Source organism: Massilia phyllosphaerae, assembly GCF_034659755.1.
In the GTDB taxonomy this organism is placed as follows: Bacteria; Pseudomonadota; Gammaproteobacteria; order Burkholderiales; family Burkholderiaceae_D; genus Telluria; species Telluria phyllosphaerae.
Map to the genome: position 1 here is coordinate 938,899 of NZ_JAXSQX010000002.1, position 57,671 is coordinate 996,569.

The following is a 57,671-nucleotide window of genomic DNA, read 5'->3' on the forward strand; positions in this document are numbered from 1 at the left end:
CCGCCAGCGCCGCAACCTTCTATATAGCCCCCACCGGCAACGACAGCGCCGCCGGCACCCAATCGGCCCCCTGGCAATCCCTGGCCCGCGCCCAGCAGGCAGCCCAGCCCGGCGACACCGTCTACCTGCGCGGCGGCACCTACGCCTTCAGCGCAGCCACCAGCACCTGCGCCACCCGCCGCGCCACCGTCAGCGGCGTGGTCCTCGACAAGAGCGGCCAGGCGGGCCAGCCGATCCGCTACTGGGCCTACCCCGGCGAAACCCCGGTCCTCGACTTCGCCGCGATGAAGGACGACTGCCGCGTCAAGGGCATCGAAGTCACCGGCGACTGGATCCACCTGAAAGGCCTGGAAGTGACCGGCGCCCCGCAGCAACCCGGCAACCGCCTGAACCACGAATCCTGGGGCATCTGGATCAACGCCAGCTACGGCATCTACGAGCAGCTGAACCTGCACCACAACATGGGACCGGGCCTGTTCATCAAGGACGGCAGCGACAACCTGGTGCTGAACAGCGACTCGCACCACAACTACGACCCCTACACCTCGAACGGCGCCGGCCAGAGCGCCGACGGCTTCGGCGCCCACGTCAGCGCCGGCCATCCCGGCAACGTGTTCCGCGGCTGCCGCGCCTGGGCCAACACCGACGACGGCTTCGACCTGATCAATGCGTATTCGCCGGTGACCATCGAACACTCGTGGGCCTGGGACCACGGCTACCTGCCCGGCACCCGCACGGCGCTCCCGGCGGGCAACGGCAACGGCATCAAGGCCGGCGGCTACGGCGGCAAGTACGTACCGAACGGCGTCAGGCACGTGGTGCGCTTCTCGGTCGCCTTCGGCAACAAGGTCTCCGGCTTCTACGCCAACCACCACCCGCTGGCGCTCGACTTTACCAACAACACCGCCTTCGCCAACGGCAGCGACTTCAACATGCTCGGCATTGCGCCGGACGGCAGCCCGGTGTATCTCGGCACCTTGCGCAACAACCTGTCGCCGTCGCCGTCGACGCTGAAGGTGGCCGGCGCCGATTCCGCGCACAACTCCTGGGACCTGGGCGTGCCGGTGACCGATGCCGAGTTCGAGAGCGTCTCGCAGCTGGGCTGGGACGCGCCGCGCAAGCCCGACGGCAGCCTGCCGGACCTGCCCAATTTCCGCCCGCGTGCGGGCAGCGCCCTGGTCGACAAAGGCATCGACGTCGGCCTGCCGTTCAAGGGCAAGGCGCCGGACCTCGGCGCGTTCGAAAGGTAGGGTGGACGTGTCCCCCGTCCACGCGTTCGAGTTGCAACGATCACACCGCTGATTCTTTCCAGGGCAACCCCCCACGCGTGCGGGGGGCTGCATAGAATAGGCGCAGCTCACATCACCGCGTCCACCGCCCATGCCAAGATTCAAACTGCCCGCCCTGCTCCTCGCGCTGGCGCTCGCCAGCGCCGGCTTCGCCCACGCCGCTGACAGTGGCACCGGCAAGACCTACCGCTTCGCTTTCGGCCCGGGCAAGGCGCCGGCCGGCTACACCGCAGTCGATAGCAGTGCCTACAGCGCCAGCCGCGGCTATGGCTTCGAATCCGGCACCCGAGCCGGCGGCACGGCGCCCTTCTATTTCAGCGTCGATCTCCCCGAGGGCAACTACACGGTCACGGTCACGCTCGGCGACGACAAGGCGCCGGCCACGACCACGGTCAAGGCCGAACTGCGCCGCCTGATGCTCGAAAACGTGCAGACCGCGGCCGGCCAGACCGTCACCCGCAGCTTCACCGTCAACGTGCGCACGCCGGCGATCCCGGCCGCCAACGGCGTCGAGGCCGGCCAGGTCAAGCTGAAGGCGCCGCGCGAGACCGTGCAGGAAGCCTGGGCCTGGGATGCGCGCCTGACCCTCGAATTCAACGGCGGACTGCGTGGAACCCATCAGGCCGTGCGCAGCGTCGAGATCGCGCCGGCGACTGTGCCGACCCTGTTCCTGCTGGGCGACTCCACCGTCTGCGACCAGCCGAGCGAACCGTACAACAGCTGGGGCCAGATGCTGCCGCGCTTCTTCAAGCCGGGGATCGCGGTCGCCAACCATGGCGAATCGGGCGAGACCTACCGCGACGCGCTGGCGCGCCGCCGCACCGACAAGATTCTCGCCGCCATGAAGCCGGGCGACATGCTGGTCATGCAGTTCGGGCACAACGACCAGAAGCAGATCAAGGACGGCAAGGGCGGCCCTTTCACCACCTACAAGGCCGAGATCAAGACCCACGTCGATGCCGTGCGCGCCCGCGGCGGCCTGCCGGTGATCGTCTCGCCGATGGAGCGGCGCCGCTTCGAGGACGGCAAGCTGGTGACGACGCTGGTTGATTACGCCGACGCCGCGCGCCAGTCGGCGCAGGAACTGCAGGTGCCCTTCATCGACCTGAATGCCATGAGCAAGACCTTGTACACGGCCCTCGGCCCGGACGGCAGCGTACCCGCCTTTGCCGAACCGCAGCCGGGCAAGCTCGATAACACCCACCACAGCCCCTACGGCAGCTACGAGCTGGCCAAGCTGGTCGTGCTCGGCCTGCGGCAGGCCGGCCTGCCGGCGGCACGCTTCATCGTCGACGACTTCCGCTTCGATCCGGCGCACCCGGACCCGGTGGCGTCCTTCGCCGTGCCGCCGAGCCCGCAGGTCACGCTCGAGCGGCCGCTCGGCGACGAGGCCAACAAGTGAGGCTGCGTCCATTCGCCATCCTGGCCCCGGTGTTGCTGGCAGCCTGCGCGACGCCGCCGGCGCCGCCCGCTGCGGATGCCTACGTCTTCGCCTACTTCACCAAAAACGGCGAAGACGGCCTGCACCTGGCCGCCAGCAGCGACGGCTACCATTGGGAGAAGCTGAACGGCGGCGCCAGCTACCTGAAGCCGGCGGTCGGCGTATCCAAGCTGATGCGCGACCCCTGCATCGTGCGCGGCCCCGACGGCAGCTACCACATGGTCTGGACCGCCGGCTGGACCGAGAACGGCATCGGCTACGCGTCGTCGAAGGACCTGGTCCACTGGTCGGTGCAGCGCTACCTGCCGGTGATGGCCGGCAAGCCGGGCACGCTGAACGCCTGGGCGCCCGAAATCGCCTGGGACGACAAGCGCGGCGAATTCCTGATCTTCTGGTCGTCCACCGTGCCCGGCAAATTCCCCGCCGGCGAAGGCCAGGGCGACGGCAAGTACAACCACCGCATCTATGCGACGACGACGAAGGATTTCGCAGCCTTCACCCCGACCCGCCTGTTCTACGACCCCGGCTTCTCGGTGATCGACGCCACCTTCCTGCGCGCGCAGGGACGCGACTGGCTGCTGGTCAAGGACGAGACGCGCAATCCGCCGAAGAAGTACCTGCAGCTGGCCAGCGCCGGCTCGGTGCAAGGTCCGTTCGGCACGCTGTCCGCCCCGATCACCCCGCCCGGCCTGTGGACCGAGGGGCCGACCGCGCTGCAGGTCGGCGGCGACGTCATCCTCTACTATGACGCCTACACCGCCAAGCACTACGGCGCCATGCGCGCGCGCGGCGGCGATCTGGGCAAATGGGAAGACGTGACCGCGCAAGTGCGCTTCCCTGACGAAGGCACGCGGGTGCGCATGCGGCACGGGACGGCGATCGCGGTGCCGGCCCGGCTGGTGCAGGTGCTGCGGAGCGCCACCCCGTCCAGCGACTGATCGACAGCACCACGCGAAACGATTTACACTGAACGGCGGCCCGAATTGTGCCGCGTATCCCTGAAAGGATGCACCGTGAAAATCGTCATTGCCGCGGGCCTGCTGCTGGCCACCGCGTGGGCTCATGCCCAGGAAGTCCCCCCGGCCGGCTACGAGAGTGCCGGCATATGCCCGTTCGAATGCTGCACCTACCGCGACTGGACGGCGGATGCCGACATCCCGGTGCACGCGCGTCGCAGCGAGCGCGATCCGGTGCTGTTCCGCCTGCGCCGCGGCGAGACCCTGCGCGCGCTGACCGGCGTGGTGGTCACCGACAAGCCGGGCGTGGTCAAGGTCACGCGGCCGCTGCAGGGCGGCACCCTCGTGCACGGCAGCGGCCCGGCGCTGTCGCTGCAACCCGGCGACGTGGTGTACCGGCTGGCGCCGCTGGGTGAGGGAGTTTACCGCTTCTGGTACCACGGCAAGGTGTACCAGAGCAGCGAGGACATGCTGCCGATGCCGACGGTCCGCGAAGCGGAAATCACTTGGTGGAAGCAGGTGCGTAATCGCCAGGGCCAGACCGGCTGGACCCGCTCCGATCGCTTCACGGGCGCGGACGCCTGCGGCTAGCCGTCAGGAAGGCTTCGCCGGCTTGTCTACCTGTACCGCATAAGTCTCGTGCCTTCCCTCGAAGGTACCGCCGAACACCACCCACTTGCCGTCCGGCGTGAAGTGCACGTTCGGCTCCAGGTCGCGGTAGCCGTGCGCCTTCATGTTGACCAGCTTCTCGGAACGGAAGCGCTGCCCATCCGGATAGAAGGCGTAGATCCACATGCCGTCGGGCGCGTGCGCGACCTGGGTCGGGTCGCCGCCGTCGCCGGCGAACAGTTTTTCGCCGGGCGCCACCGCGTAATGGATCGACCATTCGTTGGCGCCCAGTGCGTAGTTCGCCACTTCGCGGCCGCTGGCGACGTCGGCGCCGGCGAAGTAGAATTTCTCGCCGCGCGGCTTCTGCAGGTCGAACCAGATTGTCCTGCCGTCGGGCGAAAAGCCTTCGTGGCCGGCGATCTCCATCGGCATGGTCCGCTTGTGCATCAGCGTCGTGGTCTTGTCCTTCAGGTTGTAGCGCCAGATGCGGTCGACCTTGTGCCAGGGCCCTTCGTGGCAGAACATCAGGATGTCGGGGTCGGTCGGCGAGAACTGGATGTGGCCGAGCCAGTTGTTTTCGCTGTGGACGGTCTTCATCGCGCCGCTCGCGATGTCGATGGTGAAGATGCTGTTCAGCAGATGGGCGTCGTAGATGCGGTCGAAGTAGTCGCTTTTCTTCGGGTATTGACGGCCGATCTCGATCTGTTCCGGTGCCGCGATGCTCCCGGCCAGCACGGTGCCGTCGGCATTGATGGTGTCGAAACCGCCGCGCTGGCCCTCCGGGAAGGTGTACAGCTTGCGCGTCTTTCGGGTGTCGATGCCGGTCGCGTACAGCGTGTCGCCGGCCTGGTACAGCACTTCGCGGGTGCGACGCGCGATCATCGGCAGCACGCGCTTGGCCGCCGGGTCGGTCGTGATCTGCTCGGTTTTGCCATCCTTCAGGTTGAGCGTGAACGCCTGGGCGACGCCGTCGACCTGGTTGACGAACACCATGCGGTCGCCTTCGCTGCCCTGCTGGGCGACGAAGGGGTTGTTATGAAAATACCAGTTCGCAATCGGGCCGGTGGGCCCGGACAGGCGGCGCACCAGGTGGCCGGTGTCCTTGTCGATCCATTCCCCGGGCATCGGCTTTTGCGAGCCCGTCACCAGCACCTGCTGAGCCAGCGCCGCCTGCGACAGCAGCGTTGCCAGCACCAGCGTGACGATCCTGTTCGTCTTCATCCGCGTTCCCGTCTATATATATGTGTGTGTTCAGCCGGGGACGACGCGGTAGCGCGCGCCCTTGCGGCTGTCGAAGGTCAGCGTGTAACCGAGGGCCGACTTCTGGCTGCGCAGCTTGAGCGCCGGGATCGCGATCGGCGTCGCGCTGCGGATCGTGCACGGGCCGCCGATGCGCGACAGCACTTCGCCCGACGCCAGCCTGCCGCCCTGCCACGCCATGTCGACCACGAAGTTGCCGCGCCCGACCAGTCCGCGCACGCTGCCGCTGGACCACGCCGCCGGCAAGGCCGGCAGCAGGTGCAGTTCGCCGTTCTGGCTTTGCAGCAGCATCTCGATCACGCCGGCCGCGCCGGCGAAATTGCCGTCGATCTGGAACGGCGGATGGGCATCGAACAGGTTCGGGTAGGCGCCGCCGTGGCCGCTCCAGGCCGGGTCGCTGTCCTTCGTGAGGCGCAGCAGGTTGCGGAACAGCGTGTAGGCATGGTCGCCGTCGAGCAGGCGCGCCCAGAAGTTGACCTTCCACGCCAGCGACCAGCCGGTGCCGTCGTCGCCGCGCAATTCCAGCGTGCGGCGCGCGGCGCGTGCCAGGTCCGGCGTCGCCAGCGGCGAGATCTCGTGCGCCGGGTGCAGCGCGTACAGCTGCGAGACGTGGCGGTGGTGCGGTTCGACTTCCTCGAAGTCGAGATTCCACTCCTGCAGCTGGCCGCGGGCGCCGACCTGGAAAGGCAGCAGCTTCGCCCGCGCCGCCGCGATGCGCGCGCGGAAGTCCGCATCGACGCCGAGCGCCGCGCCCGCCGCCGTGACGTTGGTGAACAGGTCGCGCACGATGCCCATGTCCATGGTCGAACCGATGGTGACGCTGTTTTGCTTGCCCTCGCCATAGCGGAACACGTTTTCGGGCGAGGTCGAGGGCATCGTGACCAGGCGGCCCTGCGCGTCTTCCTGCAGCCAGCCGAGCATGAATTCGGCCGCGCCCTTCATGACCGGGTAGGCGCTGCGCAGGTAGGCCTTGTCGCCGCTGAACTGGTAGTGCTCCCACAGGTGCCGGCTCAGCCAGGCGCTGCCCATGTACCAGTTGGCCCATGTCGGGTCGCCGTGGCCAAGGTCGCCGACCGGGTTGCTGGCGGCCCAGATGTCGGCATTGTGGTGCACCACCCAGCCCGGCAAACGGTAGTAGGATTGCGCGGTCTCGGCACCGGTCACGGCCAGGTGGCGGACCAGGCCGTCGAGCGGCGTGAACATCTCGCTCAGGTTGGCCGCTTCGACCGGCCAGTAATTCATCTGCAGGTTGATGTTGGTCGTGTAGTTGCTGCTCCACGGCGGCCGGACGTCCTTGTTCCAGATGCCCTGCAGATTGGCCGGCGCATCCTTCGTGCGCGAGGACGCGATCAGGAGGTAGCGGCCGAACTGGAAGTACAGCGCTTCCAGCTGAGGATCGCGGCCGCCGCGCGCATAGTCTTCGAGCCGGCGGTCGGTCGGCAGCGCGCTGCGGTCCGCGCCATCGGCGCCGCCCAGGCGCAGGTCGACCCGGTCGAAGTAGCTGCGCACGTCGGCCACGTGCTCGGCGCGCAGCGCGGCGTACGATCTGGCGGCGGCCGCGCGCAGGGGCGCCGTGGCCAGCGCGTGCTCGTCGCGGCCGGCGCTGTCCGGACACTGGTCGAAGCCGGCGAAGCTGGTGGCGGCCGACACCAGCAGCACCACCTCGCTGGCGCCGCGTATCCGCAGCTTGCCGTCGGCCGCTTCCAGCGTGCCGTCCTGGATGCGCGGCTGCACCACGGTCTCGAAGCGCATGCTGCGGCAGCCGGCCGGATCGTCGTACACCACCGGCTCGGACGGCCCCTTGTAGTAATTCGGATCGACGTGGGCCGGCGCCTTGCCGCGCAGGACGATGGCACCGTCCTGCGCCTGGCCGGCGAACCGCAGCTGGCTGCTGGCGCCAATCTCGAGCGACAGCGCGCGCGGCCGGTCGGCGCTGATGCGCACCACGATCACCTGGCCCGGCGCCGAAGCGAAGACCTCGCGCCGGTAGTTGACGCCGCCGGCGCTGAAGCGGGTGGTGGCGACGCCGTCGCGGATGTCCAGGTCGCGGTAGTACGACGTGACCGGACCGTCGCTTTGCTGACGGATGCGCAGGTCGGCCAGCGGCAGGTAGCTTTCGGTGTAGCGGCCCTGCATCTTCTTCAACAGGTCGGCAGCGGCCGCGTAGTCGCCTGCCTTCAGGGCCGCGCGCGCCGGCGCCAGCTGGGCGTAGGCACCCGGGTTGACGTTCGGGCTGACCGGGCCGCCGCTCCACAGCGTGGCCTCGTTCAGCTGCAACAGCTCGTCGGCGGTATTCCCGAACACCATCGCGCCGAGACGGCCGTTGCCGACTGGGAGGGCTTCGGTCCAGGTCGACGCCGGTTTGTCATAATGCAGGGTAAATTCCGAGGCGCCCTGCGCCGGCGCCGCCAATGGCACCAGCGCGGCCGCCAGCAGCGCAACGACGGCAAACTTCATTGGCGCACGCCCTGGTACATCAGGCCGCTGTCGTTCAGGCCGAACCTGAACTTCCTGTTCATCTCGATGATCTCGGCGCCGGCCAGCAGCGCCGGGCCGTAGCCGTGTGCCGCCTTGACGCTGGTCGGGCGGAACGCATAGAAGGCCGGGTCGAAGGCCATGCCGGTGCCGACGCAGATGCCCTCGATCTGGCCGCCGTTCGTCACTTTGCTCGCCACCGCGTTCCAGGCCAGGTTGGCCATCGGGCCGTACATCTGGGCGTCGACGTAGCCGCGGTTGACGGCGCGCGCGATCGCGTAGGTGTAGATTGCCGTGGCCGAAGTCTCCTGGTAAGTGTCGTTGCGGTCGATCAGCTGGTGCCAGAAGCCCTCTTTGGTCTGGTAAGAAGCCAGGCCCTTGATGTGGGCGCGCAGCTGGTCCAGCACCGGCTTGTAGCCCTTGTGATCCTTCGGCAGCACTTCCAGCACCTCGACCATGGCCATCACCGCCCAGCCGTTGGCGCGCGCCCAGTGGAATTCGGGGTGGTCGCGCATGCCTTCCACGTAGCCGTGCATGTAGATGCCGAGCTGCGGGTTGAACATGCGCCTCGAGAATTGCAGCACCTGGTTGACGGCGTCGTCGTAATGCCTGCGCTCGCCGGTGGTCTTGCCGAGGTACGCCATGGTCGGCACGCCCATGAACATGTCGTCCAGCCACAGCGTGTCCGGCAGCGGGCGCATCTTGACGCCTCCCTTGCCGTCCGGGCCGCCGCGCGCCAGGGTGCCGTCCTTCAGGCGGTATTCCTGTTTCGTCACGAAGTCGCCGCAGATGCCGATCATCTGCGCGTAGTCGACCTTGATGCCGGCCAGCTGCGCCTTCAGGAAGCTGTGGCACAGCGCGCCGGCGTCGTCGAGCGCATGCGGATTGAGGAAGCTCTTGATCGGCGCGTGCGCATTCTGCAGGTCGGCACGCACACTTGGCAGGTAGGTGCGGGTGAGCAGGGCCAGCAGCCCGTGGCGCTTGCTGACGTAATCGAGGTAGCGCCCGTCGCCGGTGGCGGCGCCGGCGGCCAGCATGCCGGTGTAGGTGACGCCCCATTCGTAGCTGGTGAGGCGGAAGTCGCCCGGCTTCAGCACCGCGTCCGAATCGGGCTTCGTCAGGTCGGCGATGGCGGCGCCGCTCGTCTTGCCGACGATTTCCGCCGGCGTGGTACGGTCGAGGTAAGCGAAAACGCGGTCCAGCACCGCCTTGACCTCGGTGGCGTCCATCACGCGGTAAGGGGTCGGATACTTGACCTCGAGCGCGTGCAGCATGGCGTCGGCGGCGGCCGGGCCCTTTTCCTGCGGTGGCGGCGCTTCCTGGGCCGCGGCATGCAATGCCAGCGGAATGAGTGCGGCGAGGAGCGTCCTGCGCAGTAGCGGGGCTTTCATCAACGGGTCTCCGTATTATTGTAGTTGGTAGATTGTAAGGTCATCCACGGTCTGGCGCGACCACGTGGTACGGAATCCGAAGTAGCCGCTGGTCAGCGGCCGCGGATCGCGGTAATTGAACCATTCCTGTCCGTCGACGCGCAGGCGCGTGCAGCCCTTGTAGACCGCGATCTCGATCGCGTAGTCGCGGTTCGGCTCGAGCAGGTGGGCCTGGTCCTTGTACTCGGCCAGCAGCACCCGCTCACCGTTGCCGTAGCGGCGCAGGCGCGTGGTGCTGTTGGTGTTGCCGCCGATGCCGACGTAGTACAGCTCGAGGTCGTCGTAGTCCTCGAACTTGCCCGAGCGGGTGAAGAGCGAGGCCCGCTTCGGATCGCGCGCCATCCAGAAGTGGTTGAAGTCGGACAGGCGGTCGTTCCTGCCGCCGTCGACCACCACGCGCCGGGTGTAGGTGATCAGGATGTCGCCCGACAGCGGCTTGTCGAGCCAGACGGTGGCGCCGCCGTCGACGTCCATCAGCAGGCGGCCGTCGCGGGTCGCCACCGTATTACCGGGCTTTACGGCGTATTCGGCGACGTAGCCCTTTAGCGGGCCGTTGAAATCGTCCTGGTGGATCAGCGCGCCGCGCCGGCCCCAGTCGGTGCAGGCCGGCGCCGCGGCCTGGGCGGTGCCGGCGGTGACGGCGGCGCAGGCGAGGATGGCCGCAAGGACCGGCGTTTTCATGTCGCGCTCCTCATTTTGCGCCGGGCCGCTCGGGCGGCGGCGGCGGTGGCGGCAGTTCGTTCGGCAATGCGTCGCCCAGCAGCGCCAGCGACTCGATCATGGTCAGGCCGCTCTGCGCCGCATCGTTGGTCGAGACGCCGAGCGCCTCGCTAGTGGGATTCAGCACGTCGGGACCGGCCAGCGGCCGCGGGCTGGCGCCGCGCCAGCGGCTCATGTTGGCGATGGCGACCCTGGCGAACGCCGGGTTCCTGGTCTGCGCGTAGGCATAGGCTGCCAGGCGCGGGCCGCCCTGGGCTTTTTCGACGTACTGCGCATCGGCGCCTTCGGTGCCGCTGGTCTTGTCCTTCAACAGCACCTCGCCGGGCGCCTCGCCCAGCCGCGCATACTGCAGCCAGGCCGCGGCAAAGTCCTTGCGTCCCAGCAGCGGCACGAGTTCGAACATCACCTGGGCGCCGCCCTGGATCGTCGACAGGTTGTACAGCACCGGCACCTGGGCGTGGGCGACCGGGTCCGGGATCGGGAACAGCTTGCCGCTGGCCGGGTCATAGCCGACGGTCATGCTGCCGCGCCCCTTGAGCGGGCCGATCTTGCCGCCGCCGATGTCCGGATTCAGGCCGTTGTTGACGCCCGAGCGCAGCCAGTACGGCATCGCCAGGATCGAGTCGACGCCGGCCTCGATGCGCTCGCGCCAGCGGATGTCGCCGGTGCGCTCCCATTCGGTCATCCAGTTGCCGGCCAGGACATACCAGTCGGGGCCGAGGCGGATGCGGCCCGGGTACTTGGGATCCTGCGGCAGCACCGGCTGCGCCAGGCGCATCGGGTCGTACTTGACCATCGCCTTGTCGGACTGCAGCTGCTCGCGCATGACGTCGCCGATGCGCTCGTCGGTGGTCAGGTAATAGAAGGGGCGCCAGTGCGCGGCCTGGCTGATGCGGCCCTCCTTGGAACCGTCGCCCCACTTCACCACGTTGTGGCGCGAACCCAGGCCCAGCATCGGGCCGAGATGATAGACGTTGGTCTCGCTGGTGTTGCGCGCCAGCGCTTCGGCCATGCGGAACAGGTCGGCGCGCCCGCTGCGCAGGTAGGACGTCCACAGCCACAGCACGGTGCCGAGTTCGGTGTTGTCCCAGGCGTAGCCGCCGTGGTCGTAGTTCCACACATGGCGCTTGAAGTTGTAGCTGTGGATGAAGTCGCCGTAGGTCCAGAAGCCGTACCAATTACGGTCGTCCTGCTGCTGCTTGTAGAAGGCGAGCGTGGCGTCGAGCTTGTCCTCCACCGCGGCGCGCGCCGGCGTTGCGCGGTCGACGGGTGCCCACACGCCGAACACGCCGGTGGCGTGGATCGCGGCCGGGGATGCCGACAGCAGCGCGCGGGTGCCGCCGGCGGTCGCCAGCGCCGCCAGCCGGCTGCGGGACGGCACCGCGCCGGTGGGGGTCAGCGTAAATTCGCTGGTGCGGGCCACGCCGTAGGCTTGCGACATGCCGGCCTGGACATCTTCGTAGGTCGCCCGCAAGCCGTGCGCGCGGGTGGCGTAGTGGCGCATGTCCATCGCCGGCGCGTCCGGGGACCACAGCCAGGCGGTCAGCTCGGCTTCCTTGCCGTCCGCCCTGCGGATGTCGAACGCGGTCGGATAGCTCTGCCAGAAATCCTTGACGCTCAGCGCCAGGCCGCCCGACACGTCGCCTACGAACGCCAGGCCCGAGGCGCGCCGGCCGCTGTCCGAGAACACCCAGGTGCTCTGCGCATTCGTGCGCTTGACGATATTGAAACCGTTCGGCGTCGGCTGGGTGAGCTTGTAGTCGCTCCAGATGGCCAGCTGTTCCTTTTCGCCGTCGCGGCGGCCGTAGAAAGGGCCGCCGTCGATCTTCTGGCCGGCGACCTGGCGCGGATCCGCGTTCAGGTCGCCCGGCTGCAGCGCCTCCATCCATAACCCCCCATCCTGGCCGCCGAACGCGACGTGGCGGTTGTAGACGTCTTCGCGCAGCGGCACCGTGAAGCGCAGGCCGAGGCCGCGGATGAAATCCTTCTGCTGGTCGCCGTCGTAGGTAAAGGTGTGGACCACGTGGATGGACGGATCGCCGGCATAGAAATACAGGCGCAGCGAGAACGGCAGCCAGCTGCGTCCGCCCTGGGCCAGCCGGTGCTTGCCTTCGACCTTGATCACCGCGCGCACCGGCCCCGATTGCTCGACCGTGACCTTCTCGATGGTCGACGCGAAGGGCGCGCGCGCCGGCATCGCGCCTTCTTCCGGGTCCGGCCCCCGCTGCAGCAGGCCGACCAGGCGGCCGTTCTTCGCCACCTCGCGGCCGTCGACCCGGATCGACTGGATCAGGTCGGTGCCGCGGGTCGCCACGCGCACCTGCGCCGCGCCGGTGCCGACGTCGATCCAGCCGCTGCCGCTCTGCACGGTGAGCACTGCCTGTCCGTTATCGGGCGCCGCGCCGGCCGTGATCACATACGGCCCGGCCGCCTGCGCCACCGTGGCGAAGCCGGTGAACTTGAGCGAGCCGTCTGGCCAGTAGGCCAGCGGCCAGGCCTGCAGCGGCAGCGCCTTGCCGTCCGGCCCCTTCAGCGCGAAGGATTGGCCTTTCTGCACGGTGCCTTGCACCCAGGGCACGCCCCAGCTCACGCCGGTCGGCATGCCGGGCGCTGCGCCGACCCAGTTCACCGTCACGCTGGCCGGCGCTGCCACCGCCGCGCCGCTGGCATTGGCGAGCGCCAGCGCGGCCGCCACCCACATCGATTTGCTGATCATTTTGCCGCCGCTGCCTTGTCCGTGAAGTAGCCTGCCAGCGGATTGCCGGGCAAGGTCTTGAGCCCCGCGACCACGCGCGCCGCATTGAAATCGGCACCCTGCGCGTTGGTGTGGGTGCGCGCATCCGAGAAATAGGTATCGACCGTGGCCGCACCGGCCCGGCGGTAGCCGTCGGACACGATCATGGTCAGGTCCATGAACAGGGCGCCGCCCTCCTGCGCGACCTGGCGGTCCCAGTCGGCGAAGCTGGCGAAGTCGCGCCCTTCCTGCCAGCGGTCGCGGTGCGGCACCGGCGAAGCCAGGATCACGGTCGCACCCCTGGCGCGGGCGTCGGCGACGTACCTGGCCATGTACCAGCCGAAGCTGTGCACCTGTTCCTTGCTGCCGTCGGGACGGGTGTCCTCGACCGTCTCGAGGCCGATGCCGGGCGCCGAGGCGCGGTTCTTCATGGCCGGGTCGCCGATGCGCCCGCCGTCGTTGTGACCGAACTGGACGATCACGATATCGCCGCGCTTGAGCTGCGCCAGCACCTTGTCCCAGCGGCCTTCGGTATAGAAGGTACGGCTGCTGCGGCCGCCGATGGCGGCGTTCACGAGGTTGATCTTGCTGGCGTCGAAATACGGTGCGATGCGCTCGCCCCAGCCGATGGCGCCGTTGGCGCCGCCGCTCTTGATGGTGGAATCGCCGACCAGGAACAGCGTCGGCAAGGCCGGGTTCAGCGGCGCCTCGTCGCGCACGCTCTTGGCATCGACCACCGGCCGCTCGTCCTCGGCCGGCTTCAGGTAAGCCGCGATGCGCTTGTCGCCGAGCTGTTTCAGGCCGGCCACCACCAGCTGGGCGTTGAGCTGGGCGCCGGCCCAGTTGGTGTGCACATGTTCGTCCGGCGTCGTCAGCGGGAACAGGTTCATGACCGCGTCATGGCCGAGCGCATCGTAGCGGCTGGCCGCCATCGCGTTCAAGTCGATGAAGCCGGCGTGCTCGCTGCGCGCCACTTCCTCGGCCCAGCCGGCGTAGTCGCCCGTGTTGCGCTTGACCTTGCCCTGCTCGTCCCAGGCTTTACGCGGGATCAGCGACACCACCACCGGCGTCGCCCCCCTGGCGCGCGCGTCGACGATGAACTTGCGCAGGTACCAGCCGTAGCTGTGCACCGTCTCGTGCTTCCCGGTGAGGATGTTGTCGATTTCCTCGGCTTCGTTGGCGATGCCGCGGATGGTGCCGCGGGCGCGCTTGTCGTCGTTCAGCGGCGCCGCGTCGTTGTGCCCGAACTGCATCAGCACGATGTCGCCCGGCTTGACCAAGGCCAGCGTCTTTTCCCAATGGCCGCTGGTCAGGTAGGTGCGGCTGGACAGGCCGCCCACCGCCCGGTTCACCAGGTTCACCTTGGCCGGGTCGACATACGCCGCGATCGGATTGCCCCAGCCCCACTGGCCGGCTGGCCCCTTGCCCTGGCCGTCGTCGCGGCCGTTGCGCACGGTGGAGTCGCCGATCAGGATGATCGAGGGCAGCGCCGGGTTGGCCGGCACCGGCAGCGTGACCTGGGCGCGCGCCGGATCGGTGTTGACGGCGGCAGGCAGGGGCTGCTGCGCGCAGGCCGGCAATGCCGCGGCGAGCAGCAGGCCGGCCATGAGGGACAGGAAGCGCATGGGTCGTCTCTCGTTCTTATTGTAGAAACCCCGATTTTATGCGAGCCCGATGTCCCCGCCGTGGCGGCGCTTTCAAAGAATCAGCAAGATGAGCGGATAACTGCCGCTTGCTGCACTGCGCTGCTGGGAGAATGGCGCCATCCCAACCACCCCGAATGACGCCATGGCTTCCCGTGTCTATGCAAGTGCCCTCCTCGCCGCCCTGCTGCTCGCCTCCTTCGGCGCCTCCGCCCAGATCGGCAAGCGCTTCCCGTCCGAAAAGAAGATCGTCAAGGACCCCGTAACGGGCACCATGCTGACCTTCCTGACCAGCCAGCCCCACGGCGATTCCAAGATCTACCCGACCCACGCGCAATGGACTGCCGACGGCAAGTGGGTCGTGTTCCGCTCCAACCTCGTGCGCAACAAGGATCACACCGAGGCAATGGCGGTGAACGAAGCCAGCGGCGACATCGTGCAGGTCAGCGAAGGCGGCTACCAGGGCATGCTGAACCTGGCACGCAAGTCCATGAAGCTGTACTTCATGCGCACCGGCGCCGGCGGGCTGCAGGTGGTCGAGGTCGACCTGGCGCGCGTGTTCGCCGACAGCGCCGCCGGCAAGATGCAATCCGCCGGCAGCTACCAGCGCGTGGCCGGCACCGTGCCGGCCGGCCTGGAAGGCGGCGGCGACATGGCGCTCGACGCCGACGAGGACTGGGTCTATTTCCGCGTCGGCAAGAACGAGGCGGCGCGCCACCTTCCCGCAGGGACCAAGATCGAACCGAACTTCGGGCCGCGCAACATGGGCGCCGGGCCGACCGGCATCGCGCGCATGAACGTGCGCAGCGGCGAGATCCGCCACGTGGTGTCGGTACCTTTCCAGATCGGCCACATCCAGGCCAACCTGTACAACCCGGGCGAGATCGTGTTCTGCTGGGAGACCGGCGGCAAGTCGCCGCAGCGCACCTGGACCGTGAAGGCCGACGGCAGCGGCCTGCGCAAGCTGTATCCGGAAGCGCCCTACGAATGGGTGACGCACGAGGCGGTGATCGGCAAGGACGAGGTGGCGATGGCGATCATGGGCCACCGCCAGATCGCCGGCGCATCGGCCAGCGTCGACGGCCCCGCCACCGACGTCGGCGGCGCCAACCCGGGCCAGGACCAGGCCTGGGGCGATGCCGGCACCCGCGAAAAACCGACCGGCCTGGCCATCGTCAATTTGCGCACGCGCCAGATGCAGATCGTCGGCCAGACCCCGACCGGCAGCGGCTTGTGGCATGTGCACGGCTCGAACGACGGCCGCTGGGCCGTCGGCGACGACTTTTCGCGCAGCGTCTACCTGATCGACCGCCGCACGCGCGAGATGATGCTGCTGACCACCGGTCACAAGACCACGGCGGCGGATCATACGCATCCGACCTTCAATGCGGACGGTACCAAGATCGAGATCCAGTCGGCAATGCTGTCGGCGGATGGGCGCAGCATGAATATCGTGGTGGTGCCGGTGCCGGAGGAGTGGTTGAAACGGCCGGTACAGTAATTGAATGCCCGCCCTACACTCGGACACGTGCATGTAAACGTCGCCCCTGCGAAGGCAGGGGCGACGAATCACGGCAGAGTGGCAACCGTCACATTCCGCAACTCATACGGCGCCCCCTCCAGCTGGAACCCGATCCTGCCGCTGGCCGGACTGGACGCCGTAACGCGGTTCTGCGCAACACCATTGATCGACACCTCGATCGTGCCGTCGCGGCACACCACGTCCATGCTGTTCCACGCACCGGCCGGCAGTTCGCTGTCGGCGGCGCTGTGCGCCTTGATCGGCGTGGCGGCACCCGGCGCGGTGGTCAAAGGTTCTGCGAAAGACGCGCCGGCCATCGGCAGCAGGTCGCCGGCGGCGCCGAACTTGGTCTGCACCTGCTGGCTGAGCGGCCAGACGCGGTCCTTCGGTCTGCCCTGGATGTGCAGCAGCACGCCGCCGTTGCCCGGCTTGCCGGGCCAGCGCCATTCGGCATGCAGGCGGTAGTTGGTGTAGGTGGCGCGGGTGGCGACGTAGCCGGACGGATTGCCGGCCACGGCGATCACGCCGCCGGGACGCGCCATCAGCACCCCTTCCATCGTGCCGGCGGGCGTGGTGACCAGTTCGAAGGCGCCGAAGCCCTGGGCGTCGAACAGGGCGACCGCGGCCGACGGCGGCGCGCTCGCGCAGCCGGCGATGAGGGCGCAGGCCAGCGCCACCGAACACATCTTTAGCTTTACCATATTCACTTTCATCGATTACAACGACCTAGATTAAGGAGACTCGAATGAAGCAGACCGCCCTCGCCCTGCTCTTTGCCGCCGCCCTGCCGCTCGCCCAGGCGCAGGCGCCTTCGGTGCTGCCATTGTGGCCCGAAGGCGTCCCCGGCGCAAAGACCGGACTGGGACCGGAGCGCAACGACAAGGGCAGCACGTCGAATGTCAGCGAACCGACCCTCACCGTGTTCAGGCCCGCGGTCGACCGTCCGAACGGCACCGCCGTCATCATTGCACCGGGCGGCGGCTACGTGATGCAGGCGACCGCGCGCGAGGGCGAGCAGTACGCCAACTGGCTCAGCACCCTCGGCGTGACCAGCTTCGTCCTGAAGTACCGCCTGGCCGAATTCGGCCACCCGGCACCGCTGCAGGACGTGCTGCGCGCGGTGCGCCTGGTGCGCGAGCACGCGGCCGAACTGCACGTGCGCCCCGACCGCATCGGCGTGATGGGCAGCTCGGCCGGCGGCCACCTCGTTGCCAGTGCCGGCACCCTGTTCGACAGCCCGCTGGGCCGCACCGGCGCCGCCATCGACAAGGTCAGCGCCCGCCCCGACTTCCTGATGCTGATGTACCCGGTGATCACGATGGAAGAGCCGGCCGTGCACAAGGGTTCGCGCAAGGCGCTGCTGGGGGCGAACCCGAGCGCCGAAGCGATCCAGCTGATGTCGCTGGAGAAGCAGGTTACGTCGCGCACGCCGCCGACGCTGCTGATCCACACCCAGGAAGACCAGGCCGTGCCGGTCGAGAACAGCATTCTGTTCTACCAGGCGCTCACGCGGGCCAAGGTGCCGGCCGAGATGTATCTGTTCGAGCATGGGTCGCATGGGATGGGGATGCGGGCCGGGTTGGGGACGGCGTCGATGTGGCCGCGCCGGGCGGAGGAGTGGTTGAAGGACCGGGGGTTGCTGGATCCGGTGAAATAAACACGCGTATCGGCCGGCCCGCAACTACTTCCGTCGCCCCTGCGAAGGCAGGAGCCCAAGTTCGGCGATCTGCATACAACTTGGGCCCCTGCCTGCGCAGGGGCGACGTGCTCGGGCCACAGGCCGCCAGGACGACTCAGGCCATGTAAAACATCGGCACCAGCCCCCACTCCTTCGGCCGGTTCCCCGGCTCCACCTCCATCAGCGGCGCCATCGAATCCCACCAGCGCTGCATCACCGGCAGTCCGGGCAGCGCCGCGCTGGTCTCGCCTTCGCGCAGCTTCAGCACCGCGAACAGGTGCAGCGTTTCCTCGTCCAGGAAGATCGAATAGTCGTAGATACCGGCATCGCGCAACGCCTGCGACAGCTCCGGCCAGATCTCGTCATGGCGGCGCTTGTATTCCTCGACCTGGCCCGGCTTGAGCTTCATGCGGAAGGCGCGCGTGCTCATTGTTTACCCCCGGCCGCCAGCGTCTTGAGTTCCGACGCCGCCAGCATGAACGCGCCCACGCCGTAGTTGTAGCTCGATGCCGGCCGGTAGAACGCCGGCTCGGCGCCGGTCTGCTGGATGTTCCCGAGGCGGCCGTCGGCGTACACGTTCTTCAGGATACCGGCCCAGGCCTTGGCGATCACCGGACGGTAGGTGGCGCCGTCGAGGATGCCGCGGTTGACGCCGTAGGCCATCGCATACACGAACAGGGACGAGCCCGAGACCTCCGGCAGCGGATAGCTCGCCGGATCGAGCAGGCCGGCGTGCCACATGCCGTCCGGGCCCTGGATGCTGGCGATCTTGGCGGACATGTCGCGCAGCTGCTGCACGTAGAAGGCACGCTGCGGATCGTCCTGCGGAATGTCGTCGAGGATCAGCGCCAGTCCGCCCATCACCCAGCCTTCGCCGCGCGACCAGAAGATCTTCTTGCCGTTCGGCTCGCGCTTGCCAATGTAGCTCGCATCGCGCGCGTACAGGTGCTCTTCCTTGTCCCACAGGGCGTCGTAGGTGCGCTTCCAGTTGACGTGCACGTAGTCCAGGTATTTGCGCTCGCCGGTGATCTTGTACATCTTGACCCACACCGGCGGCGCCATGAACAGCGCGTCGCACCACCACCAGGGGATGCGCGCGTCACCCGGCTTGAGGGTGGCGAGCGGCAGCAGGTCGTCCATCTCGGCCTTGGTCAGCGCCATCTGCGACGGCCTTTTCTCCTGCTGGTAGAAGTCGAGGTAGACCTGGCCGATCGACAGGTCGTCGGCATTCGGCAGGCGTGAACGCAGCTGCCAGTCGAAGTGCTGCGACATCTCGGCCATGGCGTTGCGGTATTTCGGGTCGCCGGTGGCGCGCGAGGCGGCCAGGAAGCCGACGTACATCACGCTCGAGGTCCAGATGCGGTCCCAGTGCGGCTGCGAGCGCGCCAGCTGCCAGTCCGCGACCTTGCGCAGCGCCTTGTCGATGGCGGCCGGCGCCAATGCCGGCGACAGGTCGGTGGCCAGCGGACCGGCATTGGCCGGGGCGTCGCCGAAGTGGCGGCTGGTGTCCTTGTCGACGATGGCTTGCTGGGCCGGCGTCGGTAATGGATACGATGCGGGATAGCTCTGGGCGGCAGCACTGCCGGCGATGGCCCAGGCAGCGGCGATCGATAACGCGAATTTGCTGTTGTTCTTCATGTCATGTCCTGTTTAGTAGACGCTACTCGGCCATCAGCCTGACCGGCCCCAGCATGCCCGACGGCGTCGGCTTGACCAGTTCCGTGTCCTGCGGCTTGAAACGTTCGCCGTAGCGCACATTGAGCAAACGGTAATCCGGCAGCGCCTGGCCGGCACGCACGTTCAGCCCGAGGTTGGCGACGCGCACCTCGATGCGGTTGCTGCCGGCAACCAGCAGCGGCGTGACGTCGACCGTGTACGGCGGACGCCAGATCGCGCCGGCCGGCTTGCCGTTGACGATGACCTGGGCCGCCTCGCGCACCGGACTGTCCAGCATGGCGCGCATGCCGGCCGGGACTTTCGGCGTGGTCGCCAGCGGCGTGCCCGGGCCGAAGTCGAGCACCAGACGCCGCCCCTGCAGCTGGGCCGCATCGAGCCTGATGTCCTTGGTGTACACCGCCTTGCCCGAGAAGTAGCGCGTGGCCTCGTCCTCGGTCCAGGACTGCAGCGTCTTCATCGCCCGCGGTTGCGCGCCGGGGAAGGCGACGCGCCAGTCCTGCCTCAAGTCGGCCAGCACGGCCGGCGCATTGCGTGGCGGGGCCTCGGCGGCGCCGGCCAACGGTGCATCGGTGAACACCAGCACGCGCGACTCGTAGGGCGCCAGGTCGAGTTCCGGGGTCGTCGAAGCGCGGGTCAGCTTGCCGCTGTCCGGGTCGAGCCAGGCCGCGGCCGGGCGCTTGCTGCCGAAACGCGCGCCGGCCTTGACCGGATGGTTGCTGGTATTCGCCACAAAATAGATGTCGGCATCCTTCAGCCTGCGGCGCACGAAACCGACCTCGGACGCGTCGTTCGACAGCAGCATGTCCGGCGCCAGCACCGCCTTCACGGCCGCGCCGACTGCCGCGTCGTCGACGACCAGCCGCACGTTCTTCGAGGCGAACAGCGCGTTCGAGGCTGCCGCGACCTGGCTTGAAACGCGCTTCGCGTCCTGCAGTCCCGGCGCCAGCGACGGCTTCGTGCCGACCGCGACGATCCTGCCGCCGCCGCGCACGTAGTCCTGCAGCCTGGCCAGCACCGCCGGCGACAGCCGGGTCACGTGCGGTAGCACCAGCAGCGGATGGTGCACACCGACCGCCAGGATCGATTCGGCATCGACGTAGTCGAGGTTATGGCCGGCGTCGAGGATTTGCGCGGTCAGCTCGGGCGTCACGTGCTTGTGCATCTCGGCCGACAGCGACACCTTGCCCGGCACCAGCGCGGCATACACGTCGTCGTTCGGCAGCAGCACCGCGACCTGGTTGGCCGGCTGGCCCTGGCGCATCAGGTAGCTCATGCGCGCCAGGTAGCCGGTCACCTGCGGCATCACGTTCCACCATGGATTGTGGTCGTTGAACACCGCGGCCGCGTAGAAGGAGTAACCCGGCTGCGCCGTCCCGGGCGGCGTGTACGGCCAGCCGTGGCCGATGAACAGGTTGACGCCTTGCAGCAGCATGCGGTCCGCTTCGGCCTTCATGTCCAGCGGGGTGGCGGCAAAGGCCGGCGAATGCAGCCAGGTCCAGGTCTCGGCCGAGATCACCGGACGGTTGTAGAGATGGCCGGCCGACGTGGCCAGGCGGGTGAACGAGAATTCACGGAATTGCGGGCCCTCGCCTTCCGGCAACGCTACCAGGCGGTTGCTCGACATCGACACCGCCGGCTCGCCATAGGTCTGAGAACGGAATTGCGTGTCGTGCGCCCTGGCCCAGTCGTTCACCGGCGTCAGGTAGCGCTCGTTCACCAGCTCGGTCTGGGTCAACGCCCAGTCGTGGCGGGCGCCGGCCGCGTCCGGTCCCTGGCCGCTGAAGATCGCCGGCAGGTAGGGTGTCAGGTCGTAGCCGCGGCGCTTGCGGAACTCGTCGAGGAAGTCATCGGTCCAGTCGGTGTTGTAAACCTCGAGGCTGTCCGAAAACACCGCGTACGGCGGCTGGTCGCCAAAGGCCTTCATCAGCGGCTCGGCCACGACCTTCAAATGGTGGTCGATGGCTTTCCGGCTCAGGTGATCGAGCACGAAGCCCTCGGCGCCGAGCGCCGGGCGCTTGACCTGCTGGCCGGTGCGCGAGGCCACGTAGAACACGACCGTGCGCGCCTCCTGCGCCGGGGCGATGGCGGCCCGGCCGTTCGCGACCGCCGGTTCGATCAGCTGCAGGCGCGTGGCGTCCGTACCCTTGCCGCTGCCGGCGCCCACGAAGGTCGCGACCAGCTTCTCGCCGCTCATCACCGACGGCAGCGCGACGCTGGCGGCGCCTGCCGGCAGTTCGCTCGTGACCATGCGCAGGCGCGACGCCGCCTCGCCCACGCCCACATGCGGGCCACCGTAGGGCCAGCCGCTGGCCAGCGTCATGTCGACGCGCATGCCTTTGGCACGTCCCGTGCGGTTGGCGAAGCCGACGGCGTCGAGGAATTCGGGCGACAAATACGGGACGTTATGGATGCCGCGCGCGGCATCGTCCAGTTCCATCGGATACACCGGCTGGATTTCAAAGCCGCCGAAGCCGCCGGCCTTCATGGCCTTGATTTCGCGTTCGAGCTCCGCCTGGACGACGGAAGGGCCGAACCACCACCAGCGCATCATGGGCTTGGCGTCGTCGGGCGGGGATGCCAGGTGGGAGGCGACCTCGGCGAAGGAATCGGCGATGACGGGTGCGGGGGGCGGGCTGGCTGCGTGCAGGTTCGCGCAGAACAGGGCCGTTGCGTAGGCGACGGAACTGGCGGCGAACGGTGCGCGCGGGTGGCGCTTGCTCATTCGGGTAGGACTCCTGGAAGACGGGACAGATAAGAACCCGTCATTCCCGCGAAAGCGGGAATGACGGTCTTACTGCAGGCGACGGTTTCTCGCCCGACGGCTTGCGCGCTTTAGACAATCCCGCTACTGCTAGCCCCCGCCTTGGCCGGCCTGCCACTTGCCACGCGGTCGCGATAACCGCTGTTGCGATAGCACGCCACCGGATCCGCCGCCCCGCCCGCGCGCATGCGCGCCATTGCCAGGATCGCGCTGACGTCGGTACGGAACGCATGCTTCAGCGTCGCCGCCGCCTGCATGGCGTCGTTGTTCTGCTGGTGCTCGGCCAGCGCGGCACGGTCGACCAGGGCCGACTGGATGTAGGCGCGCTGGACTTCGACGGCGCTGTTCATCAGGCTTTCGATCGGGTCGGTCACGTTGTGCGACTGGTCCAGCATGTAGGCCGGCTTGAAGGCGCTGCCTTCGCGTTCGGCGGCGTCGGCCAGCTCGTTAAAGACCAGGAACAGCTGGAATGGATTGATCGAACCGGAGTCCAGGTCGTCGTCGCCGTACTTGCTGTCGTTGAAGTGGAAGCCGCCGAGCTTGCCGAACTGCGCAAGGCGGGCGACGATCATTTCGATGTTGGTGTTCGGCGCATGGTGGCCGAGGTCGACCAGGCACTTGGCCTTCGGTCCCAGGGCGGTGGCGGCGGCGAAGCTGGTGCCCCAGTCGGCGATGGTGGTGGCGTAGAACGCCGGCTCGAACAGCTTGTGCTCGATGAAGATGTTCCAGTCCTCCGGGAGCGCATCAACCACCTGGCGCATGCTCTCCAGGTAGCGCTCGAGCGCGCCGCGCAGGTTGTGCTGTCCCGGGAAGTTGGCGCCGTCGCCGACCCAGACGGTCAGCGCCTTGGAGCCGATCGCCCGGCCGATCTCGATGCACTCGATGTTGTGGGCCACGGCCTGGGCGCGCACGGCGGCGTTGGTCGCGGTCAGGCTGCCGAACTTGTAGCTCAGTTCCTGGTTCGGGGCGTCCGAAAAGGTGTTCGAGTTGACGGCGTCGAAACCCAGGCCGAGTGCGGCGCCCTTCTCGCGCAGTTCGCCGGCGTCCGTGACCTTATCCCACGGGAAGTGCAGCGACACGGCCGGCGTGGCCTGGGTCAGCTGGTTGATGACGGCGCAGTCTTCCAGTTTTTCGAACACGTTGCGCGGCTCGCCACGGCCGGCGAAGCGCGCGAAACGGGTGCCGCCGGTGCCCACGCCCCAGCTCGGGACGGCGACCGTGAACGCCTGCGCCAGCGCGGTCAGCCTGTCGATGTCCTGGCCGCGGCGCGCCAGCATGCCACCCAGTGCCTCATAGTCCGCCTGCACCTGCGCAGCCAGTTTGTCGTTGTGTTCGGCCACCAGGCCCGCGTCGATCAGATTCCCGTTCATTCTCGTCTCCTTCGTGTGCCGGTGTGCCGGCGACTGCTTATTTATAAGTATCGTTCGTAGGGTGGGCACTACGTGCCCACGCGGAAGCCGGCATCACGCAAATGTCGCACGTGGGCACAGGGTGCCCACCCTACCTATCTGATATATCAGTTAAGCGTGACAACTTAACATCAGCCTGGCGCGATTGCAATACCAAATCGCTGCGCAATCAGCGCGTAAATGCGGCGGCGTTGCCGGCATCGACGTTCAGCACGTTGCCGGTGCTCTTGCCCGCCTTGTCGCTGGCCAGGAAGTACACGGCTTCGGCGATATCCTCGGGCAGCACGCTGCGCTTGAGCATCGAACGCTTGCGGTAGAACTCCTCGACGTCGTCGGTGCCGATCTTGTTCGAGGCGGCGCGCTCTTCCTTCCACTTGCCGTCCCAGATGCGCGAGCCGCGGATCACGGCGTCCGGATTCACCACGTTGACGCGGATGCCGAACTCGGCGCCTTCCAGCGCGACGCAGCGGGCCAGGTGCAGCTCGGCCGCCTTGGCGGTGCAGTAGGCCGAGGCGCCTGCGGATGCCACCAGGCCGTTCTTCGAGCCGACGAACACCATGCTGCCGCCCAGTCCTTGCTGCTTGAGCATCTGGAAGGCGGCGCGGCTGGCCAGGAAGTAGCCGGTGACCAGGATGTCCTGGTTGCGCTTCCAGATGTCGAGGGTGGTTTCATCCAGCGGCGCGGCCGACGCGATGCCGGCGTTCGAGACCAGGATGTCGACGCCGCCGAAGCGCAGCGCGGTGCTGCCGAAGATGGCGGCCACCTCCTGTTCGCTGGTGATGTTCGCCTGCACGATGGCGACGCTGTCCTTGCCGCCGACCTTGACCAGGTCGGCCTTGGCCTGTTCCAGCGCTTCGGCGTCGATGTCGGTCAGCATCACGCAGGCGCCTTCCTGCAGCATCTGGCGTGCGACCGCCTGGCCGATGCCGCCGGCGCCGCCGGTGACGAGGGCGATGCGGCCGCCCAGGCTCTTCGGCTTGGGCATGCGCTGCAGCTTGGCTTCTTCGAGCAGCCAGTATTCGATGTCGAAGGCTTCCTGTTCCGGCAGGCCGACATAGGTGTCGACGCCGTTCGCGCCGCGCATCACGTTGATGGCGTTGACGTAGAACTCGCCGGCGATGCGCGCGGTGGCCTTGTCTTTCGCAAACGACAGCATGCCCACGCCCGGGATCAGGTAGATGATCGGGTTGGCGTCGCGGATTTTCGGCGAATTGTCACGCTTGCTGCGCTCGTAATAGGCGGTGTAGTCGGCGCGGTAGGCTTCCAGGCCGTCGTCCAGGCCGGCGACCAGCTTGTCCACGAATTTGTCACGATCTGGTGCGGTCGGATCGAAGTCCAGCACCATCGGGCGGATCTTGGTGCGCAGGAAGTGGTCCGGGCACGAGGTGCCCAGCAGCGCCAGCGGGCCCAGGTCGGCGCTGCCGACGAATTCCAGCACGGCATCGCTGTCGTCGAAGTGGCCCAGCTTGTATTCGGTCTTGCTGATCTTGCCGCGCAGGAGCGGCATCAGGCGGGCGGCGACGGCGGCGCGCTCCTCCGCCGGCAGCGGCTGGTATTTCTGGCCACCGAACACCGGCTGCTTGATGTTCGCGTTCAGCCAGTCCTCGGCGCGCTTGATCATCTGCAGCGTGGTCTCGTAGCACGACTTGGCGTCGTCGCCCCAGGTAAACAGGCCGTGGCCTTCGAGGATGATGCCCTTCAGGTTCGGCTGTTCCTGCGACAGCTTTTCCAGTTTCAGGCCCAGGTCGTAGCCGGGACGCTGCCACGGCAGCCAGCCCAGTTCTCCCTCGAACACGCGCTGGGTGATCGCTTCGCTGTTCTTGCAGGCGGCGATCGCGATCACCGAATCCGGGTGCATGTGGTCGACGTGCTTGCGCGCGATGTAGGCGTGCAGCGGGGTGTCGATCGAGGCCGCGCGCGGATTCAGGTTGAAGGTGCAGTGCGGCAGGTAGGCGACCATCTCGTCTTCGAGTTCGAGACCGCGATAGCGCCCCTTGAGCGCGTTGAGCTTGTCCATGTACAGCGTCGAGAAGCCGTCCAGCTTGATCGAGCCGAGGTCGCCGCCCGAGCCCTTGACCCACAGGACCTCGACCTGGCCGCCGCTGAGCGGATCTTCCATCATGATCTTGGCGGAGGTGTTGCCGCCTCCGAAGTTGGTGATGCGCAGGTCCGAACCCAGCAGGTTCGAACGGTACAGCAGCAGTTCCGGTTCGCTCATCCCGGCCGCGAGTTGATCATTCCAGCGTGAGGCGATCGGTTCCTTCGGCTTGGTTTCGCTAGGTGTGCTCATTGACAGTCTCCGTTATTGATTAGTGAAAGCTCGACATCCCTGGCCAGCGCCCTCTGGTAAGAAGCGTCCCTGGCAACCCGGACAAGTAGAAATCACGGGGTAATCAGTGTCAACTCAGAAACAGTCAACTTCCTGACCAAGTCTGAATTAATCATTTGCTTGATTGGATTGCGCATTTTGATGCGACGCGTCGTAGAAATAATCAACGGCTTGAGCAATTGGTGATTGACTCGCCCTTGTAGTCTGATTAATCTTTAACGACGCAAAGCATTCCTTTTCGGCATGACTTTAGCGAGCCGCAATACAAAACAGACGGCAACAGGAGGAGACAACATGGTGAATCACAAACGCCGCAAGCGTTTGCTCAAGCTGCTGGCCGAACACCAGACAGCGACGGTGCAACAGCTTGTCGAATGGCTCAACGCGTCCCCGGCGACAGTCCGGCGCGACATCAGCTGGCTCGCAGCCCGCAACCTGCTCACCCGCACCCGCGGCGGCGCAGAAAACCTGCTCCCTAAAAAGCGCCAGTTCGCGCTGTCGAGCGAAACCTTCCAGAACAACATCCAGTGCTACGCGGCGCGCAAGCGTGCCATCGCGCGCCAGGCGGCGTCGATGTGCGTGGACGGCGAAACGATCATCATCAACGGTGGCACCACCACCTTCATGATGGCCGAGTTCCTGGCCGATAAACAGCTGAAGATCCTCACGAACTCCTTCCTGATGGCGGAGCGGTTGCTGGTCTCGAGCGAGAACGAGATCATCGTCCCGGGCGGCAAGGTGTATCGCGAGCAGAACGTGATCCTGTCGCCCTTCGACAACGACATCACCCAGCACCACTACGCCAGCAAGATGTTCATGAGCGTGTATGGCCTGTCGCTGCTGGGCCTGATGGAAGCCGACCCGCTGCTGATCCAGGCCGAGAAGCGCCTGATCAGCCAGGCCGAGGAACTGGTGGTGCTGGCCGACAGCTCCAAGTTCGCCAAGAAGGCCGGCCTGATCCTGTGCGGCCTGGACCGCGTGGCCACCGTCATCACCGACACCAACGCCTCCGACAGCGCCGTACAGCTGCTCGAACAATACGGCGTCAACGTCGTCACCGTGGCGCCCGATGCGGCCGCCCCGGCCCTGTGCGCGCCGCACTTCAATCATGCCTACGACCTGCAGTCGAACCCCGCGTACGACCTGCAGACGGCCGCCATCTTCCAGACGGAGACATCGCATTGAGCATCAAGCATAACAAGATCAAGCGTCTCCTGATGGTTGCCGCCGCCGCCGGCGTTGTCGTCGGGGCAGTTGGCACTTTATCCGGGTGCGACAAGAAGCCCGAGAAAACCCGCATCGCGATGGTCGTGAAAAACCTCGGCAACGGTTTCTTCGACGCCGCCCACGCGGGTGCCGACGAAGCGGCCAAGCAGCTCGGCAACGTCGAGGTGATCTACACCGGCCCGACCACGCCCAGCGCCGAAGGGCAGATCGAGATCATCAACTCGCTGATCAGCCAAAAGGTCGATGCGATCGTCATCTCGGCCAACGACCCGAACGCGCTGGTGCCGATCGCGAAGAAGGCGATGCAGCGCGGGATCAAGGTGATTTCCTTCGATTCGGGCCTGGCGCCGGAAGGCCGCCAGATGCAGCTGAACCCGTCCAACGCGGAACTGATCGGCGAGAAGCAGATCCAGATGGCGGCCAGCTCGATGGGCAGCGGCGGCGGCGAAGTCGCGATCCTGTCGGCCTCGGCCCAGGCCACCAACCAGAACATCTGGATCGGCGTGATGAAGCAGGTGCTGCAAAAGCCGGAGTACGCCAAGGTCAAGCTGGTCGCCACCGTCTACGGCGACGACCAGTCGGACAAGAGCTACCGCGAAGCGATCGGCCTGCTGCGCAGCCACCCGAACCTGAAGGCGATCATCGCCCCGACCACGGTCGGCATCGTCGCCGCCAGCAAGGCGGTGGTCGACGAGCACCTGGTCGGCAAGGTCTACGTGACCGGCCTCGGGCTGCCATCCGAGATGGCCGGCCACGTCAAGAGCGGCGCGGTCAAGGAATTCGCGATCTGGAATCCGATCGACCTGGGCTACGCCGCCACCTTTGCGGCCGACCAGTTCGTGACCGGCAAGGCCGCGGCCAAGGCGGGCACGCCGGTGTCGGTCGGCCGCCTGGGCCAGGTGACGCTGGACGACAAGGGCGAAGCGGCGCTGGGACCGCCGTTCACTTACAACGCAGAGAACGTCGAGAAGTTTGCGAAGATGTTCTGATGGTTTGCCGCGGCGAATGTGCCGCGGCGCTGCATCGATAAGTGTTGGCAGTAAGCCGTCGCCCCTGCTCAGGCAGGGGCCCAAGTTCTCGGCGCCGCGTTGACTCGTCCAACTTGGGTCCCTGCCTTCGCAGGGACGACGGTTTCTCTGCTAACGGGAAAATCACTTTGTCTGCTTAAATTATGCCCGTCACCCAAGCCCCAATCACGCCGGCGTACGCCGATTCTTCGGCCGCCCCACCCGTCCTCGAACTGACCGGCATCAGCAAGCGCTTCAACGGCATCCACGCCCTCAACGACGTCGGCCTCACCATCCGCGCCGGCGAAGTCATGGCCTTGGTCGGCGAGAACGGCGCCGGCAAGTCGACCATGGTGAAAACCCTGACCGGCATCTACCAGCCCGACGCCGGCAGCATCCTCCTCGACGGCAAACCGGTGGTGCTGAAAAGCCCGCAGGAAGCCATGCAGGCCGGGATCACCGCCGTGCACCAGGAAACCGTGATGTTCGACGAACTCTCGGTGGCCGAGAACATCTACGTCGGCCGCCAGCCGACCCGCGCCGGCGGCCGCATCGACTGGCGGCGCATCGAGGCCGAAGCGGAAGCCCTGTTCGCGCGCCTGGAAGTGGCGCTGCCAGTGCGCGCGCGCGTAAAAGACTTGTCGGTGGCGCAGCGCCACTTCGTCGAGATCGCGCGCGCGTTGTCGCAGGAGGCGCGCGTGGTGATCATGGACGAGCCGACCGCCGCGCTGTCGCAGCGCGAGATCCGCGAGCTGTACCGCATCATCGCCCAGCTCAAGGCCGCCGGCACCGCCGTCATCTTCATCTCGCACAAGTTCGACGAAATCTTCGAAGTGGCCGACCGCTACACCGTGCTGCGCGACGGGAAGTTCGTGGCCGACGGCGCGCTGTCCGCCATCACCGAGGCCGAGCTGGTCGCGCTGATGGTCGGCCGCGCCGTCAACGATGCCTACCCGAAGGCGCAGGCCGAGATCGGCGGTCCGCTGCTGGAAGTGGACCAGCTGTGCCACCCGACCGAATTCGACAAGGTGAGTTTCACGCTGCGCCGCGGCGAGATCCTCGGTTTCTACGGCCTGGTCGGCGCCGGCCGCTCGGAAGTGATGCAGGCGATCTTCGGGATGACGCCCGGCGTGACCGGCAGCGTGCGCCTCGAGGGCAAGCCGGTCGCCATCTCGACGCCGAGCCAGGCCATCGCGCACGGCATCGCCTACGTGCCGGAAGACCGCCAGCACCACGGCGCCCACCTGACGATGCCGATCCAGCAGAACATCTCGCTGCCGATCCTGTCCAAGATTGGCTTCTTCCTGCGCGGGCACCGTAACCACGAAACGCAGATCGCGCGCCACTTCGCCGAGCAGCTGGAACTGAAGGCGAGCCACCTGACCCAGCACGTGTCCGAACTTTCCGGCGGCAACCAGCAGAAGGTGGTGCTGGGCAAATGGCTGGCGACCGATCCCAAAGTGATCATCCTGGACGAGCCGACCAAGGGCATCGACATCGGCTCCAAGGCCGCGGTGCACCGCTTCATCAGCGAACTGGTGACGCGCGGTCTGTCGGTGATCCTGGTGTCGTCCGAACTGCCGGAAGTGCTGGGCCTGGCCGACCGCGTGGTCGTGATGCAGCACGGGCATGTACGGCGCGTGTTCGAACGCGCCGAGGCGACGCCGGAAATCGTGGTGGCCGCGGCATCGGGCATCGAACTGGCATCCGCGCAACGAGAGGAAAACGCAGCATGAAATCCCTGTTTCAACGCGAGCCCCTGCTCGCCCTGATGGTCGTGGCGCTGGTGCTGGCAGTCGGCATCAAGGCCCCGGTGTTCCTGAGCGCGCCCTCGCTGGCCAACCTGGTCACCGACAGCACCCTGCTGGTGATGCTGGCGCTGGCCCAGATGCTGGTGGTCGTCACGCGCGGCGTCGACCTGTCGGTGGCGGCGAACCTGGCGCTGTCCGGCATGGTCGCGGCGATGCTGGCCTCGCACCATCCGGAGGCGCCGCTGTTCGCGGTGGTGCTGATGGCGGCCGTCACCGGCCTGGTGCTGGGCCTGGTCAACGGCTGGCTGATCGGCTACCTCGGCTTGCCGCCGATCGTCATCACGCTCGGCACCATGAGCGTGTACCGCGGCCTGGTATTCGTGCTGTCGGGCGGGACCTGGGTCTCGGCGCACCAGATGCCGGCCGAGTTCATCGCGTTTCCGCTCACGCGCCTGTTCGGCCTGCCGCACCTGGTCTGGATCGCCGTCGCCGCGTTCGCGCTGTTCCTGTTCATCGCGCGCTTCACCCGCTTCGGGCGCGACCTGTTCGCGATCGGGAATGCGCCGCAGTGCGCCGGCTACATCGGCATCCCGACCGCGCGGCGCCTGCTCTGGACCTACGGCCTGTCCGGACTGGTGGCCGGCCTGTGCGGCTACCTGTGGGTGGCGCGCTACGCGGTGGCCTACACCGAAGTCGCCTACGGCTTCGAGTTCACCGTGATCGCGGCCTGCGTGATCGGCGGCGTCAGCATCGCCGGCGGCGTCGGCTCCGTGACCGGCGCCCTGCTCGGCGCGCTGTTCCTGACCGTCATCGGCAACGCGCTGCCGGTGCTGCAGGTGTCGCCGTTCTGGCAGAGCGCCCTGACCGGCCTGGTGATCCTGGCGGCGGTGCTGGTGAACGCCCGCGGCGGCCGCAAGGGCAGCCGCCAGATCCTGCCGCTGCACAAGAACCAGCTCGAACCGGCCGCGCACTAATATAACTACAACAGGAGACCGCGTGAACACCACCGCCATGCCGACCCCGCAGTCGAACAAACCGACCTCGCGCTATACCATCCTCGACCGCGAAGCCGTCAAGCTCAAGAGCGTCCTGGGACGCTGGGAGACCCTGCTCGCCCTGCTCCTGATCGTGGTCTTCACGGTCAACAGCATCGTGCTGCCGCACTTCCTCGACCTCTACAACCTGCTGGACGGTACCCAGAACTTCAGCGAAAAGGCGCTGATCGCGCTGCCGATGGCGCTCCTGATCATCTGCCGCGAGATCGACATATCGGTGGCCGGCACGCTGGCGCTGTCCTCGGTGGCCATGGGGCTGGCGATGCAGGCCGGCTTTCCGCCGGCGACCCTGGTGCTGGTGGCACTGGCGGCGGGCTGCGCCTGCGGCCTGCTCAACGGCGTGCTGGTCACGCGTTTCGGCCTGCCCTCGATCGTGGTCACCATCGGCACCGTCTCGCTGTTCCGCGGACTGGCCAGCGTGGTCCTGGGCGACAAGGCCTTTACCGGCTACCCGCAGCTGATGGCCGACTGGGGCCAGGGCTACTTCTTCGGCATCGTGCCGCGCGAATTCGTGGTGCTGCTGGCCTTCGCGGCGCTGTTCGCCTTCGTGCTGCACGCGACGTCCTGGGGCCGCCGCATCTTCGCGATCGGTAACAACCCGGACGCAGCGCGCTTCTCCGGCATCGCGGTCGACCGCTACCGCCTGGCGCTGTTCGTGCTGACCGGCGCCATGGCCGGCCTGGCCGCCTTCTTCCTGACCGGCCGCATCGGCTCCACCCGTCCCAACATCGCCACCGGCTGGGAACTGGAAGTGATCACGATGGTGATCCTGGGCGGCGTCAGCATCGCCGGCGGCGCCGGCACCATCGGCGGCGTGCTGCTCGCGATCCTGACGCTGGGCGTGGCCACCTACGGCATGTCGCTGGCGAACATCCCGGGCATCTACATGACCATCGTGGTCGGCGTGCTGCTGCTGGCGACGATCGCCCTGCCGCGCCTGCTGCGGGCACGCCGGGTCGGCAAATGAACGACGCCATCAAGCCGGACGCCCTGATCGTCCTCGACATCGGCAAGACCAACGCCAAGCTGGCGCTGATCGACGCCGGCGGGCGGGTGCTGGCCGAACAGCGCCGCCCGAACGCGGTCCTGGCCGACGGCCCCTATCCGCACCACGACACCGAAGGCCTGTGGCAGTGGCTGCTGGCGACCTGCCGCGGCTTCGCCGGCCTGGCCGAGGTCTCCGCCATCGTGCCGGTCACGCACGGCGCCACCGCGGCGCTGGTCGACCGCGACGGCCTGGTGTTGCCGGTGCTCGACTACGAAGCCCGGCTACCCGGCGTCGACTACACGGTACGCCCGACTTTTGCCGAGACCTGCTCGCCCGACCTGCCGGCGGGCCTGAACCTGGGCCGCCAGCTGGCCTGGCTGCAGCAGACCTATCCGGCGGAATTCGCCCGTACCCGCCACATCCTGATGTACCCGCAATACTGGGCCTGGCGCCTGGGCGGGGCCGCCGCCGGCGAAGCGACCTCGCTCGGCTGCCACACCGACCTGTGGAATCCACGCACCCAACAGTATTCGTCGCTGGTCGAGCGCATGGGCTGGCGCAAGCTGATGCCGCCGCTGGCGCCGGCTTCGGCCTCGCTCGGCACGCTGCGCGCCGAAGTGGCCGACGCCACCGGCCTGCCGCGCGGCTGCCAGGTGCTGTCCGGCATCCACGACAGCAATGCCTCGCTGCTGCGCTACCTGGCGCAGGACGAGCGCGCCGGTCCGCGCACGGTGCTGTCGACCGGCACCTGGATGATCGCCGCCGCCTTCGGCGTCGCCCTGGACGGCTTGCGCGAAGACGCCGACATGCTGGCCAACACGAATGCGCTCGGCCAGCCGGTGGCCTGCATGCGCTTCATGGGCGGACGCGAGTTCGCCGAACTGGCCGGCGCCGTGGTCGAACCCTGCGCCATCGAGGACATCGAGCGCCTGGTGCGCCGGGGGACGCTGGCCCTGCCCTGCTTCGCCGCCACCGGCGGCCCGTTCGCCGGCCGCAGCGGCGCCATCGAGGGTCCGCCGCCGCGCGACGGGCGCGAACGCTACGCGCTGGCGACCCTGTATTGCGTGCTGATGACCGATTACTGCCTCGATGCGCTGCGCGCGACCGGCCCGCTCGCGGTCGAGGGTAGCTTTACCGCCAACCCCTGGTTCGGGCCGCTGCTGGCCAGCCTGCGTCCGCACCAGACCGTGAGCTACTCGGACGATGCCAGCGGCACTACTTGCGGCGGCTGGATGCTGCGCTACCGCGACGGCGTACCGCCGGGGGCGAGCAGCGCGATCGGGCCGCGCGCGGTGGCGGGGCTGTCGGCATACCGCCAACGCTGGCACCAGGCCCTGAACCTCACTGAGCCTGCTGCGTCATTGCCCGCGTGAGCCCACTCGGGCCGGCAGGCCGGCGCGGCTGCCACACCCAGTCCAGCCCGCGCACGTAGCCGTCGCCCTTCACGCTCGTATGGTCGAGCCCTTCCATGCGGTAGTTCCGCAGCGCCAGGCCACTGTAGTTGCGAGTGGCCAGCTGTCGCTGGAACGCCACGATCGGCTCGCGGAAGCCGGCATACTCGTCGCCGCCGTAGGAGATGAACATGCGCGCCGGCAGCGACTTGTGCGTGCGGGCGTACTGCTCGTCGAGCTTCGCCAGCGCGCCCTGGTTCCAGCCGGCCGCCGGGCTGATCGCGACGTGGCCGGCGAAGAAGCCGGGCGCCTTGTAGGCCGCCGCGATCGCGAACAGTCCACCGAGCGAACTGCCGCCGATCACGCGCCCGGTCTTGTCGCCGCGGAAGCGCGACTCGACCAGCGGCGCTACTTCCTGCGTGATGAAGCTCAGAAGGCGTCGGCCTTGCCTGAGTTCGCATCCGTGGCGGTGATCGTGTAGTCCTTGCGCCGCTCGACGTCGTAGTCCGTGCCCGCCGGGTAGGACAAGCCGACCATGATGAACTCGGGCGCCCGGTTATCGTAGATCAGGTTGCCGTAGGTGGATACCAGCAGCGGCGTGTCCCAGTAGGCGTCGAGGTAGTACAGCACCGGATAGGTTTTACCCGGACTGGCCGCGTAGCCCGACGGCAGGACCACCACCAGCTCGTACTTGCGGCCCGCCTTGGACTGCAGCGGCACGATCCGGGTATTGTTCAACACGAACTGCTTGTATTCGGCCTGCGCCGCTGCCTGAGCGGCGGGCGCCAGCCAGAGGCCGGATACCGCCGCCAGCACCACCAATAAACGTTTGCCCATCGAAGTCTCCTGATGATCCATGCATGCCCGGCTCAGCGCGGCAGCTCGGCCGCGGCGCCGGTGACGGTGAGGCGCGCCGACACCGTCTTCGCATGGCGCGGCTGGCCGCCGCCGAGGTACAGCGTGTAGACGCCGGGGACCACGCGGCGCTTGCCGGCGGCATCGACCGAGGACAGCGCGCGCGCATCGAGCGCCAGGCTCACCTTGGCGCTGGCACCGGCCGCCAGGTGCACGCGGCTGAAGCCGGCCAGGGTCGGGTTGGCCGGATCGCCCGGCTTGGCCAGGTACAGCTGCACCACCTCGTCGCCGTCGCGCGCGCCGCTGTTGGCCACCTCCACCGTCACGCTTGCCGGCTGGCCGGCCGCGACCGCGGCTGCCGCCAGCGCCGGCGTGCGGTAGTCGAACCGGGTGTAGCTCAAGCCGTGGCCGAAGGGGTACAACGGCTCGCCGCGGAAGTAGCGGTAGGTGCGGCCTTCCATGCGGTAGTCGGGGAATGGCGGCAGCTGGTCGGCCGATTTGTAGAAGGTCACCGGCAGGCGGCCGGCCGGGCTGTAGTCGCCGGCGATCAGGCCCGCCACCGCGTGCCCGCCCTCGCCGCCCGGATACCAGGCCTGCACGATCGCGGGCAGGTGCTTGTCGGCCCAGTTGACCGCCAGCGCGCTGCCGCTCATCAGCACCAGTACCGTCGGCTTGCCAACCGCCGTGACGCATTCCAGCAATTGCTGCTGCGGCGCCGGCAAGTCCAGGCTGGTACGGTCGCCGCCGGCGAAGCCCGGCACCTGCAGCTTGAGTTCCTCGCCTTCCAGGTTGGCGTTCAGGCCGCCGACGAACACCACCAGGTCGGCCCGTGCGGCGGCGTCGACCGCTTCGCGGCCGCTGTCGATCGGCGGACTCCAGACCAGCTTCTGGTTGCCGCGCGCGCCCTTCTGCACCGCCTCGATGCGGATCGGATAAACCTGACCCGCCTTGAGGTCGACCTTGCCGTAATCGATCGACGGCGAATCGGTGACGTCCCAGGCATCCACGATCGTTTTGCCGTCGAGCCACATGCGATAAGCGCCGCTGGTGACAAAGCGCAGCCGGTAGGTGCCGCTTGCCGGTGCCTTCAGGTAACCGCTCCAGCGCAGCGCCGTGTTGCGCTTGCCGTCCTGCCATTCGACGCGGGCCGCTGATTCGATCCGTTTCAGTGTCGGTGTGCCTTCCGGCGCCGTGCCCGAGAAGTGCTCGGCGTTCAGGCCGGGCGTGCGGCAAGCGGCGTCGGCACAGAAGGCGGTGGCGGGCACCGCCGGCTCGGCCGGGCCGGCCAGGCCGGAACCCTCTGCGTAGATCACCTTGGCGTCGGGATAGCGGGCACGGATACCGGCCAGGACCGTTACCGGATGCGATGGCTGGCCATTGTAGTTGCCGACCAGAGCATCGTCGCTGTCGGCGTTCGGTCCGATCACGGCGATGGTGCGCGGCGCCTGCTTCAACGGCAGCAAGCCGTCGTTCTTCAGCAGCACCATCGATTCCTGCGCCATCTTCAAGGCCACGGCACGGTGCGCCGGGGTGTCGTAGTCGTCCGCGCGGATGCTGGCGAAAGCCGGCTGCGGATCGAACATGCCGAGCCGGATGCGTCCCGTGAACAGGCGCACCAGCGCGCGGTCGACCACGGCTTGCGGCAGCAGCCCCTGGCGCACCGACCTGACGATCGGTCCGGCCTCGGTCGTCATGCCGTTGCGGTAGTCGCCGCAGATCAGGTCCATGCCGGCCTTGAAGCCGACCGCCACTGCTTCTTCCGGGGTGCGGGTGTAGTGCAGGCTGTCGGGACGGTAGATGTTGGCGGCGCCGCCGCAATCCGAGACCACGAAGCCCTTGAAGCCCCAGGCCTGGCGCAGCGTCTTCTCCATAAGGTCATCGCTGGCGCAGGCCGGAATGCCGTTCACCGCGTTGTAGGCGCACATGACCGATTGCACCTTGCCCTCGGTGACCGTGGCGCGGAAGGCCGGCAGATAGGTGTCTTCGAGATCGTGGGCGGACGGATGCACATCCTCGCGGTGGCGGTTCGATTCCGGGCCGCTGTGCACGGCGAAGTGCTTGGCGGTGGCGATGGTCTTGAACACGGCCGGGTCGCCGCCCTGCAGGCCGTCGATGAAGCCGATCGCCATGCGCGACGTCAGGAACGGGTCTTCGCCATAGGTTTCCTGGCCGCGGCCCCAGCGCGGGTCGCGGAAGATATTGATGTTGGGCGACCATACGGTCAGGCCGCGGTACCACTCGGCGCCGCCGTCGGGCGCGCGGTTTTGCAGGTACTTGGCGCGGAATTCGGTGGCGATGACGTCGCCCGTTTGCCGCATCAGTGCCGGGTCCCAGGTGGCCGCCATGCCGACCGCCTGCGGGAACACGGTGGCGTAACCGGCGCGCGCCACCCCGTGCAGGCCTTCGTTCCACCAGTTGTAGGCCGGGACGCCGAGGCGGGGGATGGCGGGTGCGGCGTTGCCGAGCTGGGCGGCCTTTTCTTCGAGGGTCATGCGCGCCACCAGGTCGTCGGCGCGCGCTTCCGGCGCACGCTGTGGGTCGAGCCAGCCGCAGGATGCGGCCTGGCAGGCGGCCGGCACTTGCTGCGCCAGGCCGGCGCCGGCCGGCAGCAGTGCCGCGGCCAGCGCAAATACCAGTACGCGCCGGGCGCCCGGAGCCGGGGAATCGGATCTTGTCATCTTGTGTCTCCGTGTTCTCTTGTTATCGCTAACAACCTGAGTTGTGCATTCTGTTGATGCGAAGGAATGCTAACACGGAAATGGCCCGATGTTATCGCTAACGCCGGGAATGCAGTCTGCATGAGCACCGTCAATCGGGCCATGCACAGCGGTTGACGCCCACAGTCCGTTTTGTTGAAGTGGCCTTCCAAACCAACGACACGCGCCCAGCGCGATGGAGACGACGATGCGAACGCTGAACTGGATGCGCCGGCTGCTGCCGCGGCTGGCCTTCGCTTGTGAGCAGGAAGCCTGGAACCCGACACGACGGGCACTGATTCTGGCGGCGGGGCTGGCCAGCCTGCTCGCCGGCGGACTCGCCCAGGCCGACGACCTCAACCACAGCAATGGCGGCAGCAGCAAGTGGGCCGCGACATGGGCGACCTCGATCCAGTCGGCCTACGTGGCGCCGACCACGCCGCAAGGCGCCGCGGTACCCGGTTTCGACCCGCAGCCCGACCTCAGCTTCGCGCTGCCCAACGCCACCGTCAACGGCGCCAGTAACCAGACCTTCCGCATGATCGTCAAGCCCGACCTGTGGGCCCATACGATACGCGTGCGCTTCTCGAACGTGTTCGGCACCCGTCCCCTGACCTTCAGCCACGCCGCGGTGGCGCTGCAAGCCTTCCAGGCCAACATCGCGCGCGGCACCAGCGTGCCGCTGCGCTTCCGCGGCAACACCAGCGTCACGATCCCGCCCGGCCAGCAGGTGTTCAGCGATCCGGTAGCGCTGCCTTTCGTGTCCGACGCCGACGCCGACCGCTTCGCCGGCCGCAACCTGGCGATCAGCTTCGCCGTCGACGGCGCCACCGGGCCGGCCAGCTACCATGGGAGCGCCTTCACCACCTCTTATATCAGTGCGCCGAATGCCGGCGACCAGGTGCTGGCCGAGGACGACATCGCCTTCCCCTATTCGACCACCTCCTGGTTCTTCGTCAGCGAAGTCGACGTGCTGGTACCGCGCGACACGCTGGTGGTGGTGGCTTTCGGCGACTCGATCACCGACGGCACCTTTTCCACGCTGAACGGCAACGACCGCTGGGCCAACGTGATGGCGCGCCAGCTGCACAAGCGCCTGGGCGCCAAGGTCAGCGTGGTGAATGCCGGCATCGGCGGCAACGGCGTGGTGGCGCTGCGTACCGGCCAGCCGGCCACCCAGCGCGTAGCGCGCGACGTGATCGGCCTGTCGGGCGCGAACCTGGTGGTCTGGCTCGAGGGCATCAACGACCTCGGCGGCGGCCAGCTGACGCCGCCGCCGGTCATCGCCGGCTACCGCCAGGTAGCGGCCAGCCTGCGCAGCGCTGGACTCGGCGTGATCGGCGCGACGATCACCTCCAGCTACGTGCCGAGCGGCCAGGTACCGGCCAACAGTCCGCTGGCGGCGGTGTCGCCGACGCTGGCGGCGCAATACGGCAACGCCCAGACCGACGCCTACCGCCGGACACTGAACCGCTTCATCCTGAACAGCGGCCTGTTCGACGCCACCGCCGATTTCGACGCTGTCACCACCGACCCAGCCACCGGCACGCTGCTGGCGCCCTATGTGCCGAACAGCGAGGGCAGCGCCGGCGATTATCTGCACCCGAACCGGGCCGGCTATCAGGCGATGGGCGTGGCGGCGGCGAATGCGGTGAGCGGCTGGCTGGCACGGAGCGCCGTGACGGCGACCACGGCACGCTAAGCGCTGCATCCAGATTGGCGCCCATGCATGCAAGACGCGGGGGCACCTTGGCGGCTCAGCGCTGCGACAAGACCTCGAGCGGCACGCCGCCGCGTGCCGCGCGCATTGTCACCAGCTTCACCGGCTCCAGCGCGTTCTCCGGCTTGCCGTCGGTGGTGACCGCCAGCGCAATCGTGTTGTCGCCGTTCGGATCGAGGATACCGGGCGGGATGACGAACACGCGCTGCGGTCCGATGTTGGCGGCAAACTGGCCCATGTTCCAGCCGTTGATGAAGATGAGCGCGCGGTTGTCGCGATCGGATCGGGGCTTGGAAGTATCGCCGAAGGCAAGGCCGAGCTGGACGTCGTGGCCCTTCGGCAGGTCGAGCTTGACCTGCGTGCGCAGCCAGTAGGTGCCGGCCGCCGGCGGCGCGGCGCCGGGCTGGGCCGCGGTCCAGCCGGTCCTGGAAGCCGACGGCAGGTGCCAGCCTTCGCGCTCGCCGTACAAGCCGCCGTTGTTGAGCGGGCCGCGCAGCTTGTCGCTGCCGTCTTCGCCACTGCGGGTGCCCTGGATGCGCCACGCGATCGGCACGCCGAAGCGCTGGCCGCCACGGACCGACAGCGACGCCGCGATCAACCCACGCGCCTCGCGGTGGGCATCGTCGGCCATCAGGTCCCAGTTGTGCGAATTGTTGCGCACCATGACGGCGATCGTATGCGCGCCGGGTGACAGCGCGCCCAGTTGCAGCTTGACGCTGTCGGTGGTCTCGGGAAAGGCGCGGCCGGTATCGAGTTCGTGCTGGCCGGCGAAGCGGCCGTCGATCCAGACCTGCAGCATGCCGCCGCCACCGCCGCCATAGAACAGGTCCAGCTCGTATTTGGGAGCCAACCCGCCTCCGGCCGCGATCTCGGCGCGGCCGCGGTACCAGACGTCGCCGTGGTGGAAGCCGTAGTCGCTCATCGCCAGCGTCGGCTGGCCGCGCTCGGGCAGGGTCCAGGTCTGGGCGGCCGAACCGCGATGGTCCGCTTTGATCCACGCGCTGTCGTCGAAGCCGGGTTGCGCTTCCGGGCTGTCCATGCGGCGGCTCCAGGCCAGCGTGGCCAGGTCCGGCAGCCTGATGGCCTCCGGTCCCTTGAGCGTGCCCGTGCGCAGGCTGCCGTCCGGCTGGGCGCTGGTGGCCAGTGGCGCGCCGTTGAAGCTGACCGAAGTCGCGGCGGGCGCCCACACCTCCAATGTACCGTCCTCGGTGGTGTCGCCGGTCAGCGCCAGGCGGCCGCCTTCGATATGGGCCGAGCGCAGCAGCGCGCCGCCCAGCTGCAGCATGCGCCCCGCGCCTCCGTCCTTGCTCTCAATCCTGGCGCTCCAGAAGCGCGTGCTGGTCTTTTCGTCGGCCAGCAGCAGAAGCAGCGGCGCGCGGCCACCGCCCGTGATGCGCACGCGCGCCAGGCCCTCGTGGGTGTAACCCAGCTTCAGGTCGCCCCTGGCCGCATCGAAGGTCGAGGTCACGCGCCCGGCCAGCACCTCAACCTTGGGCGCCCCTGCATAACGCAGTACGGTTTCTCCGGTTTCGCCGTCGCGGCCCTGCAGCAGCACGATATCGCGCTCGCCGTTCGGCAGGTGCGCCTGCAGCTCCGACGTCGAATACACCAGGTGCTGGCGCTGCAGGTCGACGTCGGCCAGCAGCATCTTGGCATCCTGGCCGTTCAGGCGCGCAGCCAGCGTGTAGCTGCCGTCGCGCGTCGTCAGGTCGAAACTGAAACGGTCGTCGCTCAGCAGGTCGGACGGCTGGTGCACGGCAAACAGCACGTGACCGCCGAGCGCCGCGTTGACGTTGTGGTAGACGCGCACCTTCGGCGACGAGGTCCTGATCTCCGGCCCCTTGTCCATCTGCGCCAGCACCGGTTCGGCTGCCTGCACCAACATGCCCTGCTGCTTGAGCGCCAGCGCCTTGGGCCGCAAGCCGCGGTCTTCCGAGATCGGCGCACCGTAGTCGTAGGAGGTGTACACGATCGGCCCCGGCAGCCAGCCCCAGGAGGTGCCACCGAACGCCATGTACAGGTTGTGGATGGTGATGCGGTTGATCAGGTCGGTACCGTAGAACACCCGCTGGTAGCCCTTGCCCTGGCGCTCGGCGGTGCAATTGTAGGTGCCGTTCGAGCCCCAGTAGTCGAACCAGCCGGAACCCAGTTCGGCGGCAAAGCCGGGCGTGTTCGGGGAAGTCAGCGAGCCGGCCTTCGGACCCGGCTTGCCATAGATACCCCAGTCCGGCGCGCGGTTGGGGCCGGACGGATCGGCGTGCACGTTGCAGGTGCCGCCCGGGTAGCCGTCAAAGGCGTACAGCTCGGTCGGGCCGGGGTTGGCCCAGGCGGCTTTGGAATCCTTGGGCGCCCAGTCGGGCAGGCGCCCGGCCGCGTTATGGAACATCGGTACGCTGATGCCGTCCGCGCGCGCCTTGGCGGCCAGGTGCGCCATCGCGCGCGCATGCTTGGGTTCGACCTTGCCCAGTTCGTTTTCGAGCTGGTAGGCGATCACGCTGCCGCCGCCGTTGGTGACCTGGTGGCGCGCGATGATGGCATTGATCTGGCCCAGCCACTCGTCGGCCGCGGCCAGGTAGACCGGATCGTCGGTGCGCGCCTCGGCCTTGTTGCGGAACATCCAGCCGGGGAAGCCGCCGCCGGACAGCTCGGCGTTCACGTACGGGCCGGGCCGCGCGATCACGTACATCCCCTCTTCCTCGGCGATGCGCAGCAGGCGGTCCATGTCGCGCACGCCGCTGAAATCGTAGACGCCGGGCTTGGGCGAATGGTAGGCCCAATCGAAATAGAACGAGACGCCGTTGAAGCCGAGCGCCTTCATCTTCTGGATCACGTCGCGCCACAGCGAGGGATTGGGCAGGCGGAACGGATGGATCTCGCCCGACCAGACCACGATGCGCTTTCCGTCGACCTTCAGCGAGTACTGGTCCCAGCTGACCTGCCGCGGTGTGCCGCGCACGGCGGTGGGCGCTGCGGCTGCAGCTGCAGTGCTTGCTGCAACGGGCGCAGCCTTGACCGCCGTCGCATCGGACGCCTGCGGAATGCCCAGCTCCTGCGCCCCACAAGCGCCGGCGGCAAGCGCAAGGGCGAGGACAAGGGCGGGCGCCAGGGAGTCGATACGCGCGGGCGAACGGGGCGGCGTGGAATGGGTCACCGGTTGGTCTCCTGTTGGTGTTGTGCCCGTATTGTCACCGCGATGAGCGATGTGTTGTTGAAATGCCATGCAAGCGCTCAACAACATGATTATTAACGGTCTACAAGGTAGCGTTACCATCCCTCGCCGCGCGATGGCGCTACCATCGACAGCGTCAATACGGGCCGGACAGCCCGACCGACCTTGCCCAGCAAGCGCGCCCCGGCGGCGCCCCGTTCGTACCGACCCACACTATAAAAACGGAGACATCGAACAATGAACAACACAAGCACCTTCGCACGTCCACGCCAGCGGCGCACCCTGGTCAGCCTCGGCGTGCTCGCCATGCTGGCCGGCCTGCAGGCCAATGCCCACGCCCACGCCCAGCAGAGCGCCGCCCAGGCCGACCAGGCGCCACCAGGCAACGAAGCAAGCCAGGCCGACCAGGCCAGGCAGGTAAACGCCGGGCCGCCGAACGACGGCGCCCCGCCCCAGGCGCAGCCGCAGGGCCTGGCCCAGGCCGGCGGCCGGCCCGAGAACGTGGTTAACGTGACCGGCTTCCGCGCCAGCCTGAACAGCGCCCTGAACACCAAGAAGAATTCCGACGGCATCGTCGACGTGATCAAGGCCGAAGACATCGCCAAGTTCCCCGATGCCAACCTGGCCGAGTCGCTGCAGCGCGTGCCGGGCGTCGCCCTTGCGCGCGGCGACGGCGGCGAGGGCAAGCAGATCACGGTGCGCGGCCTGAACGCCGGTTTTACGCGCGTGCGCATCAACGGCATCGAGGGCGTGGCGGCGACCGGCGCGTCCGACATCAACGGCAGCACCAACCGCGGCCGCGGCTTCGACTTTTCGGTGTTCGCGTCGGAACTGTTCAACAGCCTGGAAGTGCGCAAGACCTCGGAAGCGGCGGTCGAGGAAGGCTCGCTCGGCGCCACAGTCGACCTGCGCACCGCGCGCCCGTTCGACTTCAAGGGCCGCACCTTCAGCATCGGCGGCCAGGAAATGCACAACGCGCTGACCGGCAAGACCCAGCCGCGCGTCACGGCGCTGTTCTCCGATCGCTGGGACACCGCCTACGGCAAGGTCGGCGTGCTGCTGTCGGGCGCGTTCTCCAAACGGCGCGCCACCGAGGAAGGTTATGAAGCGGTCGAGATCCTCAGCGCCAGCAACGACGGCGGCTTCTGCTCGCCGGTGGGCGCGGCGCGCCAGAACCCGGCCAGCGATCCGATCAAGGGCATCACCCCCACCATGTGCGGCAGCGGCATGCCGCGCGCCACCGACCCAACAGCCTACAACGCGGTGATGGGCCGCACCGACAACTTCGGCGGCACGGTCGCCAACCCGGCCGCCGGCTCGGGCGCCTTCCACCCGCGCATCCCGCGCTACCGCCGCTCGCAGACCGATTACGAGCGCACCGGCATCACCAACAGCTACCAGTGGCGCAATGCGGACAGCGAACTGAATCTCGACCTCATGTACGGCAAGTTCGCCAACAAGCGCTACGACAACTACATCTCGGCGGTCTCGTTCGGGCGCAACCTGGGATCGAACGGCAAGCCGCAGACCTCGATCCTGGACGCCCACTTCAACGACAACGGCAGCTGGGACTACGGCCGCTTCAACGGCGTCGACGTGCGTTCGGAAGGCTTGCTCGACGTGTACACGACCAAGTTCCGCCAGCACGTGCTGTCCGGCAGCCACAAGTTCAGCGACACGCTCAAGCTCGACTTCATGACCGGCACCTCGAAATCCGGTCTGAACGAGCCGATGCGCGCCACCGTGCAGTTCGACGCCCCGAACGTGAACGGCTTTTCGTGGGACTTCCGCGACAACCGCAACGTGCCGACGCTGAACTTCGGCATCGACGTCAGCAACCCGAACAACTTCCAGTTCAACAACCAGGACGCCGCCGGCAACGTGCGCGGCATGTTCGTCGGCCGCTACCTGGACACCACCAACAAACTGCAGACCCACGCCGCCAACCTGCACTGGGAACTGAACGACAACATCCGCACCCACTTCGGCATCTCGAAGCGCAAGAACAGCTGGACCAACTACGAGATCGGCAACAGCGCCAACGGCCTGCCGCTGCCGGCCGGCGTGAGCATGGCCGACATCTCGCGCCAGATCAGCGGCTTCGGTTCAGGCCTGGGCGGCTCCGGCGTGCCGTCATCCTGGACCGCGGTCGACCTCAACAAGTTCCTCGGCGTGGTCAACATCGAATGCCATTGCGCGGCGGTGCCGGGCTCGGAATACAACGTGCTGGCCCAGACCAACCGCGGGGTCGAGGAAAAGATCGACGCGCTGTACGGCATGGTCGACTTCAACTACGATTTGTGGAACATCGCCTGGCGCGGCAACGTCGGCGTGCGTGGCGCCGAGACCAAGGCCACGTCGATGGCCCTGATCAACGTGCAGGGCCAGCTGCAGCCCAACAGCGGCACCAAGAAATACCGCGACTGGCTGCCGGCGCTCAACCTGACCGCCCAGCTGCCGAAGGACGTGTTTCTGCGCTTCTCGGCGGGCAAGACGCTGTCGCGCCCCGAGTACACCGACCTGGCGCCGAACGCGACCGTGTCGCCGATTTCGCAATCGGTCTCGATCGGCAACCCGAACCTGGACCCGATCCGCGCCAATACCTACGACCTGCAGGCCGAATGGTATTACGCCAAGAACGCGATGGTCTCGCTCGGCCACTTCCGCAAGGACATCAAGAGCTTCATCCAGACCGTCAACGAACGCGTGCCCTACAACACGCTCGGCCTGCCGAACGAACTCCTGATCCTGAACGGCTGCTCGCTGACCGGCGCGCCGATCTGCCAGACCCTGCCGACCACCGAGGTCAACGTCAGCCGCAAGGTCAACACGGCCGGCGGCCCGCTCAAGGGCTATGAATTCAACCTGCAGGCCCCGTTCAGCTTCCTGCCCGGCATATGGAGCAACTTCGGCCTGCTGGCGAATGCGACCCGGGTCAAGTCGAAGATCACCTACATCACCCGCGTCGACAACCCGGCCACGCCGGCCAACGAGCAGCTGACCCAAGTGGCCGACTTCACCGGCCTGTCGCCGCGCACCCACAACCTCACGCTGTATTACGAGGATGCGAAGTTCAGCGCGCGCGTCTCGTCGGCACACCGCTCCAAGTACATCCTGGCGGTGCTGGGCGACGTGAGCGGCCACGACTACACGATCGTCGACGGTTCGACCAACATCGACATGAGCCTGTCGTACAACCTGACGCCGGCGCTGCGCTTGTCGCTGGAAGGCCAGAACCTGACCGACACGCCGCTGCGCTACGGACGCGATACCCAGCGCAACGACACTCTGCTGTACGTGCATTCGGGGCGGTCCTACGTGGTCGGCCTGAACTACAAGTACTAGTCAGCTGCGGGCCAGGAATGCGGCGATCCGGTCGACGTCGACCGGCTTGACGAAGTACTCGTCGAAGCCGGCCTCCCTGGCGGCGGCGCGGTCCTGTTCCTGGCCATAGCCGGTCACCGCGGCCAGGGCCGTGCGCGCCGTTTCGGGCTGGCTGCGCAATCGCCGCGCCAGCTCGTTGCCGTTCATGTCCGGCAAGCCGATGTCGATCAGGCAGGCATCCGGCCGCTCGCTCCGGGCCCGCACCAGCGCCCGCGCCGACGACGCCTCGACGACGACCTCATGGCCGAGGAGGCGGCACAGCGCCGCCAGCACCTCGGCCGCATCGACATTGTCGTCCACCACCATGATCTTCAAGCGCCTGCCGGGCGAGCCCGGCGACGGCGCCGGCGGCAGGTCGGCCAGCGGGCTGTCCTGGCCGGCCGAGCGCGGCAAGGTGAGGACGAACCGGCTGCCCTGCCCCAGCCCGGCACTGTGCAGCGCGATCGTCCCGCCATGCAGCTCGACCAGGCGCTTGACCAGCGCCAGCCCGATGCCCAGGCCACCCTGGGAACGGTCGGACGCACGCTCGGCCTGGACGAACAGTGCGAATGCGTGGGCCAGCACGTCTGCCGTCATGCCGATGCCGTTGTCGCTGACCGTGATCACGACCTCGCGCTCGGCCGCCTGCAGTTCGACGGCGATCGCGCCGCCTTCCGGCGTGTACTTGGCCGCATTGGCCAGGCCGTTGGCGAGGCACTGCACCAGCCGTTTGAGGTCGCCGTTGACAGGCGCCGGCTGCGGCGTCACCCCGACCGTCAGACGGTGGGCGCGCGCCTCGATCAGCGGCTTGACCTGCTCGACGGCCGCGGCGACGACCGTCCTGGCATCGATCTCCTGCAGGTCGAGCGTCACCAGGCCGCGCGTGACGCGCGACACGTCGAGCAGGTCGTCGATCAAGCCCACCATGTGCTTGACCTGGCGCGAGATGATGGCGCTGGTAAGCCCCACCCGTTCGGCATCCAGGCGTCCCAGGCGCAACAGCTCGGCCGCCGAGCTGATCGGCGCCAGCGGATTGCGCAGTTCATGCGCCAGCATCGCCAGGAATTCGTCCTTGCGCCTGTCGTTTTCGCGCAGCGCCAGCGCCGCGCGCGCCCGCGTCACGGCTTCCCAGGTGCGCGCAGCCGTCTGGCGCATCAGCTCGACGTCGGCATCGGTCCATGTGCGCGGTTCGTCGTTATGGGCGAACATGAAGGCCACGGTTTTGCCGCCGACCTGGATCGGCGCCGCGATCGATGCGCGCGCACCGATCTCGGCGTGGGCCCGCGCCGCCGCCCCGGCCGTCCGCGCATCGGCGACCAGGTCGGTGACCCGCATGACCCGTCCCGCGCGCAGGTCCGCGGCCAGGTCGAGTCCGTAGTCATCCAGCCGCTCGCGGCGCGCCGGCAGATCGGGCACGCGGCTGAGGTCATTGTAGTTGTGGCCGACGACGCCGTATTCGACCGCCTCGTCCATGCTGACGTAGCCGACGCGCGGCACGTCGAGGATGCGCGCCAGCTCTTCGGTGGCGACGCGCATCATCGCCGCGGGATCGTCGGCGACGCCCCGCAAGCGGTCGCCGAGCTCGAGCAGCATGGTCTTGTAGGCCTCCGCCTGCTGGGTTGCGAGGATCGTTTCCTTGCGCGCGGTGATGTCGCCGAAGAAGACCGCCAAGCCGTCGTCGAGCGCCGGGTAGATCCGGATTTCCATCCAGGCGGCCACACCGCCCTCGACGATCCGATGGTATTCCATCGCTTCCATCCCGCCGCCCGCGCGCACGCGGCGGTACAGCGCCTCGACGTCGGTGCCGATCAGGTCCGGAAAGACGTCCCAGAAGCGGCGCTCGCGCACGGCGGCGAGCGGGGCGCCGGCGATCCGTGCGGCGGCGCCGTTCACATACACCAGCGCCTCGTCGGCGTCGACGAAGACGAAGCCTTCGGTCATGGTGTCGAAGATGTGCTGGCTGCGGTCGCGCTCCTTGCGCAATGCCGCCTGCGCCAGCGCGCTTTCGACGGCCGACCAGGTACGTTCGGCCACGTCGCGCACGACCAGCACGTCGTCTTCGGTCCAGTGGCGCGGACCCGGCGTGGCGACGTTCAGGTTGGCGACCCAGCGCCCTTCCTTGAACAGCGGCGCGACCAGGAGGGCGCCGATCCGCAGCAGCGCGTAGTCCTGCGCATGAGCGGCGGTCCTGGGATCGGTTTCAAGATCGGCGACGATGAAATCCTGTCCCGCACTCATGGTCGTGACGAGTTCGGGGCCGAAATCGGCGATGCGTCCTGTAGCGGGAATCGGCGGCATGGCGGGCGGGAACCAGCCACCACGGGTATGGAAAGTCGCGCCGTCGGCGCCGATCTCCGCGTACCAGGACTGCGACGCGTTCAGATAGGCGGCGAGCAGCATGGTTGCCGTCCTCACGATGTCCTCGGGCGAGCGCAGCGATTTCAATTCGTCCGCCAGCTTCAGCTGGAAAGCGCGCCACTGTGCGTTGAGGCTTGCCGTGGACCTCGGCAGCGCGGCGCCGGGGTCGCCGCTATCGTGGGGAGGGTGATGCATCGGGTATCGTAGCAGTTTGAAAGATGCCGCTACGATACCATCTTGGCACGTCGCTCACTTCTTCTTTAGATAACCGTGCATGTCCAGCCAGCGGGCGAAGGCGTCGAACCAGCCGGTGCTGGTGGTCGTCTTCGGGTACATGCCGAAGCCGTGGCCGCCCTGCTCGTACAGGTGGAATTCCACCGGGCGCTTGGCATTGCGCCAGCTGTCGATCAGGCCGAAGCCACCGTTGCCGAACAGCGGATCGTCGGCCGCCAGCGCGACGAACAGCGGCGGCGCGCCGGCCGGCACCTGCACCGCCGCCAGCGGGCCGTAGACGTTGCCGATAAAGGCCGGCTTCGCATCCTGGCCGTGCAGGGCCGTGGCCATGGTCAGCATCGCGCCGGCCGAGAAGCCGACCATGCCGATGCGGTCGGGGTCGACATGCCACGCCGCCGCGCGCGAGCGCACCAGCGCGAAGGCGGCGCGCGCATCGGCGATCTGCGGTGCCAGCGCCTTGGCCGGGTCCTGCTGCTGGGCCGCCCTGGCCGCGGCGCCCTTATTTTCTCCATCACGGGCGCCTTGCGTGAACATCCGCGCCATGGATTGCGAGAACGCCCCCATGTCGGCCGGGGTCTGGTTCAGGCGATACTTCAGCACGAAGGCGGCGACGCCGCGGTCGGCCAGCGCGCGCGCCACGTCCCAGCCCTCGTTGTTCATCGACAGCGTGCGGAAGCCACCGCCGGGGGCAACGATCACCGCCGCGCCGCTGGCCTTGGCCGGATCGGGCAGGAACGGGGTCAGCGTCGCGATCGTCACGTTGCGCGCGAACACGCTGCCGTACTGGCGGTGCCAGCTCTCGGCCACGGTGGCGCCGGGCAGCGCGCCGGTGTTCAGCACGATCGCGTCCGGCTGCGCGGGGATCGCGATCGGCGTCATCGCGTCGTCCTGCGCCAGCGCCGGCATGGCGAAACTTGCGGCCAGCGTGACGGCGCCGGCAAGGGTCCTGGACAGCATTCGAATCGTGGTGTGCATGGTCGTCTCCTTTTATGATTTGATTATTGCGGCAGGACCGCGCTGCGGCGCAAGGTCAAGGCGGTCTCCTGGCTCGCCACGCCGGTGCCAGGCTGGCCCGAACCGACGCTGACCTTGTACTGTCCCGGCGTCAGCTGGCGGATGCCGTCGCGCGTGACGAAGCTGAGGTCGCGCGGCGACAGCCGGAAGCTGATGCGGCGCCGTTCGCCCGGCTTGAGCGACAAGCGCTGGAAGCCGCGCAGCGCCAGCCGCGGCGCTCCGTCCATGGCCGGCGGCGTCAGGTACAGCTGCGCCACCTCGTCGCCGGCGCGCGCACCCGTGTTGGTAACCTCGGTCGTGACCACGATGCCGTTTTCCGGGGCGCCGCCGACGTTCTCGATCTTCACGGGCGCGTAGCCGAAGGTGGTGTAGCTCAAGCCGGCGCCGAACGGATACACCGGCGTGCCGCCATAGTAACGGTAGGTGCGGCCCTTCATCGTGTAGTCGTCGAATGGCGGCAGGTCGCCCAGGCCGCGGTAGAAGGTCAGCGGCAGGCGGCCGCCAGGGTCGGATGCGCCGCTCAAGACCCTGGCCACCGCCAGGCCGCCCGACTGGCCCGGATACCAGGCTTCGAGGATGGCGGCGGCGTTGTCCTTGGCCCAGGTCAGGTCGAGCGCGCTGCCGTTCATCAGCACCACCACCAGCGGCTTGCCCAGTGCCCGGGCGCGATCGAGCAGGCGGCGCTGGTCGGCCGGCAGCTCGAGCGTGGTCTTGTCGCCGCCCGAGAAGCCTTCGGCCTTCACCGCCATCTCCTCGCCTTCGAGGTCCGAGGTCAGGCCGACCACGGCCACGACCACGTCGGCGTCGGCGACGCCGGCCTGCAGGTCGGCATCGACGTCGGTCGAGACGCGCTTCCAGAACAGCCCCGGCACGCCGGAACCACCGGTCTCGGCGTGGAAGCGCAGCGGGTAGCGCTGCCCCTTTTCCAGGCGCACGTCGACCAGCTGCAGCGGCTCGGCCCACTTCGAATACGCGCTCGCCTCGACCGCCGGCTTGCCGTCGACCGTCAATGCCCCTTGCACGCCGCTGACGCCGATGCGGTACATGCCGCTCTCCGGCGCCACCAGGAAGCCGGTCCACTCGACCTTGTGGCGTTCGCCGACTTCCTTCAGTTCGAGCGCATGCGATTCCAGGCCCGGCTCGACCCGGGTCGCGGCCGGCTTGCCGTCGTAGGCTTGCGCGTTGCGGTTGTAGTAGTCGGCCTGCAGCCCAGGCTTGCCGTCCGGGCTCAAGAGCGCCTCGCGCGGGACCGGGTCGCCGTCGGTAACCGAAGGGCCGGCCGGCACCAGGCGCACGCTGGCGCCCGGCAGCACGCGGCGCAGGCCGTCGACGACCGACACCGGCGGCGCCGACTGCGTCGACGAATAATTCCCGCGCAGGACGCGGGTGGCGTCGGCCAGCGGCCCGATCACGGCCAGCTTCAAGCCCGGGCGCAGCGGCAGCACGCCGTCGTTCTTCAGCAGCACCAGGCTCTTGGTTGCCGCCTGCAGCGCCAGATCCTGGTGGGCGGCGCTGCCGATGGCGCTCACCGGCACCGGGGTCCGTCCGGCGCGCTGCGCCAGGCCAGCGAGGTCACCATTGCGGTAGCGCGCCGAGAACAGCCGCACCAGCGCCGCGTCGATGTCGGCGGTGCCGATCAGGCCGCGCTGCCAGGCTTCCCGGTAGCGCGCCTCCAGGTTGGGCACGTCGCCCAGGGTCTTGGTATTGCACTCGTTGTCGGTGCCGGCCTTCAGCGCCACCGCCACGGCCGCCGCCGGATCGGGTGCGTACTTGTGCTGTTCCGAGATGTCGGTGACGGCGTCGCAATCGGACACCACGTAACCCTTGAAGCCCCAGGCCCCGCGCAGGTGCTCCTTCATCAGCAGCTCGCTGCCGCAGGCCGGCTGGCCGTTGATGCGGTTATAGGCACACATGATCGAACCCGCGCCGGCATCGACAATGGCCGCGCGGAAGGCAGGCAGATAGGTATCCTCGAGGTCGTGCCGCGAGACGAACACGTCGGCCACGTGGCGCGTCGATTCCGGCCCGCTGTGCACCGCGAAGTGCTTGGGCGTCGCGACCACGTCCGGCAGGTCCGGGTTCGCGCCTTGCATGCCCTGAATGAAGGCGACGCCGAGCGCCGCCGTCAGGTGCGGATCTTCGCCGTAGGTTTCCTGGCCGCGGCCCCAGCGAGGATCGCGGAAGATATTGATGTTGGGCGACCAGGTATCGAGGCCGGTGCCGATGCGGCCCAGGTGGCCGGTCTGGCGTCCCAGCGTGTGCAGCGCGCGCACCTCGACGCTGATCGCCCCGGCCACCTGGCGCAGCAGCGGCGCATCGAAGCTGGCCGCCAGGCCGATCGGCTCCGGGAAGTTGGTGGTGGGGATCGGTCCCATGGCACCGTGCAGCGATTCGGTCCACCAGTTATAGGCGGGAATGCCCAGGCGCGGCACGGCGGGCGCGACGTTCAGCAGTTGGCCGATCTTTTCGTCGAAGTTCATTCGTGCCACCATGGCGCGGGCGCGCGCATCGGCATCGGTACGCGCGTCAGTACCCGCGTCGGCCGCGTGCGCGCTGCTGCAGGCGGCCAATGCAACGATCAAGGCAGCGCGCCAGGCCGGGCGGCCGGCTTTGTGTCTCCGCATATGCTCTCCCCTTGTGCGGTTGTTGTTATATGTTAGCCAGGATGCTTGCGATAACATTCAGCGGATCGGGGAACCGCCGCGCGCGACATCGTGGACTTGCAAGGGAATGTAGTGGAATGCGGTCGAGCGGACTAATTACTTTTTACTGCAATGCGATATCGAAACCGGTATCGATGGGAAAGGGCCCACAGCTAATTAAATAACGCCGGCAGCCGACGTAACATAAATGTCAGGCGCAATCATTTCATGCCGCGTCGAAGGCGCCGCGGCCCGAGCGCCTACCGGCGAAGCCCGTCCGCCAGGGGCCCGCTGGCCGCCGCCGCCCGGTCAGCCCCGCTTCGCCGCCTCGATCGCTGCGATGTCGATCTTGCGCATCCCCATCATCGCCCCGAACGCGCGCTGCGCCACGGCCGGATCCGGATCGGCGATCGCCGCGCTCAGCGCGCGCGGCGTGACCTGCCACGACAGGCCCCATTTGTCCTTGCACCAGCCGCACTCGCTTTCCTGGCCGCCGTTGCCGACGATCGCGTTCCACAGGCGGTCAGTCTCGGCCTGGTCCTCGGTCGCCACCTGGAAGGAAAAGGCTTCGCTGTGCCGGAAGGCCGGTCCGCCGTTCAGGCCCAGGCACGGGATGCCGATCACCGTGAACTGCACCGTCAGTACGTCGCCCGCCTTCCCGGCGGGATAATCGGTGGGCGCGCGGAACACGGCGCCAACCGCGCTGTCGGGAAAGTGGCGGCGTAGAATTGCGCCGCTTCCAGTGCGGTGCCGTCGAACCACAGACAAATCGTGTTCTTGCTGACCATGTGCGTTCTCCGATGAGGTGTGAAACCACAGCTTAGACCAGCACGGGGTGTACTTCAATCGGCGGATCGCCCGGCGGATGGGTCGGCGCCTGCTTCATCCGCCACCGGCACGCCGAAATCCGGCATCCCATCCGCCCGCCAGTGAATGGCCTGCGCCCGCGTATTGCGGTTCGGGTCGCGCAGCGGATCGCCGACGATGTCGCGGTAATTGCGCGCATGGTAGACCAGCACGTCGGTCTTGCCGTCCGGGGTGGTGGTAAAGCTGTTGTGGCCCGGCCCCCACTGGCGGTTGGCGTCACTGGAGGTGAACACCGGCTGCGGCGACTTGGTCCACGACCTGGCATCGAGCAGGTCGGCATCGTCGCGCGCGCTCAGCATGCCCATCGCATAGTTGGCGTCGGTGGCGCTGGCCGAATAGGTCAGGAACACGCGCCCGTTCTTCACCAGCACGGCCGGCGCCTCGTTGACGTCGTACTTGACCTTTTCCCAGGCGTATTCCGGGCGCGTCAGCAGCGTGGCCGGCCCGGCGATCGACAGCGGACTGTCCATCTTCGCGATGTAGATGTTGGTACCCTTGCTCCCATCGGGCGCACGCTGGGTCCAGACCAGGTAGCGCCGGCCGCGGTGGGCGAAGGTGGTGGCGTCCAGCGAGAACGATTCCCACCCGGTCTTGAGCTGGCCGCGCTCGACCCACTCGCCCTTGAACGGATCGGCCGCGGCATTCTCCAGCACGTACAGGCGGATCTCCCAGATCTTGTCGGCCGGGGCGGCGGTGAAGTAGATATACCATTTGCCGTCGATGCGGTGCATCTCGGGCGCCCAGATGTGGGCGCCCATCTCGCCGCGCGCGTGCTTGCGCCAGACGACGCTGGCCTCGGCCTTGCCGAGATCGTCGAGGGTGCGGGCACGGCGGATCTCGATGCGGTCGTACTCCGGTACCGTCGCCGTGTAGTAATACCAGCCGTCGGGCTGCAGCGTGACCTGGGGGTCGGCGCGCTGCAGCACCAGCGGGTTGTGGAAGAGCGGGTCGGCGGCCAGTGCGGGTGCACAGGCCACCAGGGCTGCGATCAGACAGAATTCACGTAGCATGCGGCTCTCGCACGTTCAGTTCTTGACTCAGTTCTTGATCGACAAGCTCAGGAAGTAGCGCCGTCCCGACCAAGCCAGCTCGTTGACGCGGAACAGGTCGCCGGCATCGGTGGTCTGAGCCTGGTCGGTCAGGTTCTTCCCCTCCAGTGACAGGGTGACGTGGTCGTTGAAGCGGTACTGGATCTTGGCGTCGAGGAAGCCGGTCTTTTCCTGGAAATTCGGATTGCCCGAGACGTCGTTCCCGCCGGTGAAGAAGCGGTCGCGGAAATTATAGGCGACGCGCGCGTTCCACGAACCGCGGTCGTACCACAGCGACACGTTGTAGCTGTTCTTCGACATGCCCGGGTAAGGCAGCACGCTGCCGTCCAGGACGTTCAGGCGCTCCTTGCCAGCCGCGTACTTGTAGTTCATGCGGGTGTAGTTGGCATCGCCGCCGAAGCCGCCCAGCCAGCCGGGCAGCCAGGTGAACGCCGTGCGCGCGGCCAGTTCGATGCCGCGGGTAGTGGCACCCTGGCCATTGACCGCCGTCGTCACGTCGTAGAGGTTGGTGCCGCCCAGGATCGCCACGTTCGGGACCACCACTTTTTCCAGCACATAGCTCGAGATGTCCTTCTGGAAAAACGCCACCGAATACTGGGTATCCTTGCCCGGATACCATTCCAAACTCAGGTCGGTATTCGTCGAGCGGTAGGGTTTCAGGTCCGGATTGCCGGCCGTGCAGGTATCGTTGCCGCCGGTGCCGCCGAAGGCCGCGTTGCCACTGCCCTGGGTACAGACGATGTTCGGCGCCAGCAGGTCGATGCGCGGCCGCGCCATCGCCTTGGCCCATCCCAGGCGCGCGACGGTGCGGTCGGTGAACCAGAACGCGCCGTTGAAGCTCGGCAGGATGTCGTTGTAGGTGTTCTCGCGGCTGACGATGCTGTTGCCGGTCACGACATCGTTGTAGGCGGTGCTGGTACCGGTCGCGACGCGCACCTTGTCTTGGCTCAGGCCGGTGGCGCGGGTACGGGTGCGGGTGTAGCGCACGCCGACGTTGCCGTCGATGTCGTAGCCCCACAGCTGGGTGCCGTAGTCGAGGCGCAGGTAGGTGGCGCCGATGCGCTCATCGGCCTGGAAGGCCGGGATCTGCGGGTAGGTCTTGCCGTCGCTGCCGGGCGCCGAGTACAGGTACTGGTGGGTGAACTTCGACGTGTCGAAGTAAGGCGCCGCGGCGGCGTACACCGGCGACGGCCAGCCCGACGGCATGTTCTGCACGTCGTTGTAGCCCTTGAAGAAGGTGCCGGGCGAGCGCCCCATCACCGCGCTGACCAGGCTCGCCATCTGCGCCCCGTTCACGTAGCGCGTCGCATAGCTGCTGTTGATGAAGTTCTGGTTGTCGTTCGGACGCTGGGCGCTGCCGGTGTACAGCGGGTCGTAGATCGCGGTCTGGTTGACGTTGGCGCTCAGGACGTTGATGTCGTCGGCGGTGTTCGACAGGTTATTGCGGTCGCCGGCACTGGCCAGGTAGCCGCCGCCGTTGTACTGCTTGGCGGTCGACTTGCGGCCCTGCACACCGAACCAGACCTTGCTGAAGAATGGCGTGGTCAGGCGGTACTTGAAGTCCAGCTTGGCCTGGTTCTCGGTGTTCTTGGTCTCGGTCGGCCGGTATTGCAGTTGCGCTTGTACGTAGGAACCGGGATTGTCCGGGCTGTAGCCGGCCGGGAAATCGAAGTGCGGCAGTCCCTGGCTATCCAGCGTCACCTTCAGGCCGGGCGCGTTCTGGGTCAGGATGACGCTGTTGGTGTCGTTGCCGTAGTCCGACTTCGAGGTATTGATCAGGCCTTCGACTTCGAGGCGATCGCGCTTGAAGTTGAAGCCGCTCGACAGGTAGCGCGAGTCGACGTCCAGCTGGAAGTCGCGCGCCGAGGTGCTGAAGGCGCCCTGCCCGCCCTGCCCGGCCACGTTCAGGCACTGGCCGACGGTGTACGAGGTCACGTAATGGTTCTGCACCACCATGCTGTCGGGCGTCGTGGTCGGCGTGGCGCAGGTGCCGGCCGGGGACGGCACGCCGTTGGCGCCATAGACCGGCGGGTTGCCCGGATTGGCCAGGCGGTTGGTGGCGCCGAAGTCGGTGCCGAAGTTGCGGTCGTTCAGGCGTTCGCGCTGGCGGTTGGCCTGGTAGCTGGCAAAGGCCGTCAACTCCTTGCTGAACTGGTATTGCGCGGTCAGCTCGGCCGACGAGCGCTTGTGGTCGCGCGTCCAGATGCCGTAGCGCGCGATGCCGGGCGAGTAGTCGTTCCACTGGTTGGTGCAGGCGGTCTTCTGCGCGGCCGTCAAGGCGCTGGTGGCGCAGGCGGCCTTGTTCGCAACCGCGGCCACCGCCGGATCGGTGCTGGTGACGGTCTTCTCGGGCGAGTTGTCCCAGTCCTGCAGGAAGCGCCACGAGGTGTTGCGCGCGTAGTCGTTGCGGGTCAGGACCTTATCGTAGACGAAGTTCCCCAGCAGGCCGAGCTTCCCGTCCATGAACTTGTCGGCCACGTACAGGTTCGCGCGCGGCTGGACGCCGCCGCGCGACGACGCCTGCTCGCCCGACAGCGTGCCGCCGATGGTCGGCTTCTTGAAGTCGAGCGGCTTGCGCGTGGTGATGCGCACGGTGCCGCCGACGCCGCCTTCGGTCAGGTCGGCGGTCAGGCCCTTGTACACGTCGATCGAGCCGATCAGTTCGGACGCCAGCTCGCGCAGCTCGGCGCCGCGTCCGGCGGTGCCGTTGGTGCTCAGCACCGACTGGCCGTTGATCTCGATGCGGTTCAGGTCCGGCTCGACGCCGCGGATCGACACTTGCGAGCCTTCGCCGAAATCGCGCGACAGCTGCACGCCGGTGACGCGCGACAGCGCCTCGCCGACGTTCTTGTCGGGGAACTGGCCGATGTCCTCGGCCACGATCGAATCGACCACGGTGGCGGCGCGCAGCTTGCGGTCGATCGCCGAGGCGACCGACTGGCGCGTGCCGGCGATGGTCACGACGCTGGTCACCGGTGGCGTCGCGGCCTGGCTGGCGCCGTCGCCAGGCGTGGCGCCGTCCTGCGCCAGTGCGCCCTGCGCGATCAGTGCCAGTGCCGCGGCGACGGCGCCGGCGCAGCGCTTGGGATGGAAGGTGGGGTCGGGTTGATTCCGCATTGTCGTCTCCATGCTCGGCCTCGAGGGCCTGTTGTCATGACTGCTTGTCGCGGACCATTCTATGTGCGCCGCTGCGCGTCGTTGGCGCTGAGGCGGAAAGAATCAGCGCCATGATCGAAGCGCAAAAAAAAACCGGCCATGGGGAGTGGCCGGCGCAATGAGACACAAAGTGAGACGCTTCGAAAATCATTCTAGGCGTTTGCGCGGCGTTGCCAAGGCCCGTGGGCCAAACAATCACCGCGCTGAGCGCATTTGCCGTCAGCCGCCGAAGCGGAAGTTGGCACCCGTCATGATGCGCCGGCCCGAGTAGCTGTAGTCCAGGATACTCTGCGTACCATCGCTGAACGGAACGAAGGAACCCTGGCTGTTACTGGTGGTTGCGTTGGTCAGGTTGCGGCCTTCAAGGAACACTTCGATGTTCGGGGTGATCTTGTACGCCACCTTGGCGTCGACGTAGCGGGTCGCATCCCTGAAGTTCGGCGAACCCGGATTGTAGGCGGGCGGACGGGTGTTGCCGCTGACGTTCGGGTAATTGTTCAGGAGATTGCCAGTCGAGCCCGCGATATTGTTGAAGAACGGCGCCACGCCCTGCACCGCGATCCGCGCCTGCAGGCGGCCGTCGTCGTACCAGATGGCCCAGTTGTACTGGAACTTGGATTCGCGCAGCGGCGGCAGCGGAGCGCCGGTCAGCAGGTCGACGAAGTTCTGGGTCGAGGTCACCGACGCCAGCTTGGTGTAGTTGGCATCGATGCCGGTGTACTTCAGGAACCACGGCAGGAAGGTGAAGGCGGTCCTGCCGTTCAGTTCCCAGCCCGAGCGCGTGGTCGGCACACCGTTGGCGAAGGTGTTGTAGTCGAATGGAAGATCCGCCAGCGAGACGCCACTGACCGGATCGGTCACGTTCAGGCCGAGCGTGCCCTGGTTGCTCTGCACGATCGATGCGCCGACGATGCCCTTCTGCTTGAAGTAGGACAGCGAGACGTTGGTATCCTTGTTCGGATAATACTCCGCGCTCCAGTTCTGGTTCAGGTTCTTCTGGGCCTGCAGCGCCGGGTTGCCGATGGTGCTAGAGCAGCGCTGGTTGATGTTGTCGTCGTCGTTGCGCTCGTCATAGATGCAGACGCCCTGGGCCAGCAGGTTGCCGACCGGCGGGCGGGCCACCGTGCGGGCCCGGTTGTAGCGCAGCACGAGCTTGTCCGGCACGATCCACATCGCCAGGTTGTAGATCGGCAGGA

The 57,671-nt window shown here is 67.6% G+C and carries 36 protein-coding genes and 1 pseudogene (2 of these 37 only partly in view); 14 read left to right on the plus strand and 23 right to left on the minus strand.

Annotation, left to right across the window (positions count from 1 at the left end; translation table 11 throughout):
* The 4 genes from U1H99_RS12240 to U1H99_RS12255 all read left to right on the plus strand — a co-directional run.
* Positions 1-1,250: the 3' portion of a right-handed parallel beta-helix repeat-containing protein gene (locus U1H99_RS12240; protein ID WP_323142008.1), read on the plus strand. The gene continues 64 nt to the left of window position 1, outside the view; only the last 1,250 of its 1,314 coding nucleotides appear in the window; its start codon lies off the left edge, out of view; it ends in the stop codon at positions 1,248-1,250.
* A gap of 130 nt (positions 1,251-1,380) precedes the next feature.
* Positions 1,381-2,691, plus strand: a complete 1,311-nt coding sequence (locus tag U1H99_RS12245; RefSeq protein WP_323142009.1) for a rhamnogalacturonan acetylesterase — start codon at positions 1,381-1,383, stop codon at positions 2,689-2,691.
* Positions 2,688-3,668: a glycoside hydrolase family 43 protein gene (locus tag U1H99_RS12250; RefSeq protein ID WP_323142010.1), complete on the plus strand. Its 981-nt coding sequence runs from the start codon at positions 2,688-2,690 to the stop codon at positions 3,666-3,668. Before U1H99_RS12245 ends, U1H99_RS12250 begins: the two co-directional genes overlap by 4 nt.
* A gap of 75 nt (positions 3,669-3,743) precedes the next feature.
* Entirely contained in the window at positions 3,744-4,277 is a 534-nt protein-coding gene (locus tag U1H99_RS12255) for a hypothetical protein (protein WP_323142011.1), read from the plus strand.
* A 3-nt stretch (positions 4,278-4,280) separates the two neighbouring features.
* Here the strand turns inward: U1H99_RS12255 and U1H99_RS12260 are convergent, their stop codons facing one another.
* Genes U1H99_RS12260 through U1H99_RS12285 form a run of 6 tightly spaced genes read right to left on the minus strand, consistent with a single transcriptional unit; the run spans position 4,281 to position 14,539 of the window.
* A complete protein-coding gene (locus U1H99_RS12260; protein ID WP_323142012.1) occupies positions 4,281-5,516 on the minus strand; it encodes an oligogalacturonate lyase family protein in 1,236 nt (411 codons plus the stop codon).
* A 30-nt stretch (positions 5,517-5,546) separates the two neighbouring features.
* Positions 5,547-8,012, minus strand: a complete 2,466-nt coding sequence (locus tag U1H99_RS12265) for a glycoside hydrolase family 95 protein (RefSeq protein WP_323142013.1) — start codon at positions 8,010-8,012, stop codon at positions 5,547-5,549.
* A complete protein-coding gene (locus U1H99_RS12270) occupies positions 8,009-9,421 on the minus strand; it encodes a glycoside hydrolase family 88/105 protein (protein ID WP_323142014.1) in 1,413 nt (470 codons plus the stop codon). Before U1H99_RS12270 ends, U1H99_RS12265 begins: the two co-directional genes overlap by 4 nt.
* A 15-nt stretch (positions 9,422-9,436) precedes the next feature.
* Positions 9,437-10,141 (minus strand): DUF6250 domain-containing protein, encoded by a 705-nt coding sequence (locus U1H99_RS12275; RefSeq protein WP_323142015.1) that lies wholly within the window; start codon positions 10,139-10,141, stop codon positions 9,437-9,439.
* 10 nt (positions 10,142-10,151) lie between these two features.
* Positions 10,152-12,896, minus strand: coding sequence for an exo-rhamnogalacturonan lyase family protein (locus tag U1H99_RS12280; protein ID WP_323142016.1), 2,745 nt, complete (start codon positions 12,894-12,896; stop codon positions 10,152-10,154).
* The gene (locus tag U1H99_RS12285; RefSeq protein WP_323142017.1) at positions 12,893-14,539 is read right to left on the minus strand and encodes a rhamnogalacturonan acetylesterase; all 1,647 of its coding nucleotides are present in this window, start codon (positions 14,537-14,539) and stop codon (positions 12,893-12,895) included. Before U1H99_RS12285 ends, U1H99_RS12280 begins: the two co-directional genes overlap by 4 nt.
* A 163-nt stretch (positions 14,540-14,702) precedes the next feature.
* Between U1H99_RS12285 and U1H99_RS12290 the strand changes: the two genes are divergently transcribed.
* A complete protein-coding gene (locus U1H99_RS12290; protein WP_323142018.1) occupies positions 14,703-16,058 on the plus strand; it encodes a TolB-like translocation protein in 1,356 nt (451 codons plus the stop codon).
* Between the two features lie 68 nt (positions 16,059-16,126).
* On the opposite strand, the gene U1H99_RS12295 is transcribed toward U1H99_RS12290, so the two are convergent.
* Positions 16,127-16,780: a 3-keto-disaccharide hydrolase gene (locus U1H99_RS12295; protein WP_323142019.1), complete on the minus strand. Its 654-nt coding sequence runs from the start codon at positions 16,778-16,780 to the stop codon at positions 16,127-16,129.
* A 44-nt stretch (positions 16,781-16,824) separates the two neighbouring features.
* Here U1H99_RS12295 and U1H99_RS12300 point away from each other — a divergent pair, with 44 nt between their 5' ends.
* Positions 16,825-17,736, plus strand: a complete 912-nt coding sequence (locus tag U1H99_RS12300) for an alpha/beta hydrolase (RefSeq protein WP_323142020.1) — start codon at positions 16,825-16,827, stop codon at positions 17,734-17,736.
* Positions 17,737-17,872: 136 nt separating this feature from the next.
* Here the strand turns inward: U1H99_RS12300 and U1H99_RS12305 are convergent, their stop codons facing one another.
* From U1H99_RS12305 to U1H99_RS12325, 5 genes are all read right to left on the minus strand, one after another.
* On the minus strand, positions 17,873-18,187 hold the full coding sequence (locus tag U1H99_RS12305) for an L-rhamnose mutarotase (protein ID WP_323142021.1): 315 nt from the start codon (positions 18,185-18,187) through the stop codon (positions 17,873-17,875).
* A complete protein-coding gene (locus U1H99_RS12310; RefSeq protein ID WP_323142022.1) occupies positions 18,184-19,395 on the minus strand; it encodes a glycoside hydrolase family 88/105 protein in 1,212 nt (403 codons plus the stop codon). The genes U1H99_RS12305 and U1H99_RS12310 overlap by 4 nt, the downstream gene beginning before the upstream one ends.
* 22 nt (positions 19,396-19,417) lie before the next feature.
* Complete coding sequence (locus U1H99_RS12315) at positions 19,418-22,156, minus strand: glycosyl hydrolase (protein WP_323142023.1); 2,739 nt, start codon at positions 22,154-22,156, stop codon at positions 19,418-19,420.
* A 110-nt stretch (positions 22,157-22,266) separates the two neighbouring features.
* Positions 22,267-23,565, minus strand: a complete 1,299-nt coding sequence (rhaI, locus tag U1H99_RS12320) for an L-rhamnose catabolism isomerase (RefSeq protein WP_323142024.1) — start codon at positions 23,563-23,565, stop codon at positions 22,267-22,269.
* A 208-nt stretch (positions 23,566-23,773) separates the two neighbouring features.
* Positions 23,774-25,894, minus strand: coding sequence for a bifunctional rhamnulose-1-phosphate aldolase/short-chain dehydrogenase (locus U1H99_RS12325; RefSeq protein WP_323142025.1), 2,121 nt, complete (start codon positions 25,892-25,894; stop codon positions 23,774-23,776).
* Positions 25,895-26,227: 333 nt separating this feature from the next.
* Here U1H99_RS12325 and U1H99_RS12330 point away from each other — a divergent pair, with 333 nt between their 5' ends.
* From U1H99_RS12330 to U1H99_RS12355, 6 genes are all read left to right on the plus strand, one after another.
* Entirely contained in the window at positions 26,228-27,118 is an 891-nt protein-coding gene (locus tag U1H99_RS12330; protein WP_323142026.1) for a DeoR/GlpR family DNA-binding transcription regulator, read from the plus strand.
* A 32-nt stretch (positions 27,119-27,150) separates the two neighbouring features.
* Positions 27,151-28,149 (plus strand): rhamnose ABC transporter substrate-binding protein, encoded by a 999-nt coding sequence (rhaS, locus tag U1H99_RS12335; RefSeq protein ID WP_375341609.1) that lies wholly within the window; start codon positions 27,151-27,153, stop codon positions 28,147-28,149.
* A gap of 182 nt (positions 28,150-28,331) precedes the next feature.
* A complete protein-coding gene (locus tag U1H99_RS12340) occupies positions 28,332-29,903 on the plus strand; it encodes a sugar ABC transporter ATP-binding protein (protein ID WP_323142028.1) in 1,572 nt (523 codons plus the stop codon).
* On the plus strand, positions 29,900-30,892 hold the full coding sequence (locus U1H99_RS12345; RefSeq protein ID WP_323142029.1) for an ABC transporter permease: 993 nt from the start codon (positions 29,900-29,902) through the stop codon (positions 30,890-30,892). The genes U1H99_RS12340 and U1H99_RS12345 overlap by 4 nt, the downstream gene beginning before the upstream one ends.
* A 37-nt stretch (positions 30,893-30,929) precedes the next feature.
* Positions 30,930-31,940: an ABC transporter permease gene (locus U1H99_RS12350; RefSeq protein ID WP_375341610.1), complete on the plus strand. Its 1,011-nt coding sequence runs from the start codon at positions 30,930-30,932 to the stop codon at positions 31,938-31,940.
* A complete protein-coding gene (locus U1H99_RS12355; protein ID WP_323142031.1) occupies positions 31,937-33,334 on the plus strand; it encodes an FGGY-family carbohydrate kinase in 1,398 nt (465 codons plus the stop codon). Before U1H99_RS12350 ends, U1H99_RS12355 begins: the two co-directional genes overlap by 4 nt.
* Here the strand turns inward: U1H99_RS12355 and U1H99_RS12360 are convergent.
* From U1H99_RS12360 to U1H99_RS12370, 3 genes are read right to left on the minus strand one after another with little or no spacing between them, the layout of a single operon-like run.
* On the minus strand, positions 33,303-33,785 hold the full coding sequence (locus tag U1H99_RS12360; protein ID WP_323142110.1) for an alpha/beta hydrolase: 483 nt from the start codon (positions 33,783-33,785) through the stop codon (positions 33,303-33,305). The two genes, U1H99_RS12355 and U1H99_RS12360, sit on opposite strands and share 32 nt — an antisense overlap.
* Positions 33,782-34,189: an alpha/beta hydrolase-fold protein gene (locus U1H99_RS12365; RefSeq protein ID WP_323142032.1), complete on the minus strand. Its 408-nt coding sequence runs from the start codon at positions 34,187-34,189 to the stop codon at positions 33,782-33,784. The genes U1H99_RS12360 and U1H99_RS12365 overlap by 4 nt, the downstream gene beginning before the upstream one ends.
* Positions 34,190-34,221: 32 nt before the next feature.
* Positions 34,222-36,885, minus strand: coding sequence for a glycoside hydrolase family 3 protein (locus U1H99_RS12370; protein ID WP_323142033.1), 2,664 nt, complete (start codon positions 36,883-36,885; stop codon positions 34,222-34,224).
* A 226-nt stretch (positions 36,886-37,111) separates the two neighbouring features.
* On the opposite strand from U1H99_RS12370, the gene U1H99_RS12375 reads away from it, so the two are divergent.
* Positions 37,112-38,605 (plus strand): GDSL-type esterase/lipase family protein, encoded by a 1,494-nt coding sequence (locus U1H99_RS12375; protein ID WP_323142034.1) that lies wholly within the window; start codon positions 37,112-37,114, stop codon positions 38,603-38,605.
* A gap of 55 nt (positions 38,606-38,660) precedes the next feature.
* Here U1H99_RS12375 and U1H99_RS12380 read toward each other — a convergent pair whose 3' ends face one another.
* The gene (locus U1H99_RS12380) at positions 38,661-41,774 is read right to left on the minus strand and encodes a beta-galactosidase (RefSeq protein WP_323142035.1); all 3,114 of its coding nucleotides are present in this window, start codon (positions 41,772-41,774) and stop codon (positions 38,661-38,663) included.
* Between the two features lie 255 nt (positions 41,775-42,029).
* On the opposite strand from U1H99_RS12380, the gene U1H99_RS12385 reads away from it, so the two are divergent.
* Positions 42,030-45,137 (plus strand): TonB-dependent receptor, encoded by a 3,108-nt coding sequence (locus U1H99_RS12385; RefSeq protein ID WP_323142036.1) that lies wholly within the window; start codon positions 42,030-42,032, stop codon positions 45,135-45,137.
* Here the strand turns inward: U1H99_RS12385 and U1H99_RS12390 are convergent, their stop codons facing one another.
* From U1H99_RS12390 to U1H99_RS12420, 7 genes and pseudogenes are all read right to left on the minus strand, one after another.
* Positions 45,138-47,708, minus strand: coding sequence for a hybrid sensor histidine kinase/response regulator (locus U1H99_RS12390; protein WP_323142037.1), 2,571 nt, complete (start codon positions 47,706-47,708; stop codon positions 45,138-45,140).
* A 54-nt stretch (positions 47,709-47,762) separates the two neighbouring features.
* The gene (locus U1H99_RS12395; RefSeq protein WP_323142038.1) at positions 47,763-48,722 is read right to left on the minus strand and encodes an alpha/beta hydrolase; all 960 of its coding nucleotides are present in this window, start codon (positions 48,720-48,722) and stop codon (positions 47,763-47,765) included.
* A 23-nt stretch (positions 48,723-48,745) separates the two neighbouring features.
* Positions 48,746-51,385, minus strand: coding sequence for a glycoside hydrolase family 3 C-terminal domain-containing protein (locus U1H99_RS12400; RefSeq protein ID WP_323142039.1), 2,640 nt, complete (start codon positions 51,383-51,385; stop codon positions 48,746-48,748).
* A gap of 510 nt (positions 51,386-51,895) precedes the next feature.
* Positions 51,896-52,191 (minus strand): annotated as a pseudogene (locus U1H99_RS30130) (VOC family protein); the annotation flags it as partial.
* A gap of 54 nt (positions 52,192-52,245) precedes the next feature.
* Positions 52,246-53,280 carry a glycoside hydrolase family 43 protein gene (locus U1H99_RS12410; protein ID WP_323142040.1) on the minus strand — a complete coding sequence of 345 codons (1,035 nt, stop codon included), beginning with the start codon at positions 53,278-53,280 and terminating at the stop codon, positions 52,246-52,248.
* A gap of 27 nt (positions 53,281-53,307) precedes the next feature.
* A complete protein-coding gene (locus U1H99_RS12415; RefSeq protein WP_323142041.1) occupies positions 53,308-56,436 on the minus strand; it encodes a TonB-dependent receptor in 3,129 nt (1,042 codons plus the stop codon).
* Positions 56,437-56,694: 258 nt separating this feature from the next.
* On the minus strand, positions 56,695-57,671 hold the end of the coding sequence (locus U1H99_RS12420; protein ID WP_323142042.1) for a TonB-dependent receptor. Its footprint extends 2,686 nt past the window's final position; only the last 977 of its 3,663 coding nucleotides appear in the window; the start codon falls outside the window, past its right edge; it ends in the stop codon at positions 56,695-56,697.

What these genes read in the sequence shown, in the direction of transcription:
- U1H99_RS12355 (WP_323142031.1), top strand. Translation starts at nt 31,937, where the DNA reads ATGAACGACGCCATCAAGCCGGACGCCCTGATCGTCCTCGACATCGGC.
- U1H99_RS12285 (WP_323142017.1), bottom strand. Translation starts at nt 14,539, where the DNA reads ATGCGCTTCCTGTCCCTCATGGCCGGCCTGCTGCTCGCCGCGGCATTG.
- U1H99_RS12415 (WP_323142041.1), bottom strand. Translation starts at nt 56,436, where the DNA reads ATGCGGAATCAACCCGACCCCACCTTCCATCCCAAGCGCTGCGCCGGC.
- U1H99_RS12370 (WP_323142033.1), bottom strand. Translation starts at nt 36,885, where the DNA reads ATGACAAGATCCGATTCCCCGGCTCCGGGCGCCCGGCGCGTACTGGTA.
- U1H99_RS12305 (WP_323142021.1), bottom strand. Translation starts at nt 18,187, where the DNA reads ATGAGCACGCGCGCCTTCCGCATGAAGCTCAAGCCGGGCCAGGTCGAG.
- U1H99_RS12310 (WP_323142022.1), bottom strand. Translation starts at nt 19,395, where the DNA reads ATGAAGAACAACAGCAAATTCGCGTTATCGATCGCCGCTGCCTGGGCC.
- U1H99_RS12295 (WP_323142019.1), bottom strand. Translation starts at nt 16,780, where the DNA reads ATGGTAAAGCTAAAGATGTGTTCGGTGGCGCTGGCCTGCGCCCTCATC.
- U1H99_RS12260 (WP_323142012.1), bottom strand. Translation starts at nt 5,516, where the DNA reads ATGAAGACGAACAGGATCGTCACGCTGGTGCTGGCAACGCTGCTGTCG.
- rhaS (WP_375341609.1), top strand. Translation starts at nt 27,151, where the DNA reads ATGGTTGCCGCCGCCGCCGGCGTTGTCGTCGGGGCAGTTGGCACTTTA.
- U1H99_RS12340 (WP_323142028.1), top strand. Translation starts at nt 28,332, where the DNA reads ATGCCCGTCACCCAAGCCCCAATCACGCCGGCGTACGCCGATTCTTCG.
- U1H99_RS12365 (WP_323142032.1), bottom strand. Translation starts at nt 34,189, where the DNA reads ATGGGCAAACGTTTATTGGTGGTGCTGGCGGCGGTATCCGGCCTCTGG.
- U1H99_RS12375 (WP_323142034.1), top strand. Translation starts at nt 37,112, where the DNA reads ATGCGAACGCTGAACTGGATGCGCCGGCTGCTGCCGCGGCTGGCCTTC.
- U1H99_RS12390 (WP_323142037.1), bottom strand. Translation starts at nt 47,708, where the DNA reads ATGCATCACCCTCCCCACGATAGCGGCGACCCCGGCGCCGCGCTGCCG.
- U1H99_RS12280 (WP_323142016.1), bottom strand. Translation starts at nt 12,896, where the DNA reads ATGATCAGCAAATCGATGTGGGTGGCGGCCGCGCTGGCGCTCGCCAAT.
- U1H99_RS12385 (WP_323142036.1), top strand. Translation starts at nt 42,030, where the DNA reads ATGAACAACACAAGCACCTTCGCACGTCCACGCCAGCGGCGCACCCTG.
- U1H99_RS12270 (WP_323142014.1), bottom strand. Translation starts at nt 9,421, where the DNA reads ATGAAAGCCCCGCTACTGCGCAGGACGCTCCTCGCCGCACTCATTCCG.
- U1H99_RS12315 (WP_323142023.1), bottom strand. Translation starts at nt 22,156, where the DNA reads ATGAGCAAGCGCCACCCGCGCGCACCGTTCGCCGCCAGTTCCGTCGCC.
- U1H99_RS12345 (WP_323142029.1), top strand. Translation starts at nt 29,900, where the DNA reads ATGAAATCCCTGTTTCAACGCGAGCCCCTGCTCGCCCTGATGGTCGTG.
- U1H99_RS12400 (WP_323142039.1), bottom strand. Translation starts at nt 51,385, where the DNA reads ATGCGGAGACACAAAGCCGGCCGCCCGGCCTGGCGCGCTGCCTTGATC.
- U1H99_RS12300 (WP_323142020.1), top strand. Translation starts at nt 16,825, where the DNA reads ATGAAGCAGACCGCCCTCGCCCTGCTCTTTGCCGCCGCCCTGCCGCTC.
- U1H99_RS12410 (WP_323142040.1), bottom strand. Translation starts at nt 53,280, where the DNA reads ATGCTACGTGAATTCTGTCTGATCGCAGCCCTGGTGGCCTGTGCACCC.
- U1H99_RS12245 (WP_323142009.1), top strand. Translation starts at nt 1,381, where the DNA reads ATGCCAAGATTCAAACTGCCCGCCCTGCTCCTCGCGCTGGCGCTCGCC.
- U1H99_RS12330 (WP_323142026.1), top strand. Translation starts at nt 26,228, where the DNA reads ATGGTGAATCACAAACGCCGCAAGCGTTTGCTCAAGCTGCTGGCCGAA.
- U1H99_RS12265 (WP_323142013.1), bottom strand. Translation starts at nt 8,012, where the DNA reads ATGAAGTTTGCCGTCGTTGCGCTGCTGGCGGCCGCGCTGGTGCCATTG.
- U1H99_RS12275 (WP_323142015.1), bottom strand. Translation starts at nt 10,141, where the DNA reads ATGAAAACGCCGGTCCTTGCGGCCATCCTCGCCTGCGCCGCCGTCACC.
- U1H99_RS12290 (WP_323142018.1), top strand. Translation starts at nt 14,703, where the DNA reads ATGGCTTCCCGTGTCTATGCAAGTGCCCTCCTCGCCGCCCTGCTGCTC.
- U1H99_RS12350 (WP_375341610.1), top strand. Translation starts at nt 30,930, where the DNA reads ATGCCGACCCCGCAGTCGAACAAACCGACCTCGCGCTATACCATCCTC.
- rhaI (WP_323142024.1), bottom strand. Translation starts at nt 23,565, where the DNA reads ATGAACGGGAATCTGATCGACGCGGGCCTGGTGGCCGAACACAACGAC.
- U1H99_RS12395 (WP_323142038.1), bottom strand. Translation starts at nt 48,722, where the DNA reads ATGCACACCACGATTCGAATGCTGTCCAGGACCCTTGCCGGCGCCGTC.
- U1H99_RS12325 (WP_323142025.1), bottom strand. Translation starts at nt 25,894, where the DNA reads ATGAGCACACCTAGCGAAACCAAGCCGAAGGAACCGATCGCCTCACGC.